The sequence below is a fragment of the Cupriavidus sp. 86D6 genome (assembly GCF_057815095.1).
In genome coordinates this window covers 1-48795 of the sequence record NZ_JBYPSB010000025.1, presented here as the reverse complement: position 1 = coordinate 48795, position 48795 = coordinate 1, and the positions used below count along the sequence as shown (strand labels likewise).

The window sequence follows — 48795 nt, the reverse complement described above, 5'->3', positions numbered from 1 at the left end:
AGAGCTGTCACGAGAACACCGTTAGCTTAGCGTACGATTTTTTCCGAATTCTGCGGTTCCCCCAGGATGCCCCGCGACGACTGACCGTGCGCGCGGTCGGCATCCAGATACTGCGTGACGGCCGCCCGCGTGGACATGCCGGCGTGCCACGCACGCAGCGCGGCAAGCGAATCGGCATCGGGAAAGGCATACGGCTGGGACGGGCGGCTTTTCATGCGGCGAAGTTTAGCATTCGCATGGATATATTGCGATAAGAAAAGTTATCGCAATGAAATGGATGGCGAGCGGGAACCGGGGGCCGGCGCAAAGGGGATGGCGGACCCGAAGAATCCTTTCAAGATAGGCAAAAGAAGCTTTCACTTGATCCACCGGCGCGGCTTGGGCAGCATGGGCCTACCACCGATCTGGGACGTGCCATGCGACCGCTCATCAGCCATCCAGGCCTGCTGTTTGTCGTGCTGCTGGTATTGATGGGCATTGCCACGGCCATCGGCGCGCCGGTGCTGCGCCGCATGCGTCCGCTGGGCAGCGACGGCCGCGACGACTTCAACATCATCCAGGGGGCCACGCTGACGCTGTTGGCCCTGCTGATCGGGTTCACGCTGTCGATGGCCGTGGGCCGGTACGACCAGCGCAAGAACCTGGAGGAAGAGGAAGCCAACGCGATCGGCACCGAGTATCTGCGCGTGGAATTGCTCGAACGGGACACCGACGCGCTCAAGTCGTTGCTGGTGCGCTATCTGGACCAGCGTATCCACTACTACCTGACCCGCGATAAGGCGCAAGTCGACGACATCGAGGCCGCGACGGCGCAGATCGAAGACGAGATGTGGAAGCGGGTGCGTGACGGCGCCCGTACGGCGCCGAATCCGATCACGGCGCTGGCGGTGGCCGGCATGAACGACGTGATCAATTCGCAGGGCTATACGGAAGCGGCCTGGCGCAATCACATACCGCTGGCGGCCTGGGGGCTGATGATCATCATCGCCTTCTGCAGCAGCCTGATGCAGGGCTACGGCGCGCGCACCGAGAGCACCAAGATCGTTCTCCTGCTGGTGGTGCCGCTGACCGTGTCGTTGTCGCTGGCGCTGATCGCCGACATTGACAGCCCCCGGGGCGGGCTTATCCGGGTCATGCCGCAGAATCTGCTCAGCCTGCAGGTATCGTTGAAACGCTAGCCCGGATCGTCGCCGCTGGGCGAGCCGGGCCGGGGGGACACATCAATGCACGGTCTCGCCGCGAATCAGCAGGACTGGCTTGCTGGACTTCGAAATCACGCCTTCCGACACGCTGCCCATGATCACGCGCCGCATGCCACGCCGGCCATGGGTGCCCATGATGATCAGATCGGCCGGCCAATGATCGGCGCATTTGACGATGGTCCCGGAGATATTGCCGGGGGACACTGGCTTTTCGGCCAGTTCGGTCAGGCAGCGGACATTGGCATTCTCGAAGCGCCGCGCAGCGGTAGCCAGGGCCTTCTGGCCCACGTCAATCATGCCGCCCACGATCTGGCTGGGGTCAATATGGGCGTACTCGAAGAACAGTTCGCTGTCGTCCACCACGAACAGCACTTTGACTTCGGCCGACAGTTGCTTCGCCAGCCCCACTGCCTGCGAAATGGCCAGTTCCGACGATGGGCCGCCGTCCACTGCCACGAGAATCCGTTCGTACATCGATCCACCTCCGCATTGACGTTGTCGCTGTAGACAGCATAGTTCGCGGCGTGGCTTGTTAATTGACCTGTGTCAAACGCTAGTCAATAGCAGAAACTTTGTTTTCAGATGTACCAAGGGAGGGATACGTCACGATGTTCGGATACGATACGCAAAGGACAAACGCTATCGACCTTCATACGATGACTGTTGCCCCTGCAGCCATGCCAGCCTCGACGGCGACCGCCACGGCCGTTTGTTTGCGGCGCCTTTCGCACATTGCCGCGCGGTTTTCCGCGCCTGTCCCCGCTCGCATTGCATGCCTTGCCAGTGCCGGCACGGCCTGGCTGCTGTGCAGTGCTTCGCCGACGTGGGCCCAGCCGCCGCAGGGCCTGCTCTGGTTTGCCGATGGGCGCCCCTCGCAGGCGGCGCAAGCCGCGGTCAAGGCATTGAATGGGGCCAGTACCGATGGGCTGGAGCCGCGCGACTACGACGCCGATGGCCTGCAGCGCGCATTGGCGCAGCTGGTCGATGCCCCGACGCCAGCATCGGACGCGGCGCAACGCTTTGACGGTGCCCTGACGGGTGCCATGAAGCGATATCTGACCGATCTGCATCGGGGTCGCGTCGATCCGCGCAAGGTCCACGCGAATTTCTCGCTCGGCAATCTGCCCCCGTTCGATCCGGAAAGCTACTTGCGCAACGCCATGGAGGCCAACCGGCTGGCCGACGCGATGCGCGAAGCCGCCCCGTCGTTCCCGCTCTACGGCACGCTGCGCGACGCGCTGGCGAAGTATCGCAGGCTCGCCGCCGAGCCGTTCTGGAAGACGCCCCTGCCCGCCGTTGCCGGCGGCAAGCTGACGCCCGGACAGTCCTACGCCGGCCTGCCGCAACTGGCACAACGGCTGCAAGCCCTGGGCGACCTGTCACCAGACACGCCGGTACCACAGCGTTACGAAGGCGCGCTGGTCGATGCCGTCAAGGCGTTCCAGACGCGCCACGCGCTCGATGCCGATGGCGTGATCGGCGCGGGCACGCTGGCCCAGCTCAACGTCACGCCGGCCGCGCGCGTCGACCAGATCGTGCTGACGATGGAGCGCCTGCGCTGGACGCCGCTGGCAGAAGGCCCGCGCATGATCGTGGTCAACGTTCCCGAATTCGTGCTGCGCGCCTACGACTACGACGAAGGCAAGCTGGACATCAGGCTGGAGATGAAGGTCATCGTGGGCAAGGCGCTCGATACGCGCACGCCGCTGTTCAAGGAGGACATGCGCTATATCGAGTTCAGCCCCTACTGGAACGTGCCGTCGTCGATCGCGCGCAAGGAGGTCATCCCGAAATCCCAGCGCGATCCCGGCTATTTCACGCGGCAGGGCTTCGAGTTCGTCTACGGCACCCAGGCGAATGCCACGTTCAGCCAGGCCAATGTCGATGCGGTGCTGAACGGGCAGGCGCGCATCCGCCAACGGCCCGGCCCGCTCAATGCGCTGGGGGACATCAAGTTCATCTTCCCGAACAACCAGGCCATCTATTTGCACCACACGCCCACGCCGGAACTGTTCAAGCGCGGCCGGCGCGATTTCAGTCACGGCTGTATCCGCGTGGAAGACCCTGTCGCGCTGGCGCAATTCACGCTTCAGGGCATGCCCGAATGGACCCCGGCCCGTATCCGTGAGGCAATGACGGCGGGCAAGTCGAAGACCATTGCGCTACAGCAACCGGTGCCGGTGGTGCTGGCCTATGGCACTGCCATTGCGCGCGCCGACGGGCGGGTATACTTCGTGCCTGACATTTACGGACAGGACAAACTGCTGGACCAGGCGCTGCGGCAGCGCACGGGTGCCAAGCCTGCCGTACGGCCTTCATGAATGCCGCGCCGTTGTAAAAGTTTCCATGTCCGATTCCAGTTCCAGCCAGCGTCGCCGTTTTTTTCATCGTGCAGGTGCCATCGCGCTAGGCGCGGGCCTGTCCACGCTGGCACCTCGCGCCGCCCTGGCGGCGTTGGGTCCCGATGCCCGCTCGCTGTCCTTCGAACACACCCATACCGGCGAGCACCTTTCGCTGGTCTATGCCATGGGCGATCAGGTTCTGCCCCAGGCGCAGACCTCGCTCAACCACTTTCTGCGCGATCACTACTCGGGCACGGTCGGTGAAATCGACCCGAAGCTGTTCGGTCTGCTGTTCTCGCTGCGGCGCGAATTGGGTAGCGACGCCCCGTTCCAGGTGATTTCGGGCTACCGCTGCCCCTTGACCAACGAGCGCCTGCGCAAGACGCGTGGCGGTGGTGTCGCCAGGCGCAGCCTCCACATGGATGGCATGGCCATCGACATCCGGCTGCCAGGCGTGGCGCTGGCCGACCTGCGCGATGCGGCGCAGACGCTGCAGGCGGGTGGTGTCGGCTTCTACAAGTCCGAGAACTTCGTCCATGTGGACACGGGGCGCGTACGAAGCTGGGGCTAGGTGCGAAGCCGAGCGGGCCGATCGCCCACACGGATATGTCAGCACCATGTCCGGAAACCGAATCCTCCATCGATGAGGGGCGGCGATTGTTTCACATGTATGACATGAGACGTCCCTAGACTGCGTCCTGTTTCGACGGCCTGCCCGCCGTTTTTTTTCAGAGGACCCTGTCATGTCTCTTTCCCGGCCCGGGATTCCATCGGCCATTACGGTCGCCTGCCTTGCCTTCCTGCTCAGCGCCTGCGGCGGCGACGACAACAACAGCCAAAGCGCCTCTACCGCCACGCCGCTGGCCGTGCCGGCGCCGCCGGCCGATCCCGGCTTCGTCGACAGCGCCCCCGTACAGGCGTCGGTGCTGCCGTTTGTCGACAACATCGCCACCAACCAGCGCGGTGACGCACGCTATGCGACCGTCGACACCAATGCCGGCGTCCGCGTGGTCAAGGGTTTCCTCGATGTCTGGGAGCCGCTGACGCGGCTGGTGGACGCCGGTGCGCCGGCCGCGGCCAACGGCAGCTTTCCGGCCGTCGCGGCGTCCGCGTGGACCGGCTTGCCGAACGACGGCACGGCCGGTGGTTCGGTGACCAACGCCACCGTGCACAATGCGAACATCCGGTACGTCATCAACGCCACCACGCAGCGCACGGCCGCGCAGGCCGAGGCCGCCTACTTCGACGACCGCCGAGGCAAGAACTACAGCGTGACCGACGGCATGGGCCCGCTCACGGCAGCATGGCGAGCCGCTGCCCAGCAGACCACGACCATTACCAGCGTTCCGGCCGACGCCAACACCGTCAAGTATGACGATGGCGGCAACAACGCCGGGGTGGCCGGCGCCGGCAACGCGGCGTTCGGCGACGTGATCACGATGGTCAACAAGGTGGGCGACAACGCCTCGACCGAGCCAGCCAAGCGCTTCTACAAGTACGCCCGTCCGTACCGCTGGAGTTCCAGCGTGGTCCTGGCGCCGACGCTGGTGCCGGCCATCAGCACCGATCCCACGACCGACGGCGGCTTCATCAGCGGCCACACGGCCGAGGCGCTGCGCAATGCCGTGGTGATGGCCTACCTGGTTCCGGAGCGGTTCCAGGAAATGCTGAGCCGCGGCATGGAACTGGGCGAAAACCGCATCCTCGCGGGCATGCATTCGCCGCTCGACGTGATCGGCGGCCGCATGCTTGGCATTGCCTCGGCAGCGGCCAACCTCTATGCACCGGCCAACGCCACGCTGAAGGCCTCGGCCTATGCCCAGGCCCATACCACGCTGATGGCGGCCACCGGCACCACGCCGGCCACCTTCCGCACCTTCGCTCAGTCGGGTACCGCCAGCAACGACCGTTTTGCCGACTACGCCGCCAACAAGGCCAACTTCCTGCGCCGCATGACGTTCGGCTTCGCGCAGATCGGCTCGGCCACTGCCGACCCCGTGGTGCCCAAGGGCGCCGAGGTGATGCTGGAAACGCGCTTCCCGTACCTGAGCGCCGACCAGCGTCGCGTGGTGCTGAAGACCACCGAGATCGCGTCGGGCTATCCGGTCATGGACGATGCGGAAGGCTGGGGCCGCCTCAACCTGTTCGCCGCCGGCGACGGCTATGGCGCGTTCAACGGCAACGTCGTGGTATCGATGGATGCCAGCAAGGGCGGCTTCAACGCCGGTGACATCTGGCGCAACGATATCGGGGGCGCGGGCAAGTTCACGCTCGCCGGCACCGGCAACCTGAAGCTCGGCGGCGCCAACACGTACTCCGGCGGCACGCAGGTGGCTGGCGGCGCGCTCGAGGCGGTGTCGGCCAAGGCGTTTGGTACGGGCGATGTCTACCTGGGCGCGGGGTCGGTCATCATCAACGCACCGCAAAGCGTGGCGATCGCCGGCAAGTACACCCAACTTGCCGACACCACGCTCGACCTGCGCGTCGGCCCCAATGGCCAGGGCCGCATGACGGTAGCGGGCATCACGACCATCGCCGGCGGCACGCTGCACGTCGCATTTGTCGAGGGCTATGTGCCGAAGGCAGGCGACACGATCGCCGTTATCACCGGCAGCAGCATCAAGGGCCAGTTCGCCACCGTCGCCGTGGACGGCTACAAGGCCACGCCGGTCTACTCGGCGAACGGCGTGCAGATCCGCATCGACGGCTGATCTGCCATGCGTGAAGTCCCCTGTCGCCGCGCCTGCACGCGCGGCAGGGGCATCCACCCCTGCTTCTGGCCTAGCTGCCGATCACGACGGGCTTCGTCCAGTCTTCGATCTGGATTCCGGGATAAGCTTCGAAGTCGCGTACATTGCTGGTCACAACGATGGCGCCAATCGAACGCGCATGCGATGCAATCAGTTTGTCGAGCGCGTCCGCTTTGCGTTGGCGCGTGGCGGAGCGAATCGGGCCGTAGGCATGCGCGGCAGCGGCCGTATATGGCATGACGGGAAGGCGGCCGACGAGCGCATCCAGAGCCTGACGCGCCCTGCCAGGTTCGCTGGATACCGACACGCGGTATTCAAGCTCCGCGAGCGTAATGGCCGACAGCACGACTTCTCCCTCAAAACAGTTCGCCATTCGCTCCGCAACCTGAGGGGGCTGTTGCTTCATCAGGTAGATGCAAATGCTCGTGTCCAGCATATAGGTGGGCATCAGAACGGCTCCCGCTCTGCCTGGGATTGTTCGCCGCGGCCATCGGCCATGAAGTCGTCGGGGAATGCCGCAAAGAGATCGAGCACCCCGGTCAATCGCCGCCGCGCCGGGCGGATTCGTAGTTCGTCCCCCACACGCTCGATCTCGAAAGGCGTATCAGTGTCGGGATAGGCGAGGTCTGCCGGGATTCTCACTGCCTGTGAGTTTCCGTTACGGAACAGCTTGGTTCGGTGCATGGCGGCTTTCATGTCGATTCGTGCTTGCGAACGAGTATATACCGCCAGCACCGTATGTACATCCAGTGTGTACATATTGTTGCCCGTGCGCTTATCTTGTCACATTTGGGGGTCTGTCGCCTGCTTTATCTGGCTGTCCCTGCTCTACCCCCTCGCCTCGCGCCGCACCGCCTGCGGAGGCATGCCGAAGCCGCGGAGGAATGCCTCGCGCAGGTGACGGCGGTCGCGGAACCCGGTCTCTTTTGCCACCACGTCCAGTGGATGGCGGCTTTGTTCGATCATCAGCCGGGCGGCCTCCAGGCGCAGGCTTTCCACGGCCTTGGCCGGTGACTGCCCGGTTTCGGCCGTGAACACGCGGCTGAACTGACGGGGGCTCAGATGCACGGCACTGGCCAGCTCTTCCACGGTCAGCGGCTGGTGCAGATGCTTGCGAGCGTAGTCCAGCGCGCTCTGGATGCGGTCGGATTTGGGCGCCAGGTCCAGCAGTTCGGAGTGTTGCGACTGCCCGCCGGAGCGGCGCTGGTACATCACGAGCTTGTGCGCCACGGACCGCGCGACATCGGCGCCGAGATCGGTTTCCACCATCGCCAGCGCCAGGTCCAGCCCGGCCGTCATGCCGGCGGACGTCCAGATGGGTCCGTCCACGATGTGGATGCGGTCGTCTTCCACCCGGATCTGCGGGTGCGCGCGCTGCATGTCTCGCGCGTAGAACCAGTGCGTGGTGGCGCGCCGGCCGTCGAGCAGCCCTGCCTCGGCCAGGATGAAGGCCCCGGTGCAGATCGACGCCACCCGGCGTGCCCGGGGCGCGGCCTTGCGCACAAGGTCGAGCACCGGCTGCGGCGTGGGCGTGGCCACCGGGTCCGCCGCGCCGGCCAGCACCCAGGTGTCCACGGTGATCCGCGCACCGGCAGGTCGCGTGTCGACGGCCATGCCCAGTGACGACCGCACCTGGCCGCCTGCTACCGAGTAGCTGTCGATCCGGTAGAACGGCTCGCCCGCTACCAGGTTGGCGTACTCGAACACGCTTTGTGCCGCCAGCGCCATCACCTGGAAGCCATCCATCAGCAGAAAACCCACCCTGTGCATGTCATCACCCAGTTTTTGTCCGATGTCCTGAAACATGACTATATACGTCATTTCGGCCAAACGCGAACCGATCTACGATGCTTCACATGGATGCAGCGCATCCGAACTCAACCCTGAATGGAGAAGCATCATGACGCAGCAACATCACCTGGGCACGGCACTCGTCACCGGCGCATCGTCGGGCATCGGCGCCATCTATGCGGACCGGCTGGCACGGCGCGGCTACGACCTCGTGCTCGTGGCGCGCAATCGCGACAAGCTAGACACGCTGGCGCGCCGCATCACCGACGAAACGGGCCGGGCCGTCGAAGTATTCGCGACCGATCTCAACGACCGCGCATCGCTGGCCCGTGTGGAAGAGAAACTTCGCACCGATGCGAGCATCACGCTGCTGGTAAACAACGCCGGCATCGGCACGCACACGCCGCTGCTGGACAGCGACGTAGACGCGATGACGAAGATGATCGACCTGAACGTCACCGCGCTGACGCGTCTGACCTACGCCGCCGTGCCGGGCTTCGTGGCGCGCGGCAAGGGGGCGATCATCAATATCTCGTCGATTGTCGGCATCGCGCCTGAGGTGCTCAACGGGGTCTATGGCGGCAGCAAGGCATTCGTGACCGCGTTCAGCCAGTCTCTGCACCATGAGGTCGGCGCCCGGGGTGTGCGCGTGCAGGCGGTGCTGCCCGGTGCCACGGCCACCGATTTCTGGGAAACCGGCGGCCTGCCCGTGGAGAATCTGGACCCGGCCATCGTGATGCAGGCCACCGATATGGTCGATGCCGCGCTGGTTGGCTTCGACAATGGCGAGCTGATCACGATCCCGTCGCTGCACGCGATCGAGCACTGGAACGCCTATGAGGCCGCACGCGGTGCAATGGCTGGCGTACTGTCGAACCGCACGCCGGCCCCGCGCTATGTAAAGGCCTGACGTGTCACGCCGGCCCGCCGGCTCAGGAATGGCAGACCAGGCCGTCCTGCAGCTGGCTGGCCTCGTAGGCGACGTCGCCGGCGCGCTGTTCGCGGGCGCGTTGCAACGCCCCATTGTTGCGCCAGTCGCGCGTGGTCTGGTCGAACCATGCGGCAGACTGCGGATCGACGGCATGCAGGCCGATGCGCGCGGCGCCAGCGTCAGCCGGCAGATTGGCGTCCAGCTTGCGATAGAAGCGCCATTCCTGGAGCGTCAGCAGGCGCGCCACGACCGGCGCATCGTCGGCAAGCGCCTGGCATTCGCCAGCCAGAAAGCCTGTGGCGGCACGAATCGACGAGGCGTAGACCTTTGGCACGCCCTGGAAGTCCTGCACGATACGGGTGGCATAGGCGCTGCCCTGCCCCACGCAAACCGGCTGCCCGCGCAGGTCGCCGGTGCGCTGGTAGCGGCTGCCGCGCAGCACCAGCAGCGATCCCTCGCCGATGGCGTAGGCCGACCCGACAGGCGCCACGGATTCGTCGGGCAGCGACGGGCGGGCGCCGGCCACGACCACGTCCACCTCACGTTGCGCGGCCTGCCACGCCGGCGACCCCGGCTCGCCGGGCAGCCCGATGACCTGCAGCTTCACGCCAAGGCGGTCCGCCAGAAAGCGCGCCATGGCCACGTCGAACTGGTCGGGCTCGGGCGGCGTGGGCGCCTTGGGCGGCGCCGGGCGCGCGTATTGGCGCACGCCGACCACCAGCGTGCCGCGCTGCTGCACCGATTCCAGCCACGGACCCAGCGCGACGGGCCGCGTCACCGCATAGGCCGCGGCAATGACGGCCAGCGCCAGCAGCGCGGCCAGCCAGCGGTATCGGCGCAACCTAGCCATTGAGCGTCAACCCCTTGCGCCAGCGCGTGAGCCGCCGTTCCACCACCGCCAGCACATAGTTGAGCGTCAGGCCCAGCAAGGCCAGCAGCAGGATGCCCGCGTACATCGTCGGAATCTGGAAGACTTCCTGCGAGTTCAGCGTCAGGAAGCCCAGCCCCGAGTGGGCGCCGATCATCTCGGCTGCCACCAGCGCGGTGATGCAATAGGTGCCCGCCAGCCGTACGCCAGTAAAGATCGACGGCGAAGCCGCCGGCAGCACCACCTTGCGGAACACGAACAGGCGGTTGGCGCCCATCGAGCGCGCCGAATCGATCAGCAGCCGGTCCACCTGCTTGACCCCGCTGATCGTGCTCAGCAACACCGGCCAGAACGACGCCCAGAAGATGATGGCCACCTTGGACGTCTCGCCAATGCCCAGGAACAGGATGAACACCGGGAACAACGCAAAGGCCGAGGTCTGGCGGAACAATTGCAGAATGGGATCGACAATGGCCTCGAAACGGCTGAACCACCCCATCAGCAGGCCCAGCACCACGCCCAGTCCGATGGCGGACAGCAGCCCGTACAGCGACCGCTGCAGGCTCGCGAACAGGTGCTTGAACAGCGCGCCGCTGCTGACCAGATCCCAGATCGTGACGATGATCTGCGATGGCGGGCTCAGGTAGGCGTCGCTGACGATATGCAGACGCGGCACCAGTTCCCAGATCAGCAGGAAGGCAACGATGCCCAGAAGGCCAAGCGCCCGGTCGCCCAGCCGGGAAAGCGAAGCGGCGCGGCTCATGATGCCGCCTTTGCCACGGGCGGCGCCACGGTCCCGACGGCCTTCTGCCCGGTCTCCACGGCCTGCCCGACAGGCGCGCGCTCGCCCTGCAGGCGTTCGCCCGGGTTGGCCGTGGCGCCCAGCGGGCGCGGCACGGCGGCCGGGTTGGCCATCTGCACTTCGTCCTTGAGGATGTCCCACGCCTGCTGGCGCAGCCGGATGAACGCCTCGGAATTGCGCACCTCGGCGGCGCGCGGGCGTGGCAATGGCACGTCGATGATCTGCTTGATGGTGCCCGGGCGCCGGGTCATCACGGCAATCCGGTCGGACAGGAAGATGGCCTCGTCCAGGCTGTGCGTGATGAACACGATGGTCTTGCGCCGCTGCTCCCAGATGCGTAGCAATTCGCCCTGCAGGATTTCGCGGGTCTGCGCGTCCAGCGCGGCAAACGGTTCGTCCATCAGCAGCACTTCCGGCTGATAGGCCAGCGACCGGGCAATGGCCACCCGCTGCTTCATGCCCCCCGAGATCTCGTGCGGATAACGCTGGCCAAAACCGGTCAGCCCCACCAGTTCCAGGTATTCCTCGGCAATCACGCGGCGCTTCGCCTTTGGCACGCCGCGAATCTCCAGCCCGACCTCGATGTTCTGCAGCACGGTGCGCCACGGGAACAGCGCATAGCCCTGGAACACTACGCCTTGCGCGGGGTGAATGCCGCGCAGCGGCTGGCCGTCGATGGCGATGTCGCCGCCAGTGCGTTCGGTCAGCCCGGCCAGGATGCTCAGAAAGGTGGACTTGCCGCACCCTGACGGCCCCAGGATGGAAATAAACTCGCCCTCGCGGATATCGAGGTCGAAGTCGCGCAGCACGGCCACGTTGTCGGCGCGGCCCGCTTCATTGCGCACGGCATAGTCCATCTTGACACCGCGCGCCACGATCTTGTGGCTCATGGGGGCGGTCCTATGCCTTGGCGAACGGGTTGAAATCGTTGGTGTAGATGTCGCGGGCGGCCACCTTGCCCCGGCTCAGCTTGCCCTCGGCCTCCAGCACGTCTATGTAGTACTGGATCGGCGGCTCGGTGACCACCAGGTTGTCCACGTACGCGTAACGGTCAACGAATTCCAGCTGCAGGTTGATGCGCTTGGACACCAGCTTGCGCGCCTCTTCCGGGTTGGCGTTGACCCAGTTGGCGGCCTTGGCCAGCGCAGTCACCACGTCGCGCACGTTTTCCGGGTGCTCGCGCAGGAACTTGCCATGCACGCTGTACGGCTGCATGCCGCCCAGGCCGCCATCGAGGTCGAAATCGCTCCACAGCCGCGTGAGCTTGTCGGCATGGTCGGCGCGGCCCGAGAACGGCGCGTGGATGATGGCCAGGTCGGTATTGCCGGTGACCAGCGTCTGCTCGGCCTGGTCGTCCGGAATCACCACGAAGTTGATCTTGTTGACGTCCACACCCTTCTGGCGCAGGAAGGTCTTGGTCACGAACTCGGCGCAGGCGCCGAAGCTGTTGATGCCGATGGTCTTGCCTTCCAGGTCCTTCGGCGCGCGGATGCCCGAGTCCTTGCGCACGAAGTACTTCATGTGCGGGGCATCCTGCAGCGTCTTGTTGCCCGCCGCCACGATCTTGAGGTCGGCCCCGGCCGCCACGGCCGAGATCACCAGCGGCACCATGCGCGAGCCGAAATCGATCTCGCCGGTGCCGGTCAGCGGAATGATCTGCGGCGCGGCTACCTTGCCGATGTAGTTTGGCCGCGTATTGGTACCCTCGAAGTAGCCCAGCTGGTCGGCCAGGTAGACCAGGTCGAAGGTGGGATTGTCCGGATACTTGAAGCTGACCTTGTCGCCGGCCTTGCCGATGACGGCCGGCGCGGCCGGCGCGGCGGTGCTGGCCGCCGAATCGCCCTTCGAGCACGCGGCCAGCAGCGGACCCATGCTGCCGGCCACTGCCAGCGATGCCAGTTGCTTGAGCGCGCCACGGCGGCCGGGCGCGCGAGAGGAAAGTTCGGAGGCCATATTGTGGTGTGATGAGTGCAGTTCCCTTCGCAGTATTGCGAAGCGGCGCGCTCACACACAACGAAGACTTTTGTCTATCGATATCGGTTAAATCGGCTAGCCGAATGCTGGGTCGAAGCGTCGGTGATGTGTCGATGGCTATCGGCTGGCGAGTTGTTCGACCGCGCGCTTCATCGTGGCGCGATTGGTCCCCACGGTGTGGCGCAGCGTGTCGATGGCGTGGCGGTCCTGGGCCAGCGAGGCAAGCTGGGCGTCGACCTGATCACGGACAAGGCTTGGTGCGGGGCCACCGGCGGCCACGCGCGCGGCCACGCCTTGCACCGGGTCCAGGCAGCGCGCCACGGACGCGGCATCCAGTGCCAGCGCGCGGCCGGTGTGATGCGCGGCCGCCCGGTTCACCATGTCGCTGTCAATGTCGCAGGCCGGGACGTGCCGGTCCAGCGCCTCGCGCACCACCGCGCCCACCACATGATGGGCCTCGCGGAACGACATGCCGGCGTCGCGCACCAGCATGTCGGCCAGATCGGTCGCCGAAGAGAAGTCGCGCCGGGCGCGGGCCAGCATGCTGGCGCGCTGTGGCGTGGCGTTTTCGAGCACCAGCCGGAGCAGGCTGGCGCAGCGCAGCGCCTCGTCCGTGGCCTCCCAGAAGCCGCGCATGCTCTCGCGGTTGCCGTCGCCGCTGTGCGTGAAGTGGCTGCCCTTCAGCGCGGCCAGCGACGCGGTCAGCAGGCCGATCATGTGCCCGCCCTTGCCCTTCAGGTATTCCAGCACGACCGGGTTCTTCTTCTGCGGCATGATGCTGGAGATGCCGGCCACGCTGTCCGGGAAGTCGATCAGGCCGAATTCCGGCGTCGCCCAGATGTACAGGTCCTGCGCGACGCGGCCCCAGGTGACGGTGGCAATCGTGATGGCGGAAAGGATCTCCCAGGCAAAGTCGCGCGAGGCCACCGCGTCGAGCGAATTGGGGACGTAAGTGGAAAAGCCCAACCAACGCGCCGTGGCGGCCCGATTGATCGGGAATGCCGTGCCGGCCAGCGCCCCGGCGCCCAGCGGGCAGGCGTCCAGGCCTTCCAGCGCATGGCGCAACCGGGCGATGTCGCGGCCCATCGCCTGCGCCACGCCGCACAGGTAGTAGCCATAGGTGATCGGCTGCGCGGCCTGCAGGTGCGTATAGCCCGGCATCACCGCATCGACGTGGGCGGCGGCTTGCTGCAGCACCACGTCGCGCGTATCGGCCAGCGTGGCCAGAAGCGCCAGCACGGTATCGCGGGCGCGCAGCCTGTCGTGCGTGGCGAGGATGTCGTTGCGGCTGCGCGCCACATGCAGACGGCCGCCGGCATCGGCACCAGCCACGGCCATCAGGCGAGTCTCGTAGTTGAAATAGGCGTCTTCGCGCTCGGGGTCCAGCGGCACGGCGGCCGGGCCTTCTGCCTCGATCTGGCGCAGCGCCCGCGCCAGCGTGCCGGCCACGTCGGCCGGAATCAGGCCGGCGTCATGCAGCATCAGCAGGTGCGCCTGGTTGATGTCGGTGAGATAGCGGAAGCCAGGGCCGAATTCACGATGCAGCCGCGGCAGGTAGATGTGCTCGCAGACTTCGGGGGCGGTGGCTTGCGTCAGGCGGCGGCTGACCTTTGATTCCATGCAACTTTCTCCTCGTTGTTGGAGGCCAGTATGGGAATCGGCTCGTCATATCGTCAAATCAGACGTTTCATCATCGCCATGCAGATTTGATATACCATCGGCGCACTTTCGCAGCCTGTCGCACCCACGCCTGTCACATGAATTTCAAGCAGATCGAAGCCTTTCGTGCCGTGATGTTGTCCGGCTCGATGACCGCTGCCGCCACGCAGTTGCATACGTCGCAGCCCAATATCAGCCGGGTGATCGCCCAACTGGAAAAGGCGTGCGGCTTCCGGCTCTTCACGCGGATTGCCGGGCGCCTGACGCCCACCGTGGAGGCCGATGCGATGTTCCGCGACGTCGAGCGCGCCTTTGTCGGCCTGGACAGCCTGCAGGCGTCCGCGCGCTCGATCCGCGAGGCGGGCGTCGGCACGCTGCGCGTGGCCACGGTACCGTCGATCGCCATGACGGTGATGCCCTCGGCGATCGCCCGCTTCCGCGGCCGGTATCCCGACGTGCCGATCGCCGTGCACACGAGCGATTCGCCGACCGTCGCCAAATGGACCGCGGCGCGCTTCTGCGACGTGGGCCTGGTGTCTTATCTGGTGGAAATGGCGGGTATCCAAGGCGATCCGCTGCACCGCGAGGCCGGCGTCTGCATCGTGCCGGCCGCGCACAGTCTGGCGAAAAAACGACGTGTGCGTGCCGACGATCTGGCCGGCGAGCCGTTCATTTCGCTGACGCGCGGCGACGGCACCCGCGCCATCGTCGATGCCGCGTTTATCCCGGATCGGCGCGTGCTCACGCTGGAAACGCCCTATGCCGCCACCATCTGCACGATGGTGGAAATGGGGCTTGGGGTCAGCGTGGTCAACCCGCTGGTGGTGCGCACCCTGCGGTTCCCGGGCCTGAAGGCGCTGCCATTCGAACCGGCCATCGAGTTCGAGAGCTTCGTGCTGACCAATCCCCAGCGCCCCGTGCCCGCGCTGGCACAGGAATTCCTGCGATGTGTGCGGGAGGTGATGCGGGGGTAAGGCTCAGGGTCCGGAGGACGACGCACCTCAACCGCGCTCCCTCTCCACCGCCCGGTCCAGCATCGCCTGCCCGATCACGGTACTGCCCTGGGTCATCAGGGCCTCGCCGGGGCCGCGGATATCGCGGGCGTCCTTGTGCTGACCCAGCTTCAGCTTGCCTTGCAGGCGCGTGATCTCGATTTGGATGCCGACGATGGACTTGAGCAGCGTGTCGATGAAATCGGCGGGCGCGTCGGACATCTTCCAGGGCCGCGGCTGGCTGGCCTCGTGGTGGCGCGTGAGCCGGGCCACCACGCCGCGCACGTATCGTTCGTCGTCATGCACCGTGATGCGCCCATGGGCGTGCACCACCTGGTAGTTCCAGGTTGGCACCTGCTTGTGGGCTTCGTGCTTGCTGGGGTACCAGTTCGGCGAGATATAGGCATCGCCGGCGCGGAACACCACCAGCACTTCGTCGCCGTTGGCAACGTCCTGCCAGACCGGATTGGCGCGGGCCACGTGCGCCTTGAGCATGCCCGATTCGCCCTGGTCCGGGTCGATTTCGAACGGGATATGGTTGGCATCCATGCCGCTGCGGCCGTGCGTGAACAGCGTGCCGAACGGGTTGGCGCCGATCAGCGCGTGCATGGCCTGCGGGTCGGCCAGTTCGAAATGGGCGGGGACGTACATGACTGCTCCGGCGTGGTGTCTGGGGATGTTGAAGTCGTATTCTGGCCATAAACTGGAGTAGAGTGTAGGGCCAGTTTGTGCCGACTTCATCGGACCACTTTCCGGCCCCTTCTGCCCTCCTCCGCTTCTGCCCGTCATGCCCAGAACCGCACAAGTGCCCGAGATTCCGTTCATTGGCGTGCTGGACCGCGCTGCGGGGCCGCTTGGCCGCCAGCTGGTGCAGGCGCTGCGCGACGCCGTCGCGCATGGCGACCTGAAGCCTGGCGAATCGCTGCCGTCCACGCGCGCGCTGGCCGAGGCGCTGAAGGTGTCGCGCGGCACCGTGGTCGAGGCGTTCGAGCAACTGGTTGCCGAGGGGGTGTTCACCGCACAGCACGGCGCCGGCACCCGTGTGGCCGCGCTGGCGCCTGCGCCGCTGACGCGGCGGCGGGCGCGCGAGGGCATCGTGCTGCCCCCTGCCGCACAGAAGTTTGCTGCCATCGCCAGAGAATTCACCGCCCTGCCGCAGGTGCCATTCGCGGTGTCGGTACCGGCCGGCGCCGCCGCGCCGAACGAAGACTGGCGCCGGCTTGGCAACCGTTTGCGCGCCGGCGGCAGCGCCGCGCCGGCTGGCTATGGCGAACCCCAGGGCGCGCTGCCATTGCGCGAGGCGATTGCCGATTACCTGCGCCGCTCGCGCTCGGTGCATTGCGACGCCAGCCAGGTCGTGATCACCACCGGGACGCAGCAGGGGCTGTTCCTGTCTTGCCAGGTACTGCTCGACCCCGCCGATGCCGTTTGGGTCGAGAACCCGGCTTATCGTGGCATCACCGCCATTCTGGAAAGCATCGGGCCGCGCGAGCGCATCGTGCGCGTGCCGGTGGACGACGAAGGCATCGACGTCGAAGCCGGGATCGCACTGGCTCCGCAGGCGCGCGCCGCGTTTGTCACGCCGTCGCACCAGTATCCGCTGGGCATGCCGCTCGGCATGGCGCGCCGCAAGGCCCTGCTGGCCTGGGCCGACCGGCAGCAGGCGTGGGTCGTGGAGGACGATTACGACAGCGAACTGCGCTACGCCGGCCACCCGTTTCCGTCGCTGCAGGGGCTGGCGCCGGAGCGCGTGGTCTATCTGGGCACGTTCAGCAAGATCCTCTATCCGTCGCTGCGGCTGGGGTATGCGGTGGTGCCCGAGCCGCTGGTCGACGCCTACATCGGCGCCAGGGTGCTGATGGACCGGCATCCGCCCACGGCAGACCAGCACGTGCTGGCCGCCTTTATCGCCGAAGGCCATCTCGACCGCCATATCCGGCGCGTACGCGGGGTGCATGCCGAGCGGCGAGCATTCGTGATCCGGACCATCGAACGGGAGATTCCCGCCGATCTGGCATGGCTTCAGCCGTCTGACCAGGGCATGCACCTTGTGCTATGGCTGGCGCCCGGCATCGATGACCGGGAGGTGGTCCGGCGCGCCGCCGAGGCCGGCGTGGCGGTACGCGCGGTGTCGCCCACCTACACCGCCGACAAGCCGCCTGCGGGGCTGATACTGGGCTTTGGTGGATTCGGCGATCTGGAAATCGAGCAAGCGGCGCGGCGGCTGGCGGGGGTGATTGGCAGCGCGGCCATCCGTGCTGAACCACGCTAATTAAGTCGTTCCCCGCTCCACAATCCTGAACCCCAGATCGACCACCGGCTCTGCCACCGTTTCGCCCCGGCAGCGTGCCAGCAGCAGGCCGGCGGCGAGCGTGCCGATGCCGGCGCCATCGACCTGAACCGTGGTCAGCGGCGGGGCCATGTCCGCTGCGAAGTCGGCGTCGCCGAAGCCGCAGACCGCAAGATCCTCGGGGATGCGCAGGCCACGCGCCCGGGCCTCTTCGACGACGCCCTGGGCCAGTTGGTCAGAGCTGCAGAAGATCGCCTCGATGGCCGGGTCCTGTGCCAGCAGGCTGCGCAGGGCCTGGCGTCCCAGGCCCAGGCTGCTGGGCGCGGGCACGCGCGCGGTCGGCACTTCGTGTCCCAACGTCGAAATAAAACCCTCGCGGCGCACGGCTGCGCGCTGGTCGTCGCCTGTAGCGATGCCGAACCGTCGCCAACCTTTTGCCAGAAAGTAGCCGGCCACGGCGCTGCCGACCTTCAGGTGCGAGAAGCCCACAGCCATGTCCACCGGCCGGTCGCTCAGATCCCAGGTTTCCACCACCGGAATGCCGGAGCGGCGCAGGCGGTCACGCGATGCCTGCGCGTGGACCAGCCCCGTCACCACGATGCCATCGGGCCGGCGACTGATCATGGTGCCCAGCAGCGCCTCTTCGCGCGCATGGTCATAGCCGGTCTGCCCCAGGATCAACTGATAGCCCGCCGCATCCAGCGCGTCGGTCAGCGCCTTGACGGTGGGCAGGAACTGCGCGACGGCGATATTCGGCACCAGCGCCGCCACGGTCAGACTGCGGCGCGATTTCAGGCCGCCAGCCAGCAGGTTTGGGATATAGCCGGTGTGCTCGACGGCCTGCTGCACGCGGGCAATCGTCTTGGCGGAGACCAGCCCCGGATTGCTGAGCGCCCGCGATGCCGTGATCAGGGAAACCCCCGCTTCGCGCGCCACATCGTGCAGCGTGACGGACTTGCCGCCGGATAAATCGGACATGCCTGCTCGGATCAAGAGTTGGAAGTGCGGGTAAACGACGACGCCAGGTGCCGCCTCAATGGTTGACCGCCGCAAATGACAACGTTAGCATTCTTCACACCCCGCTGTCCTGCGCAATTCCAGGTGTCGCGTGAAGACGAATGTTTGTCGCATGTTGCAGTGCGTTATCGCGTAGATCGGCGTGTCGCCATCGCGGGGGCCAGCATTATAGCAACGCACATGGGCCGTATCCGGCCATTTTTTGACAACGATGTCATACGATGTCCGAAGACTCGGACGCTCGATCAGGAAGCACCGCCTTATGACCGCCTCGCCCGCCTCTGACGTGATTACCGCCATCCGCCTGTCGTCCTGCTACCTCCCCCTGGCCACGCCGATCAGCGACGCCAAGGTGCTGACCGGCCGACAGAAGCCGATGACGGAAGTCGCCATCCTGTTTGCCGAAATCCGCACCGCCAGCGGCCATGAAGGCCTGGGCTTCAGCTATGCCAAGCGCGCCGGCGGCCCCGGCCAGTTTGCGCACGCCAAAGAGATCGCCCCCACCCTGATTGGCGAGGATCCGAGCGACATCGCCAAGCTGTGGGACAAGCTCTGCTGGGCCGGCGCGTCGGTCGGCCGCAGTGGCCTGTCCACGCAGGCCATCGGCGCGTTCGATGTGGCGCTGTGGGATCTCAAGGCCAAACGTGCCGGGCTGTCGCTGGCCAAGCTGCTGGGCGCGCATCGCGATTCCGTCCGCTGCTACAACACGTCGGGCGGCTTCCTGCATACGCCGCTGGACCAGCTGCTGGTCAACGCGGCCGCGTCGGTGGAGCGCGGCATCGGCGGCATCAAGCTCAAGGTCGGCCAGCCGGACGGCAAGATCGACATCCAGCGCGTGTCGGCCGTGCGCGAAAAGCTTGGCGATGCCGTACCCATCATGGTGGACGCCAACCAGCAGTGGGACCGCCCCACCGCGCAGCGGATGTGCCGCACCTTCGAATCGTTCAACCTGGTGTGGATCGAGGAACCGCTCGACGCCTACGACCACGAAGGCCATGCCGCGCTGGCGCAGCAGTTCGACACGCCCATCGCCACCGGCGAGATGCTGACCAGCGCCGCCGAGCACTGGGACCTGATCCGTCACCGTGCCGCCGACTACCTGATGCCCGATGCCCCGCGCGTGGGCGGCATCACGCCGTTCCTGAAGGTGTGCGCGCTGGCCGAGCATGCCGGGCTGATGATCGCGCCCCACTTCGCGATGGAACTGCACGTGCATCTGGCCGCCGCGTATCCGCGCGAGCCGTGGGTCGAGCATTTCGACTGGCTCGAACCGCTGTTCAACGAGCGGCTCGACATCGCGAACGGCCGCATCGTCGTACCGACCCGCCCGGGCCTGGGGCTCACCGTCAGCGAACAGGCGCGGGCCTGGACGCGCGAGCACGCCGAATTCGGCGCCAGCTGATCCACGGTCGCTGCCCGCGGTCGTCAGACACCATCACCGCAAACATCAGTAAAACGGAAACACAAGGAGACAACGATGATGAAGAAAGCGCTGGTAACGCTACTGCTTGGGGTCACCATGGCGGCAGCCCACGCCGCCTGGCCAGAAAAGCCGGTGACGATGATCGTGCCGTTCCCGCCGGGCGGATCGACCGACAACATCGCGCGCATTCTGAGCGCCAAGTTCCAGCAGACGTTTGGCGGCAGCTTCGTGGTGGATAACCGCCCCGGCGCGGCCGGCATGATCGGCGCGGCGGCCGCCAGGCGCGCACCGGCAGACGGCTACACGCTGTTCGTGTCGTCGCTGGGGCCGTTCGTGATCGGCCCGCACCTGACGAAGAATCCCGGCTATGACCCGACCAAGGACTTCGACTACATCAGCGTGGCCGTGCAGGCGCCCAACGTGCTGGCGGTGCCGGCCAGTTCGCCGTACAAGTCGCTGCAGGACGTCATCCAATACGAAAAGGCCAACCCGAACAAGATGACGTTCGCGTCGGCGGGCAATGGCACCAGCGACCACCTGACCGCCGAACTGTTCTGGCAGCAGACCAACACCACGGGTCTGCACGTGCCGTACAAGGGCGGTGCGCCGGCGCTGAACGACCTGCTCGGCAGCCAGGTGGATGCCACGTTCATGAACATCAACACCGCCGTGCCGCACCTGAAGGCCGGCAAGCTGCGCGCGCTGGCCATCACCAGCAGCAAGCGGTCGCCAATCCTGCCCGACGTGCCGACCATGGAAGAGCTGGGCTACAAGGGTGTGACGGTGTATTCGTGGCAGGCGATTGCCGCGCCCAAGGGGCTGCCGGCCGATATCAAGGCCAAGCTCCACAGCGCGGTGGTCGCGGCGATGAACGATCCGGCCAACAAGCCAAAGTTGCTGGAACTGGGCTTCGAAGTCGTGGCCAATACGCCCGAGCAGTTCACGGCGTTCCAGGCGTCGGAATTCGCGCGCTGGAAGAAGGTGATCCAGACCGGCAACATCACGGCCGACTAAGCCGCCCGCAGTGCCGCCGAAGCCATTCGCGGGCGACCTGCGCGCGCGGTAAATGGCATCGCCAAGGGCGCCATCACGGCGCCCTCCTTTCATTTCCGTGACAAGACGTCTCCCTACGGCGCGCCGGAGGCCGCCCGCCCAGCAGCCTGCGCAGCTGGGCGGCGGTGTCCTCGGCGGCCGACAACGGCAGCAGCGGCACGCCGATGGCCTTGTGCCAGTCCATCAGCGCGGCACTGTGGCCATCGGCAAAACTGCGCACGTTGCGCCGCAGCGCCTCATGGCCAAAACCCAGTTCCACCTGCAACTCGCCGTCGCTGACCACCAGTTGCCCCGACGCGGGCAGCTCCAGCAGAAACGGGTCGTAGACCAGCACGGACAGCACGTCGTTGCGCCCGCGCAGCGCCAGCATCAGGTGCCGCGTCTGGTCGTCGCCGCCATCGAAATCGCTGATCACGATGACCAGGTGGTCGTGGTGCGCCAGCCGCAGCGCCCGCTCCAGCGCGCCATTCAGCTGGGTGGCACCGCGCTGCGCCCGGGCATCGGCGCGCAGCCGCTGGTTGTGCCGGGCCAGGTCGCCCAGCAGATGCAGCACGCCGTGGCGGCTGCGCTGCGGCGCCATGCTGGTCTGGTCGGCGTCCCCGAATATCACGCCGCCCACGCGGTCGCCATCGGCCAGCACCCGCCACGCCGCCAGGGCCGCCGCCTCGGCCGCCGTCACCGATTTCATGGCGCGCCGGCTGCCGAAGAACATGTTCATGCGCTGATCCACCACCAGCAGCACCGGCCGCTCCTTTTCCTCGGCATACAGACGCACGTGCGGCTTGCCGGTGCGCGCCGTGACGCGCCAGTCCATCGTCCGCACATCGTCGCCGGGCAGGTAAAGGCGCAGTTCCTCGAAGGCCAGGCCCCGGCCATGCACGCGCGACCCGTGCCGCCCCGACAGCAGGCTGTGCACGGGCTGCCGCGTGCGGAAATGGAAGTCCCGCACGCTGGCTTCGAGGGCGGCCAGCGCGGCAAGGTCCACGCTGACGCCGGGCACGGCCTGCGAGGCCGACGGCGTGGCGCTGGCCTGGGAGCGGGCGCGCGCGGCGATGTCGCGGGTCATGGCACGTGGTGCGGCGCGGTCAGGCCACCGCCACGCGTTCGAGCAGCCGGTCGATCACGGCGTCGGCGCCCACGGCCGCGGCGTGGGCTTCGTACGACAGGATCAGCCGATGGCGAAACACGTCGTGAACCACCGCCTGCACGTCGTCGGGCGTCACGTGGTCGCGACCGCGCAGCCACGCGATGGCGCGGGCCACCTTGTCCAGCCCGATCGATCCTCGCGGGCTTACCCCGACCTGGATCCACCGTTTCAGGTCATCGTCGAATCGCCCCGCATCCCGCGTGGCCTGTACCAGCGTCACGATGTAGCGTTCCACCGGCTCGCTGACCGTCACGCCGTGAATGGCCTGGCGGGCGGCAAAGATGGCCTCGGGCGACAGGCGCTGTTCGCCTGCCTGCTGCCGCTGCGGATTTGCCGTGCTGCCGTCGTCCTCTTCGGCGCGGGCCAGCCGGATGATCTCGGCCTCGGCATCGGCCTGCGGGTAGCCGACGCTCACGTGCATCAGAAAGCGGTCCATCTGCGCCTCGGGCAGCGGATACGTGCCTTCCTGCTCGATCGGGTTCTGCGTGGCCATGACGAGGAACAGCGGTTCGAGCCGGTGCGTCTTGCCGCCGACGGTCACCTGCCGTTCCTCCATGGCCTCCAGCAGGGCCGCCTGCACCTTGGCGGGCGAGCGGTTCACTTCATCGGCCAGCACCAGGTTGGCAAACAGCGGCCCGGGCTGAAAGCGGAATTCGCCCTTGCCGCCGTCGGTGACGTAGATATCCGAGCCGGTGATATCGGCGGGCAGCAGGTCGGGTGTGAACTGCACGCGCGACAGCCGGGCGTCCAGATGCCGGGCCAGGCTCTTGATCGCCCGCGTCTTGGCCAGCCCCGGCAGCCCTTCCACAAGCAGGTGGCCGTTGGCCAGCAGGCCCAGCAGCAGCCGCTCGATCATGCGTGCCTGGCCAACGATCGACTCGCCCATGCGTGCCTGAAGCTGCAGGATGTCGTCGCGCGCACTCATCGTGTCTCCTGGTGATCCGGGCGTCCGCCGGTGAACCAGTTGTAGTAGGGGTTGTCGGGGTCCGCGCGCATCACCGTGCCGATATCGCGCATCCACTGCGCGCGGTCGCCGCGATAGGCGTCGAGCCCGGCCGCGTAGAACGTATGCAGCGTGGCGCGCTCGCGGCGGATGTCCTGGTGCAGCGCGTCGCTGGCGCCCCGGAGCGGCGGATCGGCGCTCAGGTCGAGCAGTTCGCGCAGCACCGGCGGAAAGTCCTGCCGCCGCACCCACCCGGCGTATTCGATGCGCGGCCGGTCGTCGGTCACGGCTGGCGCATCGCCCGCAAACCAGTCCAGCCCGGCCCGATCGGTGACATAGGTGGCCAGCAGCGCCGCCGGCGATGCCACCCCCACCGCACGCAGCGCCGCCGACACCTGAGGCTGGCCAAAGCGTGATGCGATGGTGGCCGCATCCAGCGGCATCGGCTGCAGTGATCCCACCAGCAGCATTTCGTGCAGTTCGGTGGTCCACAGCGTGGCATGCGGGAAGACGTCGAGGAAACTGCGCACCAGCGACCGGGTGTCGTCGCGATTCTGCGTCGGCAGCGGCAGCCACTGGGCCACGATGCCGCCCGACTGCAGCCGCGCGGCGGCCAACTGGTAAAACTCGCGCGAATACAGGTTGACCACGCCGCTGGCCGACGGGGGCGGCGGCTCCAGCGTGATCAGGTCGTAGCGCTGCGTGCTTTGCAGCAGTTCGCGGCGGCCGTCGCGCAGGCGGATATCGACCTGCGGGCTGCGGCTGACGTCGAAATTGCCCTGGAACTGAGGCACCGCGCGCACCACGGCGGGCAGCAGTTCCGCCACCACGCGCCGCTCAAGCCCTGGGTACTGCAGCGTGGCGCCAGCCGTGATGCCGGTGCCCAGACCGATCACCAGCGATGCCCGCGGCGTGCCGTTGTGGACGATCAGCGGCAGCAATGCCTGCAGGCGCATGTAGCGCAACGACGTCATCGTGTCGCCCGAATTCGAGACACCCTGGATGTAGAGCCGATGAAACCGCTGCGCGGCGCGGCCCTGCTCCACCACGGCCACGGTGGCGCCCCGGCTTTCTTCGTAAAACACCAGATCGCCCCCGCGCGTCCGGGCCAGCAGTGCGGCAAGCCGGTCGGCGGGCGTGGCCACGGCAACGATCAATGTGACGACGGCCAGCAGCGGGATGGCAAAGCGCGCGCGGCGTCCGGTGCCGTCGCCGAACGCCACCGCCAGAACGGCCACCAGCCCGCTGGCGCAGGCGAGCACGCCAAGCGTATGCACCACGCCGAGCGTCGGCACCAGCCAGACGCCCGCCAGCACCGACCCCGCAATGCCGCCGAGTGTATTCAGCGCCAGTACGGCACCCACGCCCGACCCGGTGCGCGAAGGATCGACCGACAGGCGGACCACGTACGGAAAGGCGGCCCCCAGCAGCAGTGTCGGCACGAACACAATGCAAAGCGCCGCCACGGCAAAGCTGGCACACGTGGCCACCAGCAGATTGCCAGTGGCGCCCAGCACGCGTTGCGACACCACCTGCTGTGCGGCAGGCAGCCATTCGCCCAGCCATGCGAATTCGACCAGCGCCACCAGCCCGGCGCCCACGACCAGCAGCGCGAACATGCCCCACGGGTCTTTCGCCCGGTCCACGCGGCGCGCCACGACAAGGCTGCCGATCATCAGGCCGGCCAGGTACGTTGCCAGCATCACGGCAAAGGCAAAGGCTCGCGTGCTCAGGAACTGGACGATGGCCTGCGACCAGACCACTTCGTAGCCCAGCGCAATCGCGCCGGCCAGCGCGTACAGCGTCAACGCCAGCACGCGCTGGCCCGATGCGCGTGGGGCGTTCGCCGGCGCGGCCGGTACATCGACAGGATCGGTCCAGGAACGACCGAACCACCAGGCGCCCAGCGCGGCCAGCCCGTTGAGCGCGGCCGCCGCCAAGGCGCTGCCGGTGATGCCCAGCAGCGGAATCAGGACAAAGGCCGCCAGCAGCGTGCCGGCGATGGCGCCAGCGGTATTGGCCGCATAGAGCCGCCCGCCATTGGCACCCAGTGCCACACCGTCGCCGCGCAACGCGCGCATCAGCGCCGGCAATGTGCCCCCCATGGCGATGGCCGGTAGCCCGACCAGTGCCAGCGGCAGCGCCCATGCGGCAGCCCCGGCCCGCACTTCGAGCCATGCGAACGGCGCGGCGGAACGGGCCAGCGCCAGCGTCGCCGCGATGCCGAGCACGGCGATGGCCAGTTCCAGCCACAGGTAGAGACGCCAGGCCGATGCCGTACGGTCCGCCAGCCGGCCCACGGCCCAGCCGCCCAGCGCCAGCCCGCCGAAGAATGCGCTGACGCCGATGGTGACCGCATGCACGTCCACGCCCACCACCAGCGACAGCTGCTTGATCCACAGCACCTGATAGACAAGACCGGCCACGCCGGACAGACACAGCAACGCCGCGGCCTGCCGGAGTCCGGCACTGCCGCCGCGCGCCTGTACTTGCGCCTGCGCTGCTGCGGAGCCGGAGGCCGACGGCCGGCGTGAGACGCGTTGACGCTTCACGCCGGGCTCCAGCTTGCGATGGGCTGCCGTCACTTCTTTTGCTGCGGTTGCTGGACCTTGGCCATCTGGTCGGCCACCTGGCGCTTGATCTTCTCGCTGGCCTGGTCGATCGTGAAGCTCGCCGGCAACTGGCTTGGCGGGTAATCGACGAAGGTCTGCAGGAAGCTGATCGCCCGGCGGTTGCCCTCGATGAACAGGTACGGGTTCTGCGTTTCCAGGTCGAAGTACCGGTTGGTCGGCCCCGTGTCGGCGCGCTCGTACGGGTCCATGCGCAGGTTGAAGTACTTGGGCGCGCGCAGGCACGTGAACGGCTCCTTCCACACCATGAACGATCCGTTCTGCCGCTGCTCGCAGAACACGATCTTCCATGCGGTGGGCTGCGTCGCCCCCTGGGTCAGCACGTCATAGCGCATGGCCACCAGTTCGGCATCGTCATTGAAGTAGTAGAACTCGTTACGCGCGCTCTTGTCGGTCTGGCCCGTGAGCATCGGCAGCTGGTTGTAGCCGTCCAGGTGCACCTTGGCGCTCTTGCCGCCCAGGCTTGTGCCCTTCAGCAGGCGGTCCTTGACGTCGCCGTCGCCCGCCGCGGCCAGCAGCGTCGGGAACCAGTCCAGGCCGGACATCAGGCCGTTGGTCACGGACCCGGGCTGAATCCTGCCCGGCCATCGCACCATCGCCGGCACACGGAACGCGCCTTCCCAGTTCGAGTCCTTCTCGCTGCGGAACGGCGTATTGGCCGCATCGGGCCACGTGAAGAAGTTGGGGCCGTTGTCGGTGGTAAAGACGACGAGCGTGTCGTTGGTGATGCCCGTGTCATCCAGCACCTTGAGCAGCTTGCCGACGTTCTGGTCCATTTCCCACATGCCGTCCGCGTACTCATGGCCAGCGCCGAGTCCGGCCTTGCCCTGGTATTCGGGTCGCACGTGCGTGAACAGGTGCATGCGCGTGAAGTTCATCCAGACGAAGAACGGCTGCTTGGCCTGCGCCTGCTTCTGGATGTAGTTGACGGCGGCCCCGGTGGTTTCGTCGTCGATCGTTTCCATGCGCTTGCGGTTCAGCGGGCCGGTGTCCTCGATCTTGCCGTCTGCCGTGCTGTGCAGCACGCCGCGCGGGTTGTAGAACTTGAGGAAGTCGGGATTGTCCTTCGGCCAGTACGGGCGCTCGGGTTCCTCCTCGGCGTTCAGGTGGTACAGGTTGCCGAAGAATTCGTCGAAGCCGTGCTTGGTGGGCAGGAAGCGGTCCTGGTCGCCCAGGTGGTTCTTGCCGAACTGCGCCGTGGCATAGCCCAGCGGCTTGAGCGCCTGCGCGATCGTGATGTCGCGGTCCTGCAGGCCCACAGGCGCGCCGGGCAGGCCCACTTTCGACAGGCCCGTGCGGAATACCGACTGCCCCGTGATGAACGTCGAGCGTCCTGCCGTGCAGCTGTTTTCGGCGTAGTAGTCGGTCATCATCATGCCCTCGCGGGCAATGCGGTCGATGTTCGGCGTCTTGTAGCCCACCACTCCATGGCTGAACGCACTGACGTTGCCCAGCCCGACGTCATCGCCAAAGATCACCAGGATGTTTGGCTTGCCGCCGCGGCTGCCCTGCGCCACCGTGCCGCTGGCCGGCGCTGCCGCCACGGGCGACGCGCCGTTGGCGGCCGGGGCCGAGGCCACCGGCGCGGTTGGCGCGGTGGCCTCGGCGGGCGGCGCGGTCGGCACCTGGGCGGCCGGGGCCGACGCAGCGCCAGGCGCCGTCTTGTTCTCGTCGGCCTTCTTGCAGCCGGCCACGGCCAGGATGGCGACAATCGCCGCGCTGGTGGCCAGCCTTGTCAGACGCGTACCCGCTTCTGGTCTCATCGAAAGCTCCCTCTGGTTTGGTCCAGGGCGTCAGGAGGTTCTGGACATCGCCAGGATCAAGGCTGGGATGCCGGATAAATGCGTGCCCAGTCCTGCTTCATGCTGATCACCGTCCAGCTGCGCGTGACGGCTTCGTCCAGCGCCTTGTCGAGCTTGCCGATCCCTGACTTGCGGTCGTAGGCGAACTCGCGCTCGGCGTCGTCGTGGTGCACCAGCACGGCCAGACGCTGGCCGGTGCCGGCCATCGTGTACTGCAGCATCTGCAGATCGCCGTCGGAATTGCCCACGGCCAGGATGGGCCGGCGGCCAATCTGCCGATAGATGCCCACGGGCTTGCCGGCGCCGTCATTGATGAATTCGAGCTTGGGCCCGCGCACCAGCGTTGGCTGGCCATTGCGCAGCTCGTACGTCACCGTCTGCGTGGACCCCACCACCTGCTCGGGCGGAATGCCGTACACGCGTTCGGACCACGGCCGCATGAACTCGATGGTCCCGCCCGACACGATGAACGTCTTGAAGCCATTGGCACGCAGGTAGTTCAGCAGCTCGATTTGCGGCTGGAACACCAGGTCGGTATAGGGCCGGTTGAATTTCGGGTGGCGCGCGGTGTCGAGCCACGCGCGGATCGTGCGGTCGTACTCGTCCACCGTCATGCCGCTGTTGGCCTGGGCGATCAGCGGCAGCAGGCGCTTTTCCTCGCGCATCAGCCCGGCCATGTCGTTGGCCATCAGCGCCTTGAAGGCAGGATTGCTATTCCATTCGGGATGCTGGGGCGCGGCGGCCCGAATCTGGTCGAGCAGGAAGAAGAACTGGAAGTACAGCGGCTGCTCGCTCCACAGCGTGCCATCGTTATCGAAGACGGCAATGCGTTCGGCAGGCGGCACGTACTGCGGCGTGCCCGGCCGGGTAACCGCCTCCACGAAGCGGACGATGGTCTGGCGCGCGGCGCCATCCCGCCACGACGGCAATGCCGCCGCGCCTGCCACATTGGCCGCGCCCGCCGGCTGCGCGCCAGCGGCGGTGTCGGCGGTGGGTGCCGGCGCGCACCCCCCAAGGGCCGCCACCAGCACGGCGAGGGCCGCGAGCGTCGTCACGCCGGACGCCGCGCGGCGAACAAGCCGGTAGCTTCCTGCCAAGGCGAATGGCATCGTTGCGTTCCTCCTCGATTGTGCAGACGGGATGCGGCCTACGGCCGTGCCGCCAGTGCGGGCTGTCTGCGCGCTTCGGCCCAGGTGCGGTCATCCATCACCAGCCGGAAGCCCAGGTGCGACATGCTCGTGTAAGGATCTGTGCCGCGCCGTGCGCTGGGCCGATAGCTCAGGCAGAAGTCCTCGTTGCAAAGGAACGACCCGCCACGCGTGACGCGCCTGGGCGCGGACACCGGCACGCCGGGTTCGGTCGGGTCCCACGAATCGGACGGCCCCGCCGGGTTCTGCAGCACGGCCGTCGTCAAGCGGGCTTCGCGCCGGAACTGGTCGGCCCGATACCAGTCGGCCACCCATTGCCAGGCGTTGCCGGTCATGTCGTAGAGGCCGTAGCCATTGGCCGGAAAGGTGCCCACCGGGCTGGTGCCTGCCGCGCCGCCCGCCTTGGCGCTGACCACCGGAAACGGCTGCACCTGCTGGCCTTGCCAGACGTTGGCCATCTGGCGGCCATCGGGCGCGAACTGGTCGCCCCAGGCATACGTGGACTGTTCCAGACCGCCGCGGGCCGCGAACTCCCATTCGGCTTCGGTGGGCAGGCGCTTGCCCACCCAGCGCGCGTAGGCCTGCACGTCCTCGTACGAGACCTGCACCACCGGGTGGTTGTCCTTGCCTTCGATATGGCTGCCGGGGCCGTTCGGGTGCTTCCAGTCGGCGCCGGGCACGAAACGCCACCAGCGCCAGTATTCGCGCAGCGGCACCGGGCTGTTGGTGCCGACGAAGACCATGGCGCCGGGCACCATCGCGCTGTCGGGCGGGCGCGGCGTGCCGGGCGGCAGCTGCACCTTCATCGTTTCCCAGTCCGGCGCGCGTTCGGCGGTGGTCACGTAGCCCGTCGCCTCGACGAACTTGCGGAATTCGGCATTGGTGACGTGGTGCTGGTCCATCCAGAAACCGTTGACGTGGACCTTGTGCGCCGGCCGTTCATTGGCCTGCGCCATCTTGTGATCGCTGCCCATCTGGAAGTCGCCGCCGGGCACATGGACCATGCCGCGCGGACCGTTCACCCCATCGCCCGCGCGGATGACCGGCGCATCGGCGCGCCCATTCTTCGCGTGATACCACCACGTGCCGCCCGCACCGGCCACGACCATGGCCAGTGCAAGCGCCGCCAGCCATATGCGTTGGCGCCACACCGGCGTGGCGGTGGCAATGACCATGGCCTGCTGCTTCCGTCCCATCGACACTCCTTCACGATACGACTCGATCACCTGATCCAGCCATCCCAGTATGGGTGGGGTTCCTGTCAGAGCGGAATGCAAACTTTTGGAATGTTGATGTGAATGATTTCTTGACTACGGGTTCAGCGGAGGTAGCGGCGGCGCCTTGCTGCGGTGCGTCTTGCCCGTGTGTATGGCCGGTCCGCGTGGACGCCAGCCGCCGCGCCAGCGCCACGCTGCGTAGCCGGCCGTCAGCGCCATGCCGGCCAGCAGGGTGGCCATCCGCCAGTCGAGCCAGCCGGGCAGGCGCATCAGCGCGCCACCGGTGGGCGCCAGGCCCAGCCCCGGCGCCGCACGGGCGACGTCGATGGTCACGGCCGGCGCGGACGATTGCGCGCGCTTGCCGGTGGCCGGGTCGTACCACGCCACGGAGACGGCCGGCAGCGTGTAATGGCCGCTACCTTCGAACACATAGGTCACCGTTTCCACGCGCCGGCCGCCCGTGGCGCCTGCCGGCTCGTCCCCAGCGGCCGCCGCGCCGTCCTGCAATTGCGGATCGGCGCGGAACTGCCGCACGCCGCGTGGCGCGGCCAGTTGCGGCGGCTCGATCATCATGGCGGGCGTGCCGGGCGCGAAGATCGTGATCGTGCGGACCAATGCATCGCCAGCCCGCAAATGGGCGTCCTTGCCGCTGATGGCCTGGTCGAAGGTCTGGCGGATATGGATGGGCGACGCCGGCAGCAGTGGCGCCAGGCCTGACGCCTGCGCGGCGCTGGCCTGGCTTGCGTTCCGCTGCCCGCCGGCATGGATGGTGGTGAGCGGCAGGGTCACGGTGGCGTCTTGCGGCTTGCCATCGTCGCCGGACCATCTGAAACGAATCTCGGGCGTCGGCAGCGTGAAATCGCCGGCGGTCTGGGGCGTGAACACGTAGGTCTTGCGGATGCCTGCGTAGCTGGCGCCATCGATGGTTTCGGTGGCGTTCACGCCGCGCTCGTCGGGCATCGTGACCACCGCACCGGGCACCTGCAGCGCCGGAAATGCCGGCGCCGACAGGAAGAAGTTCGGCGCCAGGATCGTGACCTCGATCTGGACCGACTGCCCGGCCACCACGGGCTGCTGGCCCAGCACCCGCACCCGCACCGTGGGCGCCGCGGCATGGGCCATGCCGGACAGTATCAGGAGCATGACGGCGAGCCAGCGCATCGTCATGGCCGCGCCTCTGGCGCCTGCGACTGCAGCGCGAACTTGCGCGCCAGGAGCATGGTGGGCGATGTCTGGATCGCGCGCATCCACATGTCGGCGTTCTGCTGCACCAGCCCCTGCTGCACCTTGTCGCCACCCGGGGGCGGCGCGGGCTTGCTGGGATCCAGTTCGATCTTGTCGGGCTTCAGGTCGGGCGGCTCCTCGTCGCCCTTGTCGTGCTTCTCGGCCTGCTTCTGGCGCTCGATGGCCTGCTGCATCAGCGCCAGGTTGCGCTGCGCGGGTGCCCAGCCGGGACGCTGCTGCAGTACCAGCCGGTAACGGGCGGCCGCCTCGGGATATTTGTTCTGTCGCGCCAGCGCGTTGCCCAGGTTGTACTGGGCGTCCGTGGTGCCGATCTGCTCGAAGGCCCGCGCCGCTTCATCGAACTTCCCCGCGCGGTAGTACGCCACGCCGCGCCACATCGGGTCATCGAACAGCGTGGCCGCCGCCGCGTAATCGCCACGTGCGAAGGCGCGCCGCCCTTGCTGATCGTGCGTGAGCCAGAGATCGACAACATGCCAGCCGCGTGCCGGTGGGCTGGGCTGGGCCCGCACGTCCGCCTGTGGCGCGGCCGCAAGCGCGGCCAGCGCCAGCGAGGCCATCCAGCGGATGGTCCAGCCCTTGCGGAACCAGAGCAGCGCCAGCACGGCAATCGGTATCGTCAGCCGCCAGCCGGCATCGTGCCAGCGCAGCGTGTCCTGCGCACTGCCCTGCTCCACATGCGACTGGACGTGGCGCTGCACCCACGCCACGTCATCGTCACTGTCGGTGGTCAGCGTGGCCACCGGCACGCCAGTGTCGCGCAGCCGGTGCAGCGCCGCCGCGTCGAGCCCCGGGGCGGCGCCATCCCCGGCCTTCAGCGGGCCGCCCGCCGCCGTGCCGATGGCCAGCACCACGATCTGCGTGCGTTTGTCGCGCTGCTGCAGGGCAGCCGTTGCCGCAGGCTCCACGCCATCGGTCAGCAGCAGGATCGTGCCGGGCACCGGCTCCTTCGACAACGCCGTGCCGATGGTCTGGACCGCCCGCGCCGTATCCTTGCCGGGCACCGGCATGATGGCCGTCTGCAGCGCATCGACAAAGGTCTGCAACAGCGCCGCGTCGTCGGTCAGCGGCAGCACCAGATGGGTCGAGCCGGCGTAGGCATAGAGCGCCGTGCGCCCCCCGTCGCGATGGGCCAGCAGCGCCTTGATCTTGAGCTTGGCGCGTTCCAGCCGCGTCGGCGTGACGTCGATCGCGTCCATGTCGGGCGTCAGGTCCACGGCAATGGCCAGCGGCGCCTTGTCCGACAGGAACGGCGGCCGCTCGCGTTCCCACGTAGGGCCGGCCAGCGCAATCGCGCCCAGCGCCAGGGCCAGCGCGGTCAGATGCACCGGGCGCACCGGTCGATGGTGGCCCTCGCGCACCACCAGCGCATCGAGCAGATGCGGCGCAATGGTACCGCGCCAGCGGCGGCGCACATCGCCCTGCCGGCGCACGGCCCAGGGCAGCCACACCGCAGCAATCAGCACCAGCAGCCATGCGGGCCGCAGGAAATGGAACTGCGCCAGCGCGTGCAACCCGTCGCTCATGCCGAGGGCTCCTTGCGTGCGGCGGGCAATGGCGCGCGTGCCACGCCGTACGCGTAGAGCGCCATGGCGACCTGATACGCCAGTACCAGCAGTACGGCGCCGCCCAGCGGCCACATGAACAGTTCGCGGCGCGGACGCCAGCTCAGCGTCTTTTCCTTGTGCGGCGTCACGCGGTCCAGCGTGGCATAGATCGACGCCAGCGCGGTCTGGTCCGCGCCGAAGAAGTAGCGCCCGCCCGTGGTGCTGGCAATGCGCTGCAGCGTTTGCAGATCCACCTTCTGCTCGCCCGTGGCGGCAGGGTCGCCAATGCCGACGGTATGCACCACGACGCCGCGCGTGCGGGCGATATCGGCGGCTTGTGCCGGCGGCATGCGGCTGGCGGTGTCATTGCCGTCGGTCAGCAGAATCAGCACCTTTTCGGCGGCGTGGCTATTGTCGAACATCTTGATGCCCAGCCCGATGGCATCGCCCAGCGACGTACTGGCGCCGGCCATGCCGGGCACCATGTCGTCGATCAGCGTGCGCACCAGCGCATGGTCGAGCGTGAACGGCGCCAGCGGATACGGGGCATCGCCAAACACGATCAGCCCGATGCGGTCTCCGGGCCTGTGGGCCACGAAATGGCTGACCACCTGCCGCACGGCATGCACGCGCGCTTCGACCACGCCGGCCGGGTCCTTGAAATCGCGGGTGTCCATCGACTGCGACAGATCCAGCGCCAGCAGCAGGTCGCGCACGGGCTCGCTCTTGTAGACCGGTGGCTCCAGGAACTGCGGCCGCGCAAGGGCCGTCACCACCAGGGCCCAGGCCAGCGGCGCCAGCAGATGCTGCACCAGGTTGCGTCGTGGCACGTGGGCGCCGGCGGCGGGCTGCAAACCGGCCGCGCTGGCCACCTCGCCAAAGAACGGCAGCCGCACCGAGGCGCTGGTCTCGCGGTACGGCGGCACCCGCCACCACACCAGCAGCGGCAGCGGCAGCAGCGCGAACAGCCATGGATAGGCAAACGCGATCATGCGGGCGGCGCCCGGTGTTCCGCGATCCAGCGGCGGCAGGCGGCGGCGGTGTCGCGGGCCTGTTGCGCCGGCCAGCGTCCGAGTGCGGCGCGGTCCAGGTATTCGGTCTCGATCAGCATGGCAAGAGGCGGTACGGCATCCGCGGCCTTGCCGGCGTGGGCCAGCAGGAAATCGCGCCAGGATGCGCCGGAAAGCGCCGCCACGGTCTCGCGCGGCCACGCGGCCAGCGCGGTACGCTTGAGCAGTTCGGCCAGCGACAGCAGCGCCTGCGCGCGGTCCGGACCATTGGCGTCGAGCCCGGCTTGCAGGCGCCCCAGTTCCTTGAGCGCGGCGCGCCGATAGCGGTTGGCGCGCCAGTGCCGCCACATCCGCCAGCCCAGCCACAGCAACGCGCACAGTACGCAGATGCCGACCACGAGCCAGCCCGCCGTCTGGGGCCACCAGGCTGGCGGGGGCGGCGTGACGATATCGGCCAGGTCGTTCACCGTGTGAGTCCTCTCGTGACAGGTCGGAACATCCCGGGCCGGGCCGGACCGACTGCATGCGGGCAGGTTACGCCGTGACCGGCGGAAACCGAATTCAGAGTTTTTGGCGCCGATATTTAGCGATTTCGGTAACCGGCCCCGGCCGCCACGCGGGCTACAGCCCCGCGCTACAGGCCGTCTGGCAGGAGGTCCCGCACTGCATCCCGCATCACGCGCGCCAGCAACTGCTGGCGTTCGCGGGGCATGCGGGCCAGCGTGGTGGCGACGCTGATGCCGGCCACCGGTTCGCCATCGCGATCCGCGACGGCCAGGCCCACCGCCAGCGCGCCCCGCGTGGCGTGGTTGCCGATTACCGAATAGCCGCGTTCGCGGGTGGCCCGGATCAGGATGCGCATGCGGTCCGGCGTCATGCCGCCGTACTGCACCAGGGCGTGGGCATTGGTGGCGATCACGTCGTCCACGGCGCCGTCGGGCAACGCCGACAGCAGCGCCAGGCCGGCCGCGCCCACACCCAGCGGTTGTCGCGTGCCCACCTGGATCACCAGCACCTGCACCGGATGCGTCCCGACATGGCGCGCGATACAGCGCGACAGCGCCCCGTCGCGCACGATGGCAAATGCTGCGTCGCCGCAGGCCTGGCTGACGCGGGCTAGCACCGGATTGAGACGCTCGGCCAGGTCCGCCGACTCGCCGTGCTGCGGCAGCGCGTCCAGCCTGGGGCCCTTGACATACCGGAACCGCCCGCGCTGCACCACATAGCCGCATTCGATCAGCGTGGCCAGCAGGCGATAGACCGTGGGCCGCTCCAGCCCGGCGGCACGGCATAGATCCACCACGCGCAGCCCGTCCTTGCCGCCGGCAAGGATGGCGTCGAGCAGCATCAGGCCGCGTCGCAACGCCCGTGCGCCCTCTTCGGCAGCCGGAGCAGAAACGTCCGCCTGGCGGACGTTTTGATTCGCAGTACGAGCACGCATGGGAAAGAATTCGCTGGCCGGGAAGCAGCCCGCAGTATGCCGCAGAAGCATCGGGACAGCGGGTGCCGGCCACGATATCCAAAAACAGGAGACAGCCATCATGACCATCCGCAGCCGGGCGCGCAGGCGCCTTCTTCGCAGCATCGCGCTTATTCCCGCTGTAATGCCCGCCCTCCTTGCCGCGGCCCTGGCGTGCGGTGCCACGCCGGCACTGGCCACCGACGCCGCCTTTCCGAGCCGCCCCGTCCGGCTGGTGGTCGGGTACGCCGCCGGTGGCGCCACCGACGTGCTGGCCAGGCTGGTGGCGCAGAAGATGGGCGAGGCGCTGGGCCAGCCGATGGTGGTGGAAAACCGCGCCGGCGCCAACAGCAACGTGGGCGCCGAGGTGGTGGCCAAGGCCGTGCCGGACGGCTACACGCTGTACGTCTACACCATCGCCAACACCATCAACGCCACGCTCTACGACAAGCTCAATTACGACCCGGCCAAGGATTTCGAGCTGGTCGGCATGATCGCCCGCATTCCCAACGTACTGGTGGTCAATCCGGGCGTGCCCGTCAAGACCGTGGCCGACTACGTGAAGCTGGCCAAGACATCGCCCAATGGGGTGACGTTTGCGTCATCGGGTAGTGGATCGTCGATCCACCTGTCCGGCGAGATCTTCCGCACGCGCTGCGGCGCCAACATGCTGCACGTGCCCTACAAGGGCAGCGCGCCGGCCGTGACCGACCTCATGGGCGGCCAGGTGCAGTCGATGTTCGACAACACCCCGTCAGCCCTGCCGCACGTGAAGTCCGGCAAGCTACGTGCCATCGCGGTGACCAGCGCGCAGCGCATGCCGCTGCTGCCCGACGTGCCGACGGTGGCCGAATCCGGCTATCCGGGCTTCGACGTGCAGTCGTGGTTCGCCATCTCCGCCCCGGCCGGCACGCCGCGCCCCGTGGTGGATGGCCTCAACGCCGCGCTGAACAAGGCGCTTGGCAATGCCGACGTGCGCGAGCGCATGCGCGACCTGGCGGCCACGCCCGAACCCGGCACGCCCGAACAATGCCGCACCTTCGCGATGTCCGAAATCAAACGCTGGCACGACGTGGTGCGGCAATCGGGCGTGCGCGTCAACTAAGGAGTCCGACAGCACCATGTTTCCGATCGATCTGTTCTGGCGCGCCGCCGACCGCTGGCCCGACAATATCGCCATCGATGCCCCCGACGGCTCTCTGCGCTACCGCGAGCTGGCTGCGCAGGTGGCCGCGCTGGCCGCCCACTTCATCAAGCTCGACCCCGCCCCGCAGACTTGCGTGGGCATTTGCGCCGGCAACTCGGCCCAGCACATCGTGGCACTGCTGGCCGTGCTGGCCAGCGGCAAGATCTGGGTGCCGCTGAATCCCAAGAGCACGCAGCCGGAACTGCGGCGCATCATCGATGCCACCGAGCCCGGCATCATCGTGCTCGATGCCGCCTGCGAAACCTTGCTCGACGGCGCGCCGGGCGTGCGCATCCATACCGACCACGCGCCCGATCGGGGCCGGACGCTGGCCTCGGCCATCGCGCAACACGCCGACGCCGCGCGCCCGGTGCTGGATCTGGACCGCGATGCCACCCAGGCCATCAAGTTCACCGGCGGCACCACCGGCGCGCCCAAGGGGGTCATGCAGCCGTATCGCGCGTGGCTGGCCAATATCGTCAACCAGATCCACGCGTGGGGATTCACCGAGTCGGACCGCTACGTGATGGCCGCGCCGATCACCCATGGCACGTCCACCTACGTGATGCCGATCCTGGCCCAGGGTGGCTGCCACGTGATCATGGAAGGCAGCGGTGCCGAAGCGGTACGCGCCACCTTCCGCGACCGGCGCGGCACGGTCTGCTTCATGCCGCCCACCCTGATCTACATGCTGATGGCGCTGCCCGGCACCACCCGCGCCGACTATCCCGCGCTGCGCCGGCTGATCTACGGCGGTGCGCCGATGCCCCCGGAAAAAATCCGCCGGGCGCGCGACTTCTTCGGCCCTGTGGTGGCCACCACCTACGGCCAGACCGAGGCACCGCAGTTGCTGACCGTGATCGGCCCCGACGATTTCAACGACGAGCGCAACCTGGCCTCCGTGGGCCGCGCCACCTGGTTCAGCGACGTGGCGATCATGTCGCCCGACGGCCGCCTGCTGCCCGCCGGCGAAGTGGGCGAAGTGGTGGCGCGTGGCGACCTGGTCATGACCGGCTACTGGAAGCGTCCGGACCTGACCGCCGCCACCATCATCGACGGCTGGCTGCATACCGGCGACCGCGGCCTGATCGATGCGCGCGGCTTCCTGTACCTGAAGGATCGCCTGCGCGACGTGGTGATCACCGGCGGCTTCAACGTCTATCCGATCGACGTGGAGAACGCCCTGGGCCAGCATCCCGCCGTGCATGAGTGCGCCGTGTTCGGCGTGCCTGACGACAAATGGGGCGAGGCCGTCCACGCCGCCGTGCAACTGCGGGAGGGCTGCCAGGCCGCCGCCGCCGACCTGATCGCGTTCGTGCGCGAGCGGCTCGGCCCCGTGCAGACGCCCAAGCAGATTCATTTCCACGCCAGCCTGCCACGCTCGACGGTGGGCAAGGTACTGAAGAACACCGTGCGCGACCACGCCGTGGCCGCGCTGCCATCCGGAGACCACGCATGAGCCAACAAGACAAGCCGGTGACCCGCCTCTGCAGCCATACGCTGACCAGCCTTCACTATGGCGACGCCAATCTCGTGGACGACCTGCTCGGCAAGGCCACGTTCACCGAGGTCATGCTGATGCAGATTCTGGGCCGCACGCCCCGGCCGGTGGACATCCGCATTGCCGACATGGTGCTGGTCGTGCTGATGGAGCATGGCCTGACGCCCAGCGCCATTGCCACGCGCCTGATCTACATGAGCGCCCCCGAGAACCTGCAGGGCGCGGTGTCGGCCGGGCTGCTGGCGGTGGGCAGTTCGTTCGTCGGCACCATGGAAAACTGCTCGGTGTTGCTGGACCGCATCCTGGCCGCGCAGGACCCTGACGCCGAGGCGCTGGCCATTGCCCGCGACTGCAAGGCGCGCAAGGCGCCCGTGCCCGGCTTTGGCCACCATCTGCACAAGCCGGTAGACCCGCGCGCCTACAAGCTGCTGGACCTGGGAGAAGCGGAAGCCGATCTGGCCGGGGCGCATATTGGCGCGCTGAAGCGGCTGTCCGCCGCCGTGGACGAGGTCCATGGCCGCGCGATCACGATCAACGCCACGGGCGCCGTGGCCGCCCTGCTGGGCGAAATCGGCGTGCCAACGGACGTGATGCGTGGCTTTGCGGTGATTTCGCGCGCGGCCGGTCTGGTGGCCCACATCGTCGAGGAACAGCAGAGCCCATCGGGCCGCTATATCTGGGATGTCGTCGAGGACGCGATTCCCTACGTGGGCAACGCGCCGCACCGCGACCACGCATAGGCACGCCACGCCTGTACGTGTGGCACTCAGTGCAGGTCCGGGTCGGCATAGGCGGCGCTTGTACTGACCGACGCGTGACCCAGCTGGTGTTGCACGGCCTTGCGGCCAATGCCTCGCGCCAGCGCGTGGGCGCCAGCCGTGTGCCGCAGCCAGTGCGCGCTGGCCTTGGCAAGGTGGGTGGCGGCCGTGGGGTCATCGTCCCCCAGCGCCTGGCCCGCACGCGTGAAACACCGCTTCCAGATCGCCGCTACCTGTGCGACGGATAGCGGCGTGTCATCGCCTTCGCGCAGTACGCGGCCGATCAGCGGCGTGTCGGCCGGCAACCGCTCGACGTCGCGCCCCAGCCCGCGTGCTTCCATGTGATCGCGCAAGGCATCGACCACCGTCTCGGGCAGGTCGTTCGTGCGAGGCCGATTACCTGGCACGTGCAGCCGCCAGCCGTCGGATTGCGACAGATGCGCCACCGTCAACTGCGCCTGCTCCGATACGCGCAGGCCCGTGGCATGGACCAGCCGCAGCATGAACTGCAGGCGTACCGTGCGCGGATCGTCGGCAGGCAGCCCGCCCACGTACCGCTTCAGGTGCTGCCATTGGGTGCGGCTGAGGCTGCGCCCGGCCTGGATGCGCGGTGCTGCGGCCACGGTGGGCTGTGCCGCCGATGCAAACGGGTTGTCGCGCAGGTGCCCCTGTCGGGTCAGCCACGCACAGAGCGTCTTCAGAATCCGCGTCGCATGGCGGATGCTTGACGGCGATAGCGGGCCTTCGAACGGCCGCCAGTCGGGACCACTGCGCGGCGCGCCCCGCCGGCCGACCCATTGCGCGGCCGGCTGGGGATCGGCCAGGAATGCCAGGTAGGCGTGGCAGTCGTCGCGTCCAGTTTGGCCAGAGGCTTGCCCCGCACGAAAATGGCCCAGAGCAGCAGCCGCTCGGCCTGCGCGCGGTAAGCGCGCCAGGTGTGGCTGCCTTCCGGGCCGTAGTCTTCCAGCCACGCCTGGATGGCCTGCACATCGGCTTGCGCTGATACGTGGCGCAGCGCCTCGAGCGGGACCAGCGCCGGGGCTTCGGCATGTCGCGGATCGGCAATACCCGCGCGGTGCGGCACCATCGCATTCATCCGCAGCCATGCCTCGATCTCGCGCGCGGTGGCCTCCCCGATGCCGCGGACGTGCCGATGCCAGCTGCGCGGATCGGCGGCGATGGCTGCCGCCAGCGTCGCCAGCGTGGTCCAACCCGTCTGCGCGAGCCGGCTGGCAATGGCCGGCGTGAACCACCCCGCCACGGCATCGCCCGCCAATGGGCGCACCAGCAGCAGTGGCTGCAGCGCATCCAGCGCCCGCAGCAGCTTGCGCTGGCGCGTTTGCCGTGCCGTGGCGCTCTCGGCTGCTGGCGGCACGATCAGCGCCAGCCAGGTCTTTTCGGTCAGGATGGTTGCCTCGCCGTCGGCGCGCACACGCGTGGCCAGCCGCTTCACGCCACGTGCCAGTTCCGTCTCGATCCAGCCCAGCGTGGTGCGGGCCTGGCGCAGGTCCAGGCCCGGCGTCAGATAGCGCGTGGCCAGCCGGGCCAGGTCGAGACCCTGCAGGTAGCCACGGTAGTAGGCAAAGTGTTGCGGGCCGAGCAGACGCGCCGGGGCGACCGGCGGGCGCTGGCGCCGGCGAATGGCCTGCCCGGCGCTGGGTACGGCGGAAGACAAGGGATGACAGCGGGGACACCGCAAACGGCAAAGGGCGCGATGATACCCGATGGGCGGAGCGGCGCTCCGCTCCCCTTGCCCGGAGCGGGGCGAAAACCGTCAGTCGGCCTTGACCGCAGCCGGCAGCCGCACGCGCACGCCCAGCCCGCCCAGCGGCGACCTGGCCAGTTCGAAGCGGCCGCCGTACAGCGCGCAGACATCGCGCACGATGGCCAGCCCCAGCCCGCTGCCTTCGGCCGACTCGTCGAGCCGCGCGTACGGCTGCACGGCGCGCGTCATGGCGGAGGCCGGCATGCCTGGGCCATCGTCGTCGATGCGGATTTCCAGCTCGGCCGCCTGCGCCACCAGATCGACGCGGATTCTGGTCTGCGCCCACTGCCACGCGTTGTCCAGCAGGTTGCCGAGCATTTCGACCAGATCCTGGCGGTCGCCGGCAAAGCTGGCCTGGCCTTCGATATCGACGGCGATCAGTTTGTCGGCGTGCAGGCGGCTCAGCGCGCGCACCAGTTCATCGACGGCGGGCCGCACCGCCACCGCACCGCCGGCCGCCCCACCCGCCCCGGCCGCCCGGGCGCGTGCCAGATGGCGGTCCACCTGCTGGCGCATGGCGTCCACCTGCTGCATCACGCGCTGCGACGCGGGCGCCGGCAACGTTGCCGCGTCGTTGGCCAGAATGGCCAGCGGCGTCTTGACCGCATGCGCCAGGTCTGCTGCCTGCCGGCGCGACCGTTCCACGGCTTCGTGATTGCGCCGCAGCAGCAGGTGGATCTCGTCGACCAGCGGCTGTACCTCGGCCGGCCAGGCGCCTTGCAGCGTCGGGTCACGGCCCGCGTGCAGGCGCGCCACCGCGGCACGCAGCCGCGACAACGGCGCCAGCCCGAAACGGATCTGCGCCCACACCGCACCCAGGATGCCCAGGCCCAGCACGCCCAGCGACAGCCACAGCAGATGGCGGAACGACCGCTTGGCCTGCCGCAGCTCGGTGCGGTCCAGTGCCACGGTGATGTCTACCGGGGCATCGGCGCCGGTCAGTTGCAGGCGGCGCGACTTCACCAGCAGCGACTGGCCGCGCGGGCCGCCGCGGATATCGGCATCCCCCTCGCCCACGCGGCGTTCCACGGCAACGGGGATATCGACATCCCAGAGCGAACGCGAACGCAGCGTCTGGCTGCCCGAAGACGCCTGCCAGTAGGCGCCGGCATACGGCAGTTCGAAGCGCGGATCGGCGGGCTGGCGCGTCAGTTCCAGCTTGCCGTCGGTGCGCCATTCCAGCGCGGCGGCCAAGCTGGTCAGGTCGCGGTCAAGTTCGGCGATATAGGTGCGGTCGACGTGCCGGCCGAACAGCGTATCGAGCAGCCAGCCGGTCGTGCAGAGCGTGCCCGCGATCCACAGCGTGGCGATGCCCAGCAGGCGCCGGGCGATCGAGGCGCGCTTCATGCGGCGTCGGCCGGCGGCCGCATGCGGTAGCCCAGGCCCCGCACGGTCTCGATGACGTCGACACCGAGCTTGCGGCGCAGGCGTCCCACGAAGACCTCGATGGTATTGCTGTCGCGGTCGAAATCCTGGGCGTAGATATGCTCGGTCAGCGTGGTCTTGCTGACGATGGCGCCCTGGTGGTGCATCAGGTAGTCGAGCACCTTGAATTCGTGGGAGGTCAACGTGACGGGATTGCCATTGACGCTGACCTGACCGCTGCCCGGCGCCAGCAGCACGGGGCCGCAGGCCAGCGTGGGCGATGTGCGGCCGGCCGAGCGGCGGATCAGCGCGCGGATGCGGGCCAGCAGTTCCTCGGTGCGGAACGGCTTGGTCAGGTAGTCGTCGGCGCCGGCGTCGATGCCCTCCACCTTCTCCACCCAGCTGTCGCGCGCGGTCAGGATCAGCACCGGCACGTCGATGCCGGCCTGGCGCCAACGCTTGAGGACGGTCAGGCCGTCTAGCCGGGGCAGGCCCAGGTCGAGCACGACGGTGTCATAGGGATGTTCGGTGCCCAGGTGCTCGGCGTCGATGCCGTCGGCAGCGTGGTCCACGGCATAGCCGGCCTGGGTCAGCGCCTGCGCAAGCTGGGCGGCAAGTGTGCTTTCGTCTTCGACCAGGAGGATGCGCATGGGGGTCAGGGCTTGCGGGCGCGGTCGAGATCGTGGCCCTTGGCCTTGAGCAGCCTGGCATCGCGGGCGTCGTACTCCAGCTTGGCCACGGAGCCGGTGGGCAGCAACAGCTTCACTTCGTATTGCCAGATGCCGTCGTCGCGGTCCAGTTTCACGTCGATGACGTCACCGGCGTACTGGCGCGAGACCGTGTCGAGGATGCGCGCTAGCGGCAGGATTTCGCCGGAGCGCAGGGCCGCGCGGGCCCGGTCGGCGTCGGTATCGGCCAGCGCGAGGCCGGCACCGCCCGTGGCGCCCAGCACGGCCAGCAGGATCAGCATGCGGCAGGCACCACGCAGGCGCGCGGCGGTACGGTCGGCGGACAAGCACGGGACGGCGGTTGGGGGCGGGGGCGAGACAGTCATTTGCGGCATTCTCGGCCGGGCAAGCTGAACGCCGCCTGAACGGCATGCTCAGGTGCCATTCAGGTGCCACGGCGCATGATGCCCGCCAGATTCCCACAACCCAAGCACCATGTCACGTTCTCGCACCCTCCTGTCCCCGCGTTACCCCACCCTGCGCAGCCTTGGCGCGGGCCTGGCCCAGCTGGCCCCGCTGGCGGTGGCCATGGCGGGCGCCGGCCTGCCCTTCTGGCTTCAGACGCTGGGGCACTAGGTCATCTTCAGGCGGGAAGATGACCTGGTCACCGAAGGAGGAATGTGATGTTTTGGTGATATTTGCGGGTCGGGCACGCGGGCTCAGAACACCAGCGTGGCCGTGCCCATGACGGTGGCCGTGCTGTCGAGCCGGTTCTTGCTGGTCACCGTGGGCACCCAGCGCAGGCTGAATGACAGCGGCGCCTTGCCGCCCAGCTTGGTGTCGTACGTGACGATCGGCCCGATCGTGAAATCATGGCCGCGGAACCCATTGAGGCGGTCGGCCGTGGGGCCGGTATCGCTGCCGAGCTGCTGGACCGTGCCCATGACCAGCCCCGCTCCCCAATTGCCAAATTTCTTCACCCCCATGACGTCCAGCGTGAACAGCGGCGCGTTCTGGTAGTCGGTGGCCGTATTGCGCGTGTAGAACTGGAAGGCCGCCACGGCGTTGAATTCGAGCCCGTATTGCGGCATCAGGTGCGTGAAGGCCACCTGCGGCACGAAGGTCCAGTTGTTCAGGCTGGGATTGGCCAGCGCGTTCTTGTCGTACTGGCCCGTGGGCGCCCAGACGTTGAAGCTCAACGCCATGTGGGTGGTCTTGGAAAAGTGGTAGCCGGCGATCAGCGGGCTGAAGTACATGTCATAGAGGTTCGACGCGCGATCGGAGGCGCCGCGCGAGAACGTACCGCCGCCGGGCCCGGTGAATACGGCGCTTGTATGCACGGTCGTCCAGACATACGGCAGCGTAAAGCTCGACGCGAAATTCCACGCGCCGGGCCCGGTGTCCCAGACCTTCATGATCGTCGCCAGCGTGAACGCGATCTTGGCGTCGATGCCCGCCGTGGTCCGCCCGCCAATCGGCACCTCGCGGCCGCTGCTGATCGAGCCATCCATATATAGCTGCTGCAGGTTGGCGATCCACACCGGCTGGTCAGGAATCACCGCCACGTTCGCCGACACGCTGGTGCCCGCCACCGGCCGGCCGAGCGCGCCTTCGGTGGCATGTCCGGCCGATGGCGCCAGCAGACTCCCCACGGACAAGACACCGACGACGGCCGAACGTGCGCGATTCATGGGGCCTCCTAGCGGGCGATGGGTGCTGCGGTAGCGGAAAAGGTACTGAATCGTCTCAGATTCCCGCCCATCTGGAATTCACTTTTCTAAATGAGTGAATTCAATGTTTTTTGAAACGTGGCATCGCCTTGAAATCCGGTACGCCATGGTTTCCATGTTGACCGCAGACAACGGACTAACCGGCAGGTGCTGATGGAATCTGGCGCGGGATTTTATTCCCGCACTTCTTTTTGCCTTGGTTCCTTCCATCATTATTGAACTGGAGTTCACCATGCTGCGAATCCATGGAGGTTTTCTCGCACGCCGAAGCTGGCGCCGCTGGTTTGCGACGGTCGCCTTGTTACTGATATCGAACACATGGCTGCCGGCTGCGAATGCGCAATATGCATCCCGGGAGCTCAGGCCGTCGGATGTATTCGACACGACGGATAAAGTCATCTTCCGGGACGATTTTCGCGGCGATTTCCGGAAATGGACGCTTTCAATCGACGCGCTGTATGACCCGGCTGTCCGGCCATTGACGTCCAACCGCGTTACCAGGGAGCCGTTGGCTGGCTTGCCTGGCCGCCTGCCCGCGACATTCACGCTGCCCGGCACGCCGGGGGCATTCCGCTCGGAACTGGCGCTTCCCGCCGAGGAAGGGCTGCAGGAACGCTGGTACGGCGCGCGCATCGCGGTCGACCAGATCGCGGATCGGGCCGGATATATCGTCCTGCAATGGCATGCGGTCATGGGCAAGGACAAGGTGAATAGGAATTTTCCGAACCTGGCCATTCATCATAAAGGCGACAAATGGGTGGTGGCCCGCGCATGGGGCAGCCCCGCCAATATCCAGAGCTCCACCACCGAGCTGCCGGGCAACGTGGTGCCGGGTACATTGACCAACTGGGTCATCCACGCGAAATGGGCAACCGACGCCAGCGGCATCGTCGAAATCTGGAAGGATGGCACGCTTGTGTACCGGCAAAAGGGGCAGAACGCGTACCACCTTTCCATCGCCCGCACGCCCTATCTGAAGACCGGTATCTACCGGCCGGCGCGCAAGGATTCGACCACCAGCGAGCCGTCGATCGTGGTGCGAGTCAGCGACATGCGCATCGGGCGGAGTGACGCGGGCTATGGCGAGGTATCACCCGTTGTCAGCGGGACGCTGGACAAATGGCATGGCAACCGGCGTACCGGCAGTCTGCTGTTCCCGATCGATTTTGGCCGGGACGTCGAAAAAGGCACGGTCGGATTTGTCGTTCCCCAACAGGCCGGCGTCACCGGCGGCCCGGCATCGCTGGTATGGTCGGCGGGCGTTGCGGATCGGGCGATGTTCGCGGTCGTATTGACAAACCGGCTCGATGGCAGCCGCCGGACCGTCAATATCCGTGGCTACCGGCATAACGGATGCACCTATGCGGCGATGCATGTCGCAATGGATTGCCAGAATCGCAAGAACAGCCGGCTCGAACTGTTTTTCGATCGTGAAGATAATCGCGGCCTGCCCGAAGGCCTTTATGAGGGAAATCTGACAATAGAAGCAATCGGCTGGAAAGACATCGCGTACCGGCGTTCCATCCATGCCAATATCAGGATATTCGTGCCTGGCGTATGGCGCGAACTCCGGCCGGGAATGCCGGCGGCGGTGCGAGGCATGGATCGCCATATCAAGCTTGGCACGATTGGTTTTCTGGTGCCGGCCCAGTCTGACGCAGCAGGACCCCGAACCCCAATACTGGATACGGCACCGCAGGACACAAAATTGAAGCTGACCGTTGCCGATGCGGCTACCGGAGCACGTTATCCCGTTGTGGTGCGCGCGCGACGCTTGACCGGCGAATGCGGCAAGGTCCGAATGAACAGTACCTTTGCTTGCGGAGGATATGGCAAGCAAAGCGATCTCGAACTCGAATATCGTCCGGCAGATAATCCCGACCTGCCTGCCGGACGTTACACGGGCAGCGTTTTCGTATTGGCGCAGGGCAGTTACGAAAGCTGGATCCAGCGGCCCATCGCGATCGGGCTAAATGTTCGGAAGTAAATCCGACATTCGTTCAGACCGCGCCGCGCGTCTCCACATACAGCGCGTAGACCGAATGGCTGCTGGCCATATACAGGCGGTTCCGCTTGGGGCCACCGAAGCATAGGTTGGGGCAACGCTCCGGCAGGTGAATATGGCCGATGGCCTTGCCCTGGGCGTTGAACACGCGTACGCCGTCGAGCTTCGACGGATCGGCACCCGGTGCGCCGCTGCTGCCCCAGCCGGCCCAGATATTGCCATCCACGTCCACCTTGAAACCATCGAGCGCGCCCGGGCCATTGGCGTCGATCAGCTTGGTCTTGTTGCCAAGCTGGCCGTCGGCACCCACGTCGTAGGCCCACATCACGCGATACGGCTGGGCGCGCGATTCGATCACGTAGAGCTTCTTCTCGTCTGGCGAAAATGCGAGCCCGTTCGGCCCGTTGAGGTCGGCAATGACTTGCGTCACGCTGTTGTCCTTCGGATCGATCCGATAGACGGCGTGCGGCAGTTCCGGGGCTGCCTTGTCGCCCTCCCAGTCGCCCGCGATGCCAAACGGCGGGTCGGTGAACCACAGCGAGCCGTCCGACTTGCACACGATGTCGTTCGGCGAATTGAAACGCTTGCCCTGGTAACGGTCGGCCAGCACCGTGATCGAGCCATCGTATTCGGTACGGGTAACGCGCCGCGTCAGGTGTTCGCAGCTGACGAGGCGACCCTGCTTGTCGCGGCAATGGCCATTGGTGAAGTTGGCCGGCGAGCGGAACACGCTCCACTGGTTCGAGGTTTCGTCGAACCGGATGATGCGGTTGTTCGGGATATCGGAGAACAGCAGATAGCGGCCGTCGGCAAAATAGATCGGACCTTCCACCCAGCGGAATCCGGTGGCTACCTGCTCCACGGTGGAACTGAACAGCCGGTACTTGCCGAAACTGGGGTCAAGGATTTCGACGGCCGGGTCGGGGTAGCGTTGCGCGGCCTTGAAGTCGAAGGCCTGGGCCAGCGCCTGGCCGCTGGCGGCTGCAGCGCCGAGCGCGGCGCCAGCCTTGAGCCAGTGACGACGCCGGGCGTCCACGCCCGCCTTTTTCGTATCCATGCTGTCTCCTCATCGGATTGGAAATGGTCCGGACGGACCTTTATAGTTGTCCGACATCCTATGAGAAAAATCGCCACACAGCAAGCACTTGTACGATGACATGCATGCCCCATGTGCCTTGCCCACATCGCCATCACGGGAAAGGTTCGGTGCTATGGTCTGGGTGTGCGCGTCCGGGACAGGACGCCTGACATGCCTTCTCAACTCTCCTGAAGCACGCCCGAATCATGGCAAGCGCAATCCTCCTCGAAAACATCCACGCCAGCGGGCAGCAACTACTGGGCCGCCACCATATCGACGTCGCCACCCAGAGCAAGGCGCTGGCTGGCGACCCACTGCTGGCCGCCGTACGTGACCACGACCTGCTGGGCATCCGATCGGCCACGCACCTGACCGCCGAACACTTTGGCAACAGCGGACGCCTGCTCAGCGTGGGCTGCTTCTGCATCGGTACGTCGCAGGTCGACCTGAACGCGGCTGCCCATGCCGGCATTCCGGTATTCAACGCGCCGTTCTCGAATACGCGTTCGGTGGCGGAACTGGTGATCGGCCAGACCATCATGCTGATGCGCCGCGTGCCCGAGAAAAGCCGCGCCGCGCACCAGGGCGAATGGCAGAAGTCGGCAAAGGGATCGTTCGAAATCCGCGGCAAGACCATGGCGGTGATCGGCTACGGCAATATCGGCGCGCAGGTGGGCATCCTGGCCGAAGCCATGGGCATGCGCGTGGTGTTCTACGATATCCGCCCTCGCCTGTCGATTGGCGGTGCGGTACCGATGCATTCGCTGGAAGACGCCCTGGGCGCCGCCGACGTGGTAACGCTGCACGTGCCTGCCACACCCCAGACGCGCAACCTGCTCAATGCCAAGGCGCTGGCTGCAATGCGGCCGGGCAGCATTTTGCTCAATGCTTCGCGCGGTACCGTCGTCGATATCGAGGCACTGGCGAAACTGCTAGACGATGGCCATATCGCCGGGGCCGCCATCGACGTGTTTCCGGAAGAGCCGCGCAGCAATGCCGACCGGTTCGTCACGCCGCTGCAGGGCAAGCCGAACGTGATCCTGACGCCGCACGTGGGCGGCAGCACGGAGGAAGCGCAGGAGAATATCGGCGTGGAAGTGGCCACCAAACTGGCCAACTTCCTGGAAACGGGTGCGACGATCGGCGCGGTGAATCTGCCGCAGATCCAGCCCAATCCGCTCGATTCGCCGGCGCGGGTCCTGAACATTCACTACAACCGTCCCGGCACGCTGTCGCATCTGAACCAGGCGCTGGCCGAAATCGGCGCCAACATCGAGGCCCAGCAATTGCAGACCGAAGGCGACATCGGCTACGTCATTACCGATATCAGCCTGGTGCCGCCGGCCGGCTGGGCCGAAACGCTGATGGCGCACGACGCGTTCATCCGCTCGCGCGTGATCGAAAACCGCTAGGCATCCGCTTTCCCGACCAGAACCCGCATGCAGCCCCCTTAGGCGGGAATCAGCCGTGTTTTCCCATTACGGATCAATGGGATGCGGT

General features: G+C 67.2%; 44 protein-coding genes and 1 pseudogene. 15 read left to right on the top strand and 30 right to left on the bottom strand.

Features of this window, described 5'->3' with window-relative positions:
* Nucleotides 1–59: 59 nt before the first annotated feature.
* Nucleotides 60–215, bottom strand: a pseudogene (locus tag AC3G88_RS28470) (phage integrase family protein); the annotation flags it as partial.
* Nucleotides 216–416: 201 nt separating this feature from the next.
* On the opposite strand from AC3G88_RS28470, the gene AC3G88_RS28465 reads away from it, so the two are divergent.
* Nucleotides 417–1178 (top strand): bestrophin-like domain, encoded by a 762-nt coding sequence (locus AC3G88_RS28465; protein WP_488773207.1) that lies wholly within the window; start codon nucleotides 417–419, stop codon nucleotides 1176–1178.
* A 42-nt stretch (nucleotides 1179–1220) separates the two neighbouring features.
* On the opposite strand, the gene AC3G88_RS28460 is transcribed toward AC3G88_RS28465, so the two are convergent.
* Nucleotides 1221–1676: a universal stress protein gene (locus AC3G88_RS28460; RefSeq protein WP_488894371.1), complete on the bottom strand. Its 456-nt coding sequence runs from the start codon at nucleotides 1674–1676 to the stop codon at nucleotides 1221–1223.
* Between the two features lie 203 nt (nucleotides 1677–1879).
* Between AC3G88_RS28460 and AC3G88_RS28455 the strand changes: the two genes are divergently transcribed.
* From AC3G88_RS28455 to AC3G88_RS28445, 3 genes are all read left to right on the top strand, one after another.
* On the top strand, nucleotides 1880–3523 hold the full coding sequence (locus tag AC3G88_RS28455) for a L,D-transpeptidase family protein (RefSeq protein ID WP_488773205.1): 1644 nt from the start codon (nucleotides 1880–1882) through the stop codon (nucleotides 3521–3523).
* 25 nt (nucleotides 3524–3548) lie between these two features.
* Nucleotides 3549–4115 (top strand): YcbK family protein, encoded by a 567-nt coding sequence (locus tag AC3G88_RS28450; RefSeq protein ID WP_488773204.1) that lies wholly within the window; start codon nucleotides 3549–3551, stop codon nucleotides 4113–4115.
* A 172-nt stretch (nucleotides 4116–4287) separates the two neighbouring features.
* Nucleotides 4288–6255: an acid phosphatase gene (locus AC3G88_RS28445; RefSeq protein ID WP_488773203.1), complete on the top strand. Its 1968-nt coding sequence runs from the start codon at nucleotides 4288–4290 to the stop codon at nucleotides 6253–6255.
* A 70-nt stretch (nucleotides 6256–6325) separates the two neighbouring features.
* Here AC3G88_RS28445 and AC3G88_RS28440 read toward each other — a convergent pair whose 3' ends face one another.
* The 3 genes from AC3G88_RS28440 to AC3G88_RS28430 all read right to left on the bottom strand — a co-directional run bounded on the left by AC3G88_RS28440 (nucleotide 6326) and on the right by AC3G88_RS28430 (nucleotide 8064).
* Complete coding sequence (locus AC3G88_RS28440) at nucleotides 6326–6742, bottom strand: type II toxin-antitoxin system VapC family toxin (RefSeq protein ID WP_488773202.1); 417 nt, start codon at nucleotides 6740–6742, stop codon at nucleotides 6326–6328.
* Nucleotides 6742–6978, bottom strand: coding sequence for an antitoxin (locus tag AC3G88_RS28435; protein ID WP_487522964.1), 237 nt, complete (start codon nucleotides 6976–6978; stop codon nucleotides 6742–6744). Before AC3G88_RS28435 ends, AC3G88_RS28440 begins: the two co-directional genes overlap by 1 nt.
* 144 nt (nucleotides 6979–7122) lie before the next feature.
* A complete protein-coding gene (locus AC3G88_RS28430; RefSeq protein ID WP_488773201.1) occupies nucleotides 7123–8064 on the bottom strand; it encodes a GlxA family transcriptional regulator in 942 nt (313 codons plus the stop codon).
* Between the two features lie 130 nt (nucleotides 8065–8194).
* Between AC3G88_RS28430 and AC3G88_RS28425 the strand changes: the two genes are divergently transcribed.
* Complete coding sequence (locus tag AC3G88_RS28425) at nucleotides 8195–8995, top strand: SDR family NAD(P)-dependent oxidoreductase (RefSeq protein ID WP_488894370.1); 801 nt, start codon at nucleotides 8195–8197, stop codon at nucleotides 8993–8995.
* A 22-nt stretch (nucleotides 8996–9017) separates the two neighbouring features.
* Here AC3G88_RS28425 and AC3G88_RS28420 read toward each other — a convergent pair whose 3' ends face one another.
* The 5 genes from AC3G88_RS28420 to argH form a co-directional block, all read right to left on the bottom strand.
* Nucleotides 9018–9866, bottom strand: a complete 849-nt coding sequence (locus AC3G88_RS28420) for a type 2 periplasmic-binding domain-containing protein (RefSeq protein WP_488773200.1) — start codon at nucleotides 9864–9866, stop codon at nucleotides 9018–9020.
* On the bottom strand, nucleotides 9859–10647 hold the full coding sequence (locus tag AC3G88_RS28415; protein WP_400395944.1) for an ABC transporter permease: 789 nt from the start codon (nucleotides 10645–10647) through the stop codon (nucleotides 9859–9861). The genes AC3G88_RS28420 and AC3G88_RS28415 overlap by 8 nt, the downstream gene beginning before the upstream one ends.
* A complete protein-coding gene (locus tag AC3G88_RS28410; protein WP_488773199.1) occupies nucleotides 10644–11576 on the bottom strand; it encodes an ABC transporter ATP-binding protein in 933 nt (310 codons plus the stop codon). The genes AC3G88_RS28415 and AC3G88_RS28410 overlap by 4 nt, the downstream gene beginning before the upstream one ends.
* Before the next feature lie 10 nt (nucleotides 11577–11586).
* Complete coding sequence (locus tag AC3G88_RS28405; RefSeq protein ID WP_488773198.1) at nucleotides 11587–12639, bottom strand: ABC transporter substrate-binding protein; 1053 nt, start codon at nucleotides 12637–12639, stop codon at nucleotides 11587–11589.
* A 138-nt stretch (nucleotides 12640–12777) separates the two neighbouring features.
* On the bottom strand, nucleotides 12778–14280 hold the full coding sequence (gene argH / locus AC3G88_RS28400) for an argininosuccinate lyase (protein ID WP_488773197.1): 1503 nt from the start codon (nucleotides 14278–14280) through the stop codon (nucleotides 12778–12780).
* A 137-nt stretch (nucleotides 14281–14417) separates the two neighbouring features.
* On the opposite strand from argH, the gene AC3G88_RS28395 reads away from it, so the two are divergent.
* Nucleotides 14418–15293, top strand: coding sequence for a LysR family transcriptional regulator (locus AC3G88_RS28395; protein ID WP_488773196.1), 876 nt, complete (start codon nucleotides 14418–14420; stop codon nucleotides 15291–15293).
* Between the two features lie 27 nt (nucleotides 15294–15320).
* Here AC3G88_RS28395 and AC3G88_RS28390 read toward each other — a convergent pair whose 3' ends face one another.
* Nucleotides 15321–15962: an FMN-binding negative transcriptional regulator gene (locus AC3G88_RS28390; RefSeq protein WP_488773195.1), complete on the bottom strand. Its 642-nt coding sequence runs from the start codon at nucleotides 15960–15962 to the stop codon at nucleotides 15321–15323.
* A gap of 136 nt (nucleotides 15963–16098) precedes the next feature.
* Between AC3G88_RS28390 and pdxR the strand changes: the two genes are divergently transcribed.
* On the top strand, nucleotides 16099–17583 hold the full coding sequence (gene pdxR, locus AC3G88_RS28385) for a MocR-like pyridoxine biosynthesis transcription factor PdxR (protein WP_488894369.1): 1485 nt from the start codon (nucleotides 16099–16101) through the stop codon (nucleotides 17581–17583).
* Here the strand turns inward: pdxR and AC3G88_RS28380 are convergent, their stop codons facing one another.
* The gene (locus AC3G88_RS28380; RefSeq protein WP_488773193.1) at nucleotides 17584–18579 is read right to left on the bottom strand and encodes a LacI family DNA-binding transcriptional regulator; all 996 of its coding nucleotides are present in this window, start codon (nucleotides 18577–18579) and stop codon (nucleotides 17584–17586) included. It abuts the gene before it with no gap.
* Between the two features lie 301 nt (nucleotides 18580–18880).
* On the opposite strand from AC3G88_RS28380, the gene AC3G88_RS28375 reads away from it, so the two are divergent.
* A complete protein-coding gene (locus tag AC3G88_RS28375) occupies nucleotides 18881–20020 on the top strand; it encodes an L-talarate/galactarate dehydratase (RefSeq protein ID WP_488773192.1) in 1140 nt (379 codons plus the stop codon).
* Between the two features lie 78 nt (nucleotides 20021–20098).
* Nucleotides 20099–21055 carry a Bug family tripartite tricarboxylate transporter substrate binding protein gene (locus tag AC3G88_RS28370; protein WP_488773329.1) on the top strand — a complete coding sequence of 319 codons (957 nt, stop codon included), beginning with the start codon at nucleotides 20099–20101 and terminating at the stop codon, nucleotides 21053–21055.
* A 73-nt stretch (nucleotides 21056–21128) separates the two neighbouring features.
* On the opposite strand, the gene AC3G88_RS28365 is transcribed toward AC3G88_RS28370, so the two are convergent.
* From AC3G88_RS28365 to AC3G88_RS28315, 11 genes are all read right to left on the bottom strand, one after another.
* Nucleotides 21129–22160: a DUF58 domain-containing protein gene (locus tag AC3G88_RS28365; protein WP_488773191.1), complete on the bottom strand. Its 1032-nt coding sequence runs from the start codon at nucleotides 22158–22160 to the stop codon at nucleotides 21129–21131.
* Between the two features lie 19 nt (nucleotides 22161–22179).
* A complete protein-coding gene (locus AC3G88_RS28360) occupies nucleotides 22180–23166 on the bottom strand; it encodes an AAA family ATPase (protein WP_488773190.1) in 987 nt (328 codons plus the stop codon).
* Nucleotides 23163–25769, bottom strand: a complete 2607-nt coding sequence (locus AC3G88_RS28355) for a spermidine synthase (protein WP_488894368.1) — start codon at nucleotides 25767–25769, stop codon at nucleotides 23163–23165. Before AC3G88_RS28355 ends, AC3G88_RS28360 begins: the two co-directional genes overlap by 4 nt.
* The gene (locus AC3G88_RS28350; protein ID WP_488894367.1) at nucleotides 25766–27577 is read right to left on the bottom strand and encodes an arylsulfatase; all 1812 of its coding nucleotides are present in this window, start codon (nucleotides 27575–27577) and stop codon (nucleotides 25766–25768) included. Before AC3G88_RS28350 ends, AC3G88_RS28355 begins: the two co-directional genes overlap by 4 nt.
* A 56-nt stretch (nucleotides 27578–27633) precedes the next feature.
* On the bottom strand, nucleotides 27634–28725 hold the full coding sequence (locus AC3G88_RS28345; RefSeq protein WP_488773187.1) for an HAD family hydrolase: 1092 nt from the start codon (nucleotides 28723–28725) through the stop codon (nucleotides 27634–27636).
* Between the two features lie 38 nt (nucleotides 28726–28763).
* Nucleotides 28764–29960 carry a formylglycine-generating enzyme family protein gene (locus AC3G88_RS28340; RefSeq protein ID WP_488773186.1) on the bottom strand — a complete coding sequence of 399 codons (1197 nt, stop codon included), beginning with the start codon at nucleotides 29958–29960 and terminating at the stop codon, nucleotides 28764–28766.
* A gap of 114 nt (nucleotides 29961–30074) precedes the next feature.
* On the bottom strand, nucleotides 30075–31148 hold the full coding sequence (locus tag AC3G88_RS28335; protein WP_488894366.1) for a BatD family protein: 1074 nt from the start codon (nucleotides 31146–31148) through the stop codon (nucleotides 30075–30077).
* The gene (locus AC3G88_RS28330; protein ID WP_488773184.1) at nucleotides 31145–32749 is read right to left on the bottom strand and encodes a VWA domain-containing protein; all 1605 of its coding nucleotides are present in this window, start codon (nucleotides 32747–32749) and stop codon (nucleotides 31145–31147) included. Before AC3G88_RS28330 ends, AC3G88_RS28335 begins: the two co-directional genes overlap by 4 nt.
* Entirely contained in the window at nucleotides 32746–33762 is a 1017-nt protein-coding gene (locus AC3G88_RS28325; RefSeq protein ID WP_488773183.1) for a vWA domain-containing protein, read from the bottom strand. Before AC3G88_RS28325 ends, AC3G88_RS28330 begins: the two co-directional genes overlap by 4 nt.
* Nucleotides 33759–34247, bottom strand: a complete 489-nt coding sequence (locus AC3G88_RS28320; RefSeq protein ID WP_488773182.1) for a DUF4381 domain-containing protein — start codon at nucleotides 34245–34247, stop codon at nucleotides 33759–33761. Before AC3G88_RS28320 ends, AC3G88_RS28325 begins: the two co-directional genes overlap by 4 nt.
* Nucleotides 34248–34414: 167 nt before the next feature.
* Nucleotides 34415–35221 carry an IclR family transcriptional regulator gene (locus AC3G88_RS28315; RefSeq protein ID WP_488773181.1) on the bottom strand — a complete coding sequence of 269 codons (807 nt, stop codon included), beginning with the start codon at nucleotides 35219–35221 and terminating at the stop codon, nucleotides 34415–34417.
* A gap of 100 nt (nucleotides 35222–35321) precedes the next feature.
* On the opposite strand from AC3G88_RS28315, the gene AC3G88_RS28310 reads away from it, so the two are divergent.
* Genes AC3G88_RS28310 through AC3G88_RS28300 form a run of 3 tightly spaced genes read left to right on the top strand, consistent with a single transcriptional unit; the run spans nucleotide 35322 to nucleotide 38666 of the window.
* Nucleotides 35322–36344 (top strand): tripartite tricarboxylate transporter substrate binding protein, encoded by a 1023-nt coding sequence (locus AC3G88_RS28310; protein ID WP_488894365.1) that lies wholly within the window; start codon nucleotides 35322–35324, stop codon nucleotides 36342–36344.
* Between the two features lie 16 nt (nucleotides 36345–36360).
* Complete coding sequence (locus AC3G88_RS28305; RefSeq protein WP_488773179.1) at nucleotides 36361–37884, top strand: class I adenylate-forming enzyme family protein; 1524 nt, start codon at nucleotides 36361–36363, stop codon at nucleotides 37882–37884.
* Nucleotides 37881–38666, top strand: a complete 786-nt coding sequence (locus tag AC3G88_RS28300; protein ID WP_488773178.1) for a citryl-CoA lyase — start codon at nucleotides 37881–37883, stop codon at nucleotides 38664–38666. Before AC3G88_RS28305 ends, AC3G88_RS28300 begins: the two co-directional genes overlap by 4 nt.
* A gap of 26 nt (nucleotides 38667–38692) precedes the next feature.
* On the opposite strand, the gene AC3G88_RS28295 is transcribed toward AC3G88_RS28300, so the two are convergent.
* The 5 genes from AC3G88_RS28295 to AC3G88_RS28275 form a co-directional block, all read right to left on the bottom strand.
* Nucleotides 38693–39307: a tyrosine-type recombinase/integrase gene (locus AC3G88_RS28295; protein ID WP_488894364.1), complete on the bottom strand. Its 615-nt coding sequence runs from the start codon at nucleotides 39305–39307 to the stop codon at nucleotides 38693–38695.
* A gap of 74 nt (nucleotides 39308–39381) precedes the next feature.
* Complete coding sequence (locus AC3G88_RS28290; RefSeq protein WP_488894363.1) at nucleotides 39382–40359, bottom strand: phage integrase family protein; 978 nt, start codon at nucleotides 40357–40359, stop codon at nucleotides 39382–39384.
* Nucleotides 40360–40458: 99 nt separating this feature from the next.
* Nucleotides 40459–41796, bottom strand: a complete 1338-nt coding sequence (locus AC3G88_RS28285) for a sensor histidine kinase (RefSeq protein WP_488773176.1) — start codon at nucleotides 41794–41796, stop codon at nucleotides 40459–40461.
* Nucleotides 41793–42464 (bottom strand): response regulator transcription factor, encoded by a 672-nt coding sequence (locus tag AC3G88_RS28280; RefSeq protein ID WP_488773175.1) that lies wholly within the window; start codon nucleotides 42462–42464, stop codon nucleotides 41793–41795. The genes AC3G88_RS28285 and AC3G88_RS28280 overlap by 4 nt, the downstream gene beginning before the upstream one ends.
* Nucleotides 42465–42469: 5 nt before the next feature.
* Nucleotides 42470–42868 (bottom strand): PepSY domain-containing protein, encoded by a 399-nt coding sequence (locus AC3G88_RS28275; protein ID WP_488894362.1) that lies wholly within the window; start codon nucleotides 42866–42868, stop codon nucleotides 42470–42472.
* A 109-nt stretch (nucleotides 42869–42977) separates the two neighbouring features.
* Between AC3G88_RS28275 and AC3G88_RS28270 the strand changes: the two genes are divergently transcribed.
* Entirely contained in the window at nucleotides 42978–43118 is a 141-nt protein-coding gene (locus tag AC3G88_RS28270; RefSeq protein WP_153949480.1) for a hypothetical protein, read from the top strand.
* A gap of 83 nt (nucleotides 43119–43201) precedes the next feature.
* Here the strand turns inward: AC3G88_RS28270 and AC3G88_RS28265 are convergent, their stop codons facing one another.
* A complete protein-coding gene (locus AC3G88_RS28265) occupies nucleotides 43202–44173 on the bottom strand; it encodes a SphA family protein (protein ID WP_488773173.1) in 972 nt (323 codons plus the stop codon).
* Nucleotides 44174–44444: 271 nt separating this feature from the next.
* On the opposite strand from AC3G88_RS28265, the gene AC3G88_RS28260 reads away from it, so the two are divergent.
* Nucleotides 44445–46199 carry a heparin lyase I family protein gene (locus AC3G88_RS28260; protein WP_488773172.1) on the top strand — a complete coding sequence of 585 codons (1755 nt, stop codon included), beginning with the start codon at nucleotides 44445–44447 and terminating at the stop codon, nucleotides 46197–46199.
* A gap of 13 nt (nucleotides 46200–46212) precedes the next feature.
* Here AC3G88_RS28260 and AC3G88_RS28255 read toward each other — a convergent pair whose 3' ends face one another.
* Nucleotides 46213–47274: an SMP-30/gluconolactonase/LRE family protein gene (locus AC3G88_RS28255; RefSeq protein ID WP_488773171.1), complete on the bottom strand. Its 1062-nt coding sequence runs from the start codon at nucleotides 47272–47274 to the stop codon at nucleotides 46213–46215.
* Nucleotides 47275–47501: 227 nt separating this feature from the next.
* On the opposite strand from AC3G88_RS28255, the gene serA reads away from it, so the two are divergent.
* Entirely contained in the window at nucleotides 47502–48707 is a 1206-nt protein-coding gene (gene serA, locus AC3G88_RS28250; protein ID WP_488773170.1) for a phosphoglycerate dehydrogenase, read from the top strand.
* The last annotated feature ends 88 nt before the right edge of the window (nucleotides 48708–48795 follow it).

What these genes read in the sequence shown, in the direction of transcription:
- AC3G88_RS28465 (WP_488773207.1), top strand. Translation starts at nt 417, where the DNA reads ATGCGACCGCTCATCAGCCATCCAGGCCTGCTGTTTGTCGTGCTGCTG.
- AC3G88_RS28460 (WP_488894371.1), bottom strand. Translation starts at nt 1,676, where the DNA reads ATGTACGAACGGATTCTCGTGGCAGTGGACGGCGGCCCATCGTCGGAA.
- AC3G88_RS28455 (WP_488773205.1), top strand. Translation starts at nt 1,880, where the DNA reads ATGCCAGCCTCGACGGCGACCGCCACGGCCGTTTGTTTGCGGCGCCTT.
- AC3G88_RS28450 (WP_488773204.1), top strand. Translation starts at nt 3,549, where the DNA reads ATGTCCGATTCCAGTTCCAGCCAGCGTCGCCGTTTTTTTCATCGTGCA.
- AC3G88_RS28445 (WP_488773203.1), top strand. Translation starts at nt 4,288, where the DNA reads ATGTCTCTTTCCCGGCCCGGGATTCCATCGGCCATTACGGTCGCCTGC.
- AC3G88_RS28440 (WP_488773202.1), bottom strand. Translation starts at nt 6,742, where the DNA reads ATGCCCACCTATATGCTGGACACGAGCATTTGCATCTACCTGATGAAG.
- AC3G88_RS28435 (WP_487522964.1), bottom strand. Translation starts at nt 6,978, where the DNA reads ATGCACCGAACCAAGCTGTTCCGTAACGGAAACTCACAGGCAGTGAGA.
- AC3G88_RS28430 (WP_488773201.1), bottom strand. Translation starts at nt 8,064, where the DNA reads ATGCACAGGGTGGGTTTTCTGCTGATGGATGGCTTCCAGGTGATGGCG.
- AC3G88_RS28425 (WP_488894370.1), top strand. Translation starts at nt 8,195, where the DNA reads ATGACGCAGCAACATCACCTGGGCACGGCACTCGTCACCGGCGCATCG.
- AC3G88_RS28420 (WP_488773200.1), bottom strand. Translation starts at nt 9,866, where the DNA reads ATGGCTAGGTTGCGCCGATACCGCTGGCTGGCCGCGCTGCTGGCGCTG.
- AC3G88_RS28415 (WP_400395944.1), bottom strand. Translation starts at nt 10,647, where the DNA reads ATGAGCCGCGCCGCTTCGCTTTCCCGGCTGGGCGACCGGGCGCTTGGC.
- AC3G88_RS28410 (WP_488773199.1), bottom strand. Translation starts at nt 11,576, where the DNA reads ATGAGCCACAAGATCGTGGCGCGCGGTGTCAAGATGGACTATGCCGTG.
- AC3G88_RS28405 (WP_488773198.1), bottom strand. Translation starts at nt 12,639, where the DNA reads ATGGCCTCCGAACTTTCCTCTCGCGCGCCCGGCCGCCGTGGCGCGCTC.
- argH (WP_488773197.1), bottom strand. Translation starts at nt 14,280, where the DNA reads ATGGAATCAAAGGTCAGCCGCCGCCTGACGCAAGCCACCGCCCCCGAA.
- AC3G88_RS28395 (WP_488773196.1), top strand. Translation starts at nt 14,418, where the DNA reads ATGAATTTCAAGCAGATCGAAGCCTTTCGTGCCGTGATGTTGTCCGGC.
- AC3G88_RS28390 (WP_488773195.1), bottom strand. Translation starts at nt 15,962, where the DNA reads ATGTACGTCCCCGCCCATTTCGAACTGGCCGACCCGCAGGCCATGCAC.
- pdxR (WP_488894369.1), top strand. Translation starts at nt 16,099, where the DNA reads ATGCCCAGAACCGCACAAGTGCCCGAGATTCCGTTCATTGGCGTGCTG.
- AC3G88_RS28380 (WP_488773193.1), bottom strand. Translation starts at nt 18,579, where the DNA reads ATGTCCGATTTATCCGGCGGCAAGTCCGTCACGCTGCACGATGTGGCG.
- AC3G88_RS28375 (WP_488773192.1), top strand. Translation starts at nt 18,881, where the DNA reads ATGACCGCCTCGCCCGCCTCTGACGTGATTACCGCCATCCGCCTGTCG.
- AC3G88_RS28370 (WP_488773329.1), top strand. Translation starts at nt 20,099, where the DNA reads ATGAAGAAAGCGCTGGTAACGCTACTGCTTGGGGTCACCATGGCGGCA.
- AC3G88_RS28365 (WP_488773191.1), bottom strand. Translation starts at nt 22,160, where the DNA reads ATGACCCGCGACATCGCCGCGCGCGCCCGCTCCCAGGCCAGCGCCACG.
- AC3G88_RS28360 (WP_488773190.1), bottom strand. Translation starts at nt 23,166, where the DNA reads ATGAGTGCGCGCGACGACATCCTGCAGCTTCAGGCACGCATGGGCGAG.
- AC3G88_RS28350 (WP_488894367.1), bottom strand. Translation starts at nt 27,577, where the DNA reads ATGAGACCAGAAGCGGGTACGCGTCTGACAAGGCTGGCCACCAGCGCG.
- AC3G88_RS28345 (WP_488773187.1), bottom strand. Translation starts at nt 28,725, where the DNA reads ATGCCATTCGCCTTGGCAGGAAGCTACCGGCTTGTTCGCCGCGCGGCG.
- AC3G88_RS28340 (WP_488773186.1), bottom strand. Translation starts at nt 29,960, where the DNA reads ATGGGACGGAAGCAGCAGGCCATGGTCATTGCCACCGCCACGCCGGTG.
- AC3G88_RS28335 (WP_488894366.1), bottom strand. Translation starts at nt 31,148, where the DNA reads ATGACGATGCGCTGGCTCGCCGTCATGCTCCTGATACTGTCCGGCATG.
- AC3G88_RS28330 (WP_488773184.1), bottom strand. Translation starts at nt 32,749, where the DNA reads ATGAGCGACGGGTTGCACGCGCTGGCGCAGTTCCATTTCCTGCGGCCC.
- AC3G88_RS28325 (WP_488773183.1), bottom strand. Translation starts at nt 33,762, where the DNA reads ATGATCGCGTTTGCCTATCCATGGCTGTTCGCGCTGCTGCCGCTGCCG.
- AC3G88_RS28315 (WP_488773181.1), bottom strand. Translation starts at nt 35,221, where the DNA reads ATGCGTGCTCGTACTGCGAATCAAAACGTCCGCCAGGCGGACGTTTCT.
- AC3G88_RS28310 (WP_488894365.1), top strand. Translation starts at nt 35,322, where the DNA reads ATGACCATCCGCAGCCGGGCGCGCAGGCGCCTTCTTCGCAGCATCGCG.
- AC3G88_RS28305 (WP_488773179.1), top strand. Translation starts at nt 36,361, where the DNA reads ATGTTTCCGATCGATCTGTTCTGGCGCGCCGCCGACCGCTGGCCCGAC.
- AC3G88_RS28300 (WP_488773178.1), top strand. Translation starts at nt 37,881, where the DNA reads ATGAGCCAACAAGACAAGCCGGTGACCCGCCTCTGCAGCCATACGCTG.
- AC3G88_RS28285 (WP_488773176.1), bottom strand. Translation starts at nt 41,796, where the DNA reads ATGAAGCGCGCCTCGATCGCCCGGCGCCTGCTGGGCATCGCCACGCTG.
- AC3G88_RS28280 (WP_488773175.1), bottom strand. Translation starts at nt 42,464, where the DNA reads ATGCGCATCCTCCTGGTCGAAGACGAAAGCACACTTGCCGCCCAGCTT.
- AC3G88_RS28275 (WP_488894362.1), bottom strand. Translation starts at nt 42,868, where the DNA reads ATGACTGTCTCGCCCCCGCCCCCAACCGCCGTCCCGTGCTTGTCCGCC.
- AC3G88_RS28270 (WP_153949480.1), top strand. Translation starts at nt 42,978, where the DNA reads ATGTCACGTTCTCGCACCCTCCTGTCCCCGCGTTACCCCACCCTGCGC.
- AC3G88_RS28265 (WP_488773173.1), bottom strand. Translation starts at nt 44,173, where the DNA reads ATGAATCGCGCACGTTCGGCCGTCGTCGGTGTCTTGTCCGTGGGGAGT.
- AC3G88_RS28260 (WP_488773172.1), top strand. Translation starts at nt 44,445, where the DNA reads ATGCTGCGAATCCATGGAGGTTTTCTCGCACGCCGAAGCTGGCGCCGC.
- AC3G88_RS28255 (WP_488773171.1), bottom strand. Translation starts at nt 47,274, where the DNA reads ATGGATACGAAAAAGGCGGGCGTGGACGCCCGGCGTCGTCACTGGCTC.
- serA (WP_488773170.1), top strand. Translation starts at nt 47,502, where the DNA reads ATGGCAAGCGCAATCCTCCTCGAAAACATCCACGCCAGCGGGCAGCAA.